General features: G+C 66.2%; 41 protein-coding genes and 1 pseudogene (1 of these 42 running past the window's edge). 30 read left to right on the forward strand and 12 right to left on the reverse strand.

All coding sequences use genetic code 11. The annotated features are described in order from the left end of the window. Nucleotides 1-63: 63 nt before the first annotated feature. From O3669_RS06130 to O3669_RS06145, 4 genes are all read right to left on the reverse strand, one after another. Entirely contained in the window at nucleotides 64-768 is a 705-nt protein-coding gene (locus O3669_RS06130; RefSeq protein WP_314769033.1) for a hypothetical protein, read from the reverse strand. A gap of 283 nt (nucleotides 769-1,051) precedes the next feature. Beyond that, a complete protein-coding gene (locus O3669_RS06135) occupies nucleotides 1,052-1,507 on the reverse strand; it encodes a hypothetical protein (protein ID WP_295966627.1) in 456 nt (151 codons plus the stop codon). A gap of 87 nt (nucleotides 1,508-1,594) precedes the next feature. Further along, the gene (locus O3669_RS06140) at nucleotides 1,595-3,028 is read right to left on the reverse strand and encodes an FHA domain-containing protein (RefSeq protein WP_371524032.1); all 1,434 of its coding nucleotides are present in this window, start codon (nucleotides 3,026-3,028) and stop codon (nucleotides 1,595-1,597) included. Next, nucleotides 3,025-4,446, reverse strand: coding sequence for a hypothetical protein (locus tag O3669_RS06145; protein ID WP_371524033.1), 1,422 nt, complete (start codon nucleotides 4,444-4,446; stop codon nucleotides 3,025-3,027). Before O3669_RS06145 ends, O3669_RS06140 begins: the two co-directional genes overlap by 4 nt. Before the next feature lie 144 nt (nucleotides 4,447-4,590). Here O3669_RS06145 and eccCa point away from each other — a divergent pair, with 144 nt between their 5' ends. The 8 genes from eccCa (at nucleotide 4,591) to ppdK (ending at nucleotide 18,405) form a co-directional block, all read left to right on the forward strand. Continuing rightward, the gene (gene eccCa / locus O3669_RS06150; RefSeq protein ID WP_371524034.1) at nucleotides 4,591-8,643 is read left to right on the forward strand and encodes a type VII secretion protein EccCa; all 4,053 of its coding nucleotides are present in this window, start codon (nucleotides 4,591-4,593) and stop codon (nucleotides 8,641-8,643) included. A gap of 85 nt (nucleotides 8,644-8,728) precedes the next feature. After that, nucleotides 8,729-9,601, forward strand: a complete 873-nt coding sequence (locus O3669_RS06155) for a PP2C family serine/threonine-protein phosphatase (RefSeq protein WP_295920240.1) — start codon at nucleotides 8,729-8,731, stop codon at nucleotides 9,599-9,601. Further along, on the forward strand, nucleotides 9,601-11,010 hold the full coding sequence (locus O3669_RS06160) for an FHA domain-containing protein (protein WP_371524035.1): 1,410 nt from the start codon (nucleotides 9,601-9,603) through the stop codon (nucleotides 11,008-11,010). Before O3669_RS06155 ends, O3669_RS06160 begins: the two co-directional genes overlap by 1 nt. A gap of 143 nt (nucleotides 11,011-11,153) precedes the next feature. Then, nucleotides 11,154-12,155: a hypothetical protein gene (locus O3669_RS06165; RefSeq protein WP_371524036.1), complete on the forward strand. Its 1,002-nt coding sequence runs from the start codon at nucleotides 11,154-11,156 to the stop codon at nucleotides 12,153-12,155. An 11-nt stretch (nucleotides 12,156-12,166) separates the two neighbouring features. Beyond that, nucleotides 12,167-13,168, forward strand: coding sequence for a hypothetical protein (locus O3669_RS06170; RefSeq protein WP_371524037.1), 1,002 nt, complete (start codon nucleotides 12,167-12,169; stop codon nucleotides 13,166-13,168). Nucleotides 13,169-13,239: 71 nt separating this feature from the next. Beyond that, nucleotides 13,240-14,256: a hypothetical protein gene (locus O3669_RS06175; RefSeq protein WP_371524038.1), complete on the forward strand. Its 1,017-nt coding sequence runs from the start codon at nucleotides 13,240-13,242 to the stop codon at nucleotides 14,254-14,256. 54 nt (nucleotides 14,257-14,310) lie between these two features. Beyond that, nucleotides 14,311-15,330: a hypothetical protein gene (locus O3669_RS06180; RefSeq protein WP_371524039.1), complete on the forward strand. Its 1,020-nt coding sequence runs from the start codon at nucleotides 14,311-14,313 to the stop codon at nucleotides 15,328-15,330. 357 nt (nucleotides 15,331-15,687) lie between these two features. Next, nucleotides 15,688-18,405, forward strand: a complete 2,718-nt coding sequence (gene ppdK / locus O3669_RS06185; protein ID WP_371524040.1) for a pyruvate, phosphate dikinase — start codon at nucleotides 15,688-15,690, stop codon at nucleotides 18,403-18,405. A gap of 577 nt (nucleotides 18,406-18,982) precedes the next feature. On the opposite strand, the gene O3669_RS06190 is transcribed toward ppdK, so the two are convergent. Next, on the reverse strand, nucleotides 18,983-19,804 hold the full coding sequence (locus O3669_RS06190; protein WP_371524041.1) for a lysostaphin resistance A-like protein: 822 nt from the start codon (nucleotides 19,802-19,804) through the stop codon (nucleotides 18,983-18,985). A 352-nt stretch (nucleotides 19,805-20,156) separates the two neighbouring features. Between O3669_RS06190 and O3669_RS06195 the strand changes: the two genes are divergently transcribed. The 9 genes from O3669_RS06195 to O3669_RS06235 all read left to right on the forward strand — a co-directional run bounded on the left by O3669_RS06195 (nucleotide 20,157) and on the right by O3669_RS06235 (nucleotide 30,613). Further along, the gene (locus tag O3669_RS06195; protein ID WP_371524042.1) at nucleotides 20,157-21,794 is read left to right on the forward strand and encodes an FTR1 family protein; all 1,638 of its coding nucleotides are present in this window, start codon (nucleotides 20,157-20,159) and stop codon (nucleotides 21,792-21,794) included. A 56-nt stretch (nucleotides 21,795-21,850) separates the two neighbouring features. After that, on the forward strand, nucleotides 21,851-22,480 hold the full coding sequence (locus tag O3669_RS06200) for an iron transporter (RefSeq protein WP_295966476.1): 630 nt from the start codon (nucleotides 21,851-21,853) through the stop codon (nucleotides 22,478-22,480). A gap of 137 nt (nucleotides 22,481-22,617) precedes the next feature. Next, on the forward strand, nucleotides 22,618-23,940 hold the full coding sequence (locus O3669_RS06205) for a Fe-S-containing protein (protein ID WP_371524043.1): 1,323 nt from the start codon (nucleotides 22,618-22,620) through the stop codon (nucleotides 23,938-23,940). 10 nt (nucleotides 23,941-23,950) lie between these two features. After that, on the forward strand, nucleotides 23,951-25,228 hold the full coding sequence (locus O3669_RS06210; RefSeq protein WP_315284235.1) for an ABC transporter permease: 1,278 nt from the start codon (nucleotides 23,951-23,953) through the stop codon (nucleotides 25,226-25,228). A gap of 5 nt (nucleotides 25,229-25,233) precedes the next feature. Continuing rightward, nucleotides 25,234-26,463: an ABC transporter permease gene (locus tag O3669_RS06215; RefSeq protein WP_295919421.1), complete on the forward strand. Its 1,230-nt coding sequence runs from the start codon at nucleotides 25,234-25,236 to the stop codon at nucleotides 26,461-26,463. Between the two features lie 8 nt (nucleotides 26,464-26,471). After that, nucleotides 26,472-27,332, forward strand: coding sequence for an ABC transporter ATP-binding protein (locus O3669_RS06220; RefSeq protein WP_371524044.1), 861 nt, complete (start codon nucleotides 26,472-26,474; stop codon nucleotides 27,330-27,332). Beyond that, entirely contained in the window at nucleotides 27,329-27,895 is a 567-nt protein-coding gene (locus tag O3669_RS06225; protein ID WP_371524045.1) for an FMN-binding protein, read from the forward strand. The genes O3669_RS06220 and O3669_RS06225 overlap by 4 nt, the downstream gene beginning before the upstream one ends. 31 nt (nucleotides 27,896-27,926) lie before the next feature. After that, nucleotides 27,927-29,282 (forward strand): FAD:protein FMN transferase, encoded by a 1,356-nt coding sequence (locus O3669_RS06230; RefSeq protein ID WP_371524046.1) that lies wholly within the window; start codon nucleotides 27,927-27,929, stop codon nucleotides 29,280-29,282. 578 nt (nucleotides 29,283-29,860) lie between these two features. Continuing rightward, nucleotides 29,861-30,613 (forward strand): hypothetical protein, encoded by a 753-nt coding sequence (locus O3669_RS06235; RefSeq protein WP_371524047.1) that lies wholly within the window; start codon nucleotides 29,861-29,863, stop codon nucleotides 30,611-30,613. Nucleotides 30,614-30,814: 201 nt separating this feature from the next. Here O3669_RS06235 and O3669_RS06240 read toward each other — a convergent pair whose 3' ends face one another. Further along, nucleotides 30,815-34,321 carry an FAD-linked oxidase C-terminal domain-containing protein gene (locus tag O3669_RS06240; RefSeq protein ID WP_371524049.1) on the reverse strand — a complete coding sequence of 1,169 codons (3,507 nt, stop codon included), beginning with the start codon at nucleotides 34,319-34,321 and terminating at the stop codon, nucleotides 30,815-30,817. Between the two features lie 570 nt (nucleotides 34,322-34,891). Beyond that, entirely contained in the window at nucleotides 34,892-35,023 is a 132-nt protein-coding gene (locus tag O3669_RS06245; RefSeq protein WP_371524050.1) for a hypothetical protein, read from the reverse strand. A 140-nt stretch (nucleotides 35,024-35,163) separates the two neighbouring features. On the opposite strand from O3669_RS06245, the gene O3669_RS06250 reads away from it, so the two are divergent. Then, complete coding sequence (locus tag O3669_RS06250) at nucleotides 35,164-37,038, forward strand: hypothetical protein (RefSeq protein ID WP_371524051.1); 1,875 nt, start codon at nucleotides 35,164-35,166, stop codon at nucleotides 37,036-37,038. Nucleotides 37,039-37,234: 196 nt separating this feature from the next. Here the strand turns inward: O3669_RS06250 and O3669_RS06255 are convergent, their stop codons facing one another. The 3 genes from O3669_RS06255 to O3669_RS06265 form a co-directional block, all read right to left on the reverse strand. Next, complete coding sequence (locus O3669_RS06255) at nucleotides 37,235-38,380, reverse strand: alpha/beta hydrolase (RefSeq protein WP_371524052.1); 1,146 nt, start codon at nucleotides 38,378-38,380, stop codon at nucleotides 37,235-37,237. A gap of 89 nt (nucleotides 38,381-38,469) precedes the next feature. Continuing rightward, entirely contained in the window at nucleotides 38,470-39,627 is a 1,158-nt protein-coding gene (locus O3669_RS06260; protein ID WP_295919400.1) for a homoserine O-acetyltransferase, read from the reverse strand. 116 nt (nucleotides 39,628-39,743) lie between these two features. Then, nucleotides 39,744-41,069 (reverse strand): O-acetylhomoserine aminocarboxypropyltransferase/cysteine synthase family protein, encoded by a 1,326-nt coding sequence (locus O3669_RS06265; protein WP_371524053.1) that lies wholly within the window; start codon nucleotides 41,067-41,069, stop codon nucleotides 39,744-39,746. A gap of 475 nt (nucleotides 41,070-41,544) precedes the next feature. Between O3669_RS06265 and O3669_RS06270 the strand changes: the two genes are divergently transcribed. The 4 genes and pseudogenes from O3669_RS06270 to O3669_RS06285 form a co-directional block, all read left to right on the forward strand. Further along, nucleotides 41,545-42,993 carry an NlpC/P60 family protein gene (locus tag O3669_RS06270; RefSeq protein WP_371524054.1) on the forward strand — a complete coding sequence of 483 codons (1,449 nt, stop codon included), beginning with the start codon at nucleotides 41,545-41,547 and terminating at the stop codon, nucleotides 42,991-42,993. 678 nt (nucleotides 42,994-43,671) lie between these two features. Further along, nucleotides 43,672-44,298 (forward strand): hypothetical protein, encoded by a 627-nt coding sequence (locus O3669_RS06275; RefSeq protein ID WP_295966506.1) that lies wholly within the window; start codon nucleotides 43,672-43,674, stop codon nucleotides 44,296-44,298. A gap of 84 nt (nucleotides 44,299-44,382) precedes the next feature. After that, complete coding sequence (locus O3669_RS06280) at nucleotides 44,383-45,111, forward strand: hypothetical protein (RefSeq protein ID WP_314769574.1); 729 nt, start codon at nucleotides 44,383-44,385, stop codon at nucleotides 45,109-45,111. Nucleotides 45,112-45,913: 802 nt separating this feature from the next. Beyond that, nucleotides 45,914-46,330: pseudogene (locus O3669_RS06285) on the forward strand (transposase); the annotation flags it as partial. Nucleotides 46,331-47,821: 1,491 nt separating this feature from the next. Here O3669_RS06285 and O3669_RS06290 read toward each other — a convergent pair. Next, nucleotides 47,822-48,316 carry an inorganic diphosphatase gene (locus O3669_RS06290; protein WP_009056664.1) on the reverse strand — a complete coding sequence of 165 codons (495 nt, stop codon included), beginning with the start codon at nucleotides 48,314-48,316 and terminating at the stop codon, nucleotides 47,822-47,824. A gap of 118 nt (nucleotides 48,317-48,434) precedes the next feature. Here O3669_RS06290 and dacB point away from each other — a divergent pair, with 118 nt between their 5' ends. The 3 genes from dacB to tilS are packed head-to-tail and all read left to right on the forward strand — an operon-like array spanning nucleotide 48,435 to nucleotide 51,796. Next, entirely contained in the window at nucleotides 48,435-49,775 is a 1,341-nt protein-coding gene (dacB, locus tag O3669_RS06295; RefSeq protein WP_371524063.1) for a D-alanyl-D-alanine carboxypeptidase/D-alanyl-D-alanine-endopeptidase, read from the forward strand. A gap of 4 nt (nucleotides 49,776-49,779) precedes the next feature. Beyond that, nucleotides 49,780-50,622, forward strand: coding sequence for a hypothetical protein (locus tag O3669_RS06300; protein ID WP_371524055.1), 843 nt, complete (start codon nucleotides 49,780-49,782; stop codon nucleotides 50,620-50,622). Beyond that, entirely contained in the window at nucleotides 50,579-51,796 is a 1,218-nt protein-coding gene (tilS, locus tag O3669_RS06305) for a tRNA lysidine(34) synthetase TilS (protein ID WP_371524056.1), read from the forward strand. The genes O3669_RS06300 and tilS overlap by 44 nt, the downstream gene beginning before the upstream one ends. Nucleotides 51,797-51,876: 80 nt before the next feature. Here the strand turns inward: tilS and O3669_RS06310 are convergent, their stop codons facing one another. Beyond that, a complete protein-coding gene (locus O3669_RS06310; RefSeq protein ID WP_314769581.1) occupies nucleotides 51,877-52,005 on the reverse strand; it encodes a hypothetical protein in 129 nt (42 codons plus the stop codon). A 95-nt stretch (nucleotides 52,006-52,100) separates the two neighbouring features. On the opposite strand from O3669_RS06310, the gene hpt reads away from it, so the two are divergent. The 5 genes in view from hpt to folK are tightly spaced (at most 27 nt apart) and all read left to right on the forward strand, a layout consistent with a single transcriptional unit that may run on beyond the window. Continuing rightward, a complete protein-coding gene (gene hpt / locus O3669_RS06315) occupies nucleotides 52,101-52,655 on the forward strand; it encodes a hypoxanthine phosphoribosyltransferase (protein WP_295968466.1) in 555 nt (184 codons plus the stop codon). Nucleotides 52,656-52,682: 27 nt separating this feature from the next. Beyond that, nucleotides 52,683-54,704, forward strand: a complete 2,022-nt coding sequence (ftsH, locus tag O3669_RS06320; protein ID WP_314769583.1) for an ATP-dependent zinc metalloprotease FtsH — start codon at nucleotides 52,683-52,685, stop codon at nucleotides 54,702-54,704. Then, nucleotides 54,701-55,270, forward strand: a complete 570-nt coding sequence (folE, locus tag O3669_RS06325) for a GTP cyclohydrolase I FolE (protein ID WP_295921420.1) — start codon at nucleotides 54,701-54,703, stop codon at nucleotides 55,268-55,270. The genes ftsH and folE overlap by 4 nt, the downstream gene beginning before the upstream one ends. 1 nt (nucleotide 55,271) lies before the next feature. Further along, complete coding sequence (folP, locus tag O3669_RS06330; RefSeq protein ID WP_371524057.1) at nucleotides 55,272-56,117, forward strand: dihydropteroate synthase; 846 nt, start codon at nucleotides 55,272-55,274, stop codon at nucleotides 56,115-56,117. 13 nt (nucleotides 56,118-56,130) lie between these two features. Then, nucleotides 56,131-57,671, forward strand: the 5' portion of a protein-coding gene (gene folK, locus O3669_RS06335) for a 2-amino-4-hydroxy-6-hydroxymethyldihydropteridine diphosphokinase (RefSeq protein ID WP_371524058.1). The gene runs 697 nt beyond the window's last position; the window shows 1,541 of its 2,238 coding nt (coding positions 1-1,541); the start codon lies at nucleotides 56,131-56,133; the stop codon falls past the right edge of the window.

Raw genomic sequence — 57,671 nt, forward strand, 5'->3', positions numbered from 1 at the left:
GTTGGTTCAGTGATGGCGGGGGGCCGCGCCCTTGATGGGTGCGGCCCCCCGCTTGTTGGTGTGTTAGCTTGTTCGGCGCCGCGCCCAGGTGATTCCCACCGCCGCGGCCAGGAGGAGGAGCGCGGCACCCGCACCCACGGCGATGACGAGGCCGCGCGAAGAAGCAGGCGAAGACTCGGAAGCGGCGTCCGCGCTGGCGCCCGAGGCTGGCTCCTCGGCCTGCGAGGGCGTGGGTGTGATGGTGAAGGGATTGACCGGTGCGGGCATGTCGATGAACGGCCCGACCGTTCCCTTATTCAGGGAGAAAAACGCCTCTTCGACATCGCCTTCGAGGAGGGGCTCATCGCTGGTGGGGATGGTCGCACCTTCTTCGGGAGTCCAGTCACAGTAGGACAAGTGGCTCACGGACAACATGTCATCCAGGTGCTCGTGAGAGGGGTTGGCGTTGCAGTGGGCGTTGTTGATCGACGTGAACCTGACTTCGAGTTCTTTGATGGTGGCGTTTTCGAAGGAGGCGAAGATCTGGTTGAGGTAGACCATGGGCGCGCGTACCTGCAGGTGGCCGGATTCATCGAGGGAATAAAACGCGTGGCGCGCCTCCCCAAGATAGTAGGCTTCGATGTCGCAATTGCCGCCCACGTGACTGACCTTGACAAAGTAGCCTTCTGCTGAGCCTGACCAGAAGGTGTTGGCGATACTTTGACATTCCTCCCGGGTGATCTTCTCGGGCGAATCGAATGTGTGAGTGAAAGCGATGCTGATGCGCATGGCCCACTCTCGAGTATCCTCACTAGTTTCGACAAGTAGCTGTTCGACAACGACTCTGGCAACAATGCCGTGGTTAGGCAGCAGGGGCGTTTCGGGTGCTGTAGTCACTGGAACACTTGGTGTCGGCACAGGCGTGCCGACTGCATGAGTCGGCGCGCACACGCCCGCCACACACGCGCCAACCACAACCACACACGCCACCCACCGGGCCACACGGGCCTTCAATATCGCTGCCATTGCAGTCCTTCCTGAGTGCCGAGGCAGAGCGTTCATCTGAGCCAACTTAGTAGTGGTACTTGTTCAGTTGAACGTAGAAGGCACTGCGTTCCGGGTCATAGTTGTCGAATACTGCGAGACGCTCTGGGGAGATGTACACGGACTGGATTTTCTCCTCCTTAACCGTCTTCATGAGATTCTCCTCAGCCGTTTCGTCACCACTCTCGAGCGCCTTGATCGCAGAGTTGACGGCTGCAGCGAAGTTGCGCGCGTTTGTCGCCATACCCCTGAGCGCGGAGGCCTCCTGAGTCAGGTATCGGGCGTACGCCGTGCTGAAAGCCGCGGGACCGCTCTCAACGCCCCACTTGCCCTCGTTCTGCAACCCGATATTTTGCTCCAGTTTGTCAGCAGCCCGCTCAAAACGGATCGCCAAGCCGTCGTCTTTATCGGTCAGAAGGGTGACCCAGCTCTTCCACTTGTAGTAGTTGACTTCCATGTTCGCAGGAACATTCTCGGCACCCATGACGACTCCTCATTGACAGGCATGATCGTGATGGTTCGAGCCTACCAGATGACAGGAAATGACAGAAGAGGCTTTCACAGCGCCACGCTAGCGCCGCTGGCGCAGGTCCACAACGGAAATGAGGCGTTCACCCAGCAGCAGCTGACTGTTCATGGGAAGCTCGATGGGCTGGCCGGGAACCAGGGTGTGGGTCTGCCCGTTGGGGGAACGGGCGCGCGTCCCGTTCGCCGAGTTAAGGTCTTCGATCGTAATGCCGCCCTCGGAGGGGGCGATGCGCACGTGCGTACGCGAAAGCGAGCGCGTCTGATCCTCCACGGGGATCGGGGAGTCCGTGGCGCGCTGCGGCGAGGGCGCGCGGCCGAGCACGATCGTGCGGTTGACGGGGATTGACTGGCCCGTGTCGAGCAGGAGTGCGGCGTAGGACGCGCTCGCCGGCGCCGAGGCCGTGGTGCTGTTGGTCGCTGTGGCAGCAGGTTTCGGTGCGGTCGTGGGGAGAGCGGGCGCGGGGACAGCGGGCTCCGGCGGGCGAGGGGCTTCGACCTCGGCGGGAGGCGCCCCGGCGCTCGCCTCTCGAGCGAGGGGTTGCGGCATGGGTGCGGAGAAGCGCGCGGTCGGTGCCGGGGGTGCAACGGGAGCCTTCGGGGCCTGCATCTCCTGAACCGGCGTCGGCGTGGGTATCGGTGCCCCGATGGGAGCCTTCGGGGTGTGCGTCTCGCGAGCCCACGCAGGCGTCGGTGCCGGTGCCGTGGCTGGTGCCTCGGGCATCGCCTCCTCCTGGACGGGCGCCGCGGCAGGCACCTCCTGGACGGGGGCGGGAATCTGCGGGCCGGGCACGTACGGCACTGACGAGGCCGGGGCCGGGGCAGGCCACGCGCGTGAGCTCGCCGGGGCGCTGGGCTTGGGCAGTTCAACGCTGGGCTTGGGCAGCTCGGCGCTGGGCTTGGGCAGTTTAACGCTGGGCTGGGCGCTTGCCGGTGACTCGCTGGAGTGGCTGATCGGTGCCGAGGGAATGTCGGTCACGGAGGAGAAACTCGTATGGCCCTCGGCGATGCCTGCACCCGCCTTGCCGTAGGGGCTGGACGACGCCACGGCCTCGTCGATTGTGTCCTCCGGTACGAAGGTCACGCACTGAAGTGAGAACAGTTTCGCCATCCACGACCCGCGTTGGCCTCCCAGAAGAACGAAGATGACGGGCAGGGGCGGGATCAGCGAGGACAGAGCCGTCAGGAGGACATACCCCGCGGACACCATCAGCGAGGGGGACAATTGCGACGAACCAGCGCGCACCAGCGCGCAACGCGCCAGGAAGGCGCCCACCGAACGACCATGCAGTGCGATCAGGATGGCCTGGAGGGCAACGTATTCGACGATGGTCGTCACGATGACGGCAACGTTGCCGTGTGACAGGGCCGAGGCGACGGCACCGAACAGCGCAGCGCCGACGATATCGATGAGGAGCGCAGCAACGCGCTTGCCGGGGGATGCGGGGACGGCAACGAGGTCGGGTGATGTGGCTGTCATAGTACCTTCCGCCAAACGAGATCGAAAAGTCCTGACCCGTAGGTCGCGGCTGGTAGGAGCAACGTGAGTGAAAGCCCCTGGATGATGTCGATGATTCTGCCGACCAGGGCGGAGGGCTCGCGGCCCGAGCGGATGAGCGCCACGACGGGCACGATCACAGCCAGCAGGCACAGGGAGAGAGGCAGGATGACGTGCTGCGCGAACGTCAGCGTCGGTGCCGACGACTCGCCCGTGGAACGCAGGAGGTAGCGGTCCCAACCGGGCGCGAAGAAAAGCGTCACCCAGATCGCGAGCGCCGCGAGACGAGGCCCGTAATGCGTCAGCCGGTCGCGCTTCGAACGCGCGTTGGTGACCAGGGCGAGGATCGCGAGGAGGCACAGCGCGAGCGTGGCGTAGCCGGCGTAGGGTGTCTCCTCGCCGACCGGCATCTGGTAGGCGGTCAACAGGCCGGAGATGAGCGCAACGATGGTCGCGTTCCACAGGATCGTGCGGGAGCGGTCGTACGCTTCCGCCAGCGTCTTGTTGACGCGCAGCGGCGTGATTCGCGATGGTGGCTGCAGGACGGTGAGGCGAATGGAGGGGAGGCGCTTCATGACCAGCGGCAGGTCGAGCACCTGGTGGTCGGGGACCTGGAGGGCCAGGTGAGGAGACAGTGAGACGAAGAAAATCGACGCGGTGAAGATCAACGGAGCGAAGCGGATGCTGCTCAGTGCGCTGAGGGACGCGACCGTGACGGTCACGGCAATCAGTGCGAAACACTGGACGTTGACGCGCGCGCTCGGCGTGGGCCTGGCGAAAAGAACGAGGCTGGCGACGATCAGGCAGGACCAGGTGACGATGACGGGCAGCAGGGTAGGTGAGCCGGGTAGGGGAGTGGCTGCGACGCCGACGCTTACCCCGGCGGCGGTGCAACAGGTGACGAGGGCGAAGCCGCGCGCTGCGTTGCTCGGGGCCAGGAGCGGGCACGACCAGATGAGTGCGCACACGATCCCCAGGCCCAGACGTCCCCACGTGTCAGTCGCGAGCGAGGGGAGCATGTCGTAGCCGTCGCGATACAGGGCGAGCACGGGCAGGAGGACGCCGAGGAGAGACACGACGGAGGCAACGAATACGAAGGCCGTGGCTGTGAGCGCCGGCCGGAAGCGCCGGTTGTTTCTGGAACGTTGGTCGTCGGCGACGGCTTGGGCCGATTCCTGCGTGCCGACGATGGTGATGACCGAACCGGAGGGAATGTCTCGTCCGATGACAGCACCGAGCTCGACGGGACGTCCGCCTCCGAGTGTGAGGCGAGCTGACAGCTTGGTCAGATCAACTTCGATGAGTGCGAGCAGGCCCGCGATCGTCATTCCGACGGGGATGACGTAGTCCTCCCGGTGGGAGCTGCCAACGACGGTAATCGATGCCTGTGTTTGTCCCACGCGAGCCTCCTTTCGTCTCCGACACGGATGACACTCTCAGACAGTATTGTGTCATCAGACGCGGGCTTGGCAAAAGTTCGACTGTGGTCCACGTTAGGATAGCGGGGACTACTGCTACCCGGGTGCGGTGACAAGGGAGGAACGATGGCTGACTCTGAGGATCGCTTGGAGGGCGTACCGGAGATGCCCGAAGGGAAGATTCCCATCCAGGCTCCGCCGAACCAGGCTGAGGCCGCGGGCATCGGTAACGTGCTTGCGATGGTGGTCCCGATGATGGGCTCGATGGGCGTCATGGTGTTCATGGCGATCTCCCAGGCCAGCGGGGGCGCAGGTCAGGGTCGTAACTCGATGATGCTGATGATGGCGGGCGGCATGGTGTTCGCCATGGTCGCCATGGTCGCGTTCAACGTCTATCGGCAGGTCTCCCAGCATCGTCAGAAGGTTCGCACGCTGCGCGGTGAGTACCTGGCGTACCTGTCGGAAACGAGGCAGACGGTCCGTAACGTCGCTGACCGCCAGCGGGCTTTCGTGAACTGGGCTCTTCCCGCGCCCGAGGCCTTGGTTGCGGTGGCGGAACAGGGTGAGCGCGTGTGGGAGCGTGAGCCGGGCGTCGAAATGCTCAATGCGCGAGTTGGCGTGTCTGAGCAGAGCTTGGCGATGGAGCTGCTGGCTCCCGACTTGCCGCCCATGGCGAACCCGGACATTGTGTGCCTGTCTGCGATGACGCGCTTTGTTGAGACTCACCGCAACCTGGACAGCGTCGCCTTCGGTGTTCCCCTGGAGGATTATTCGCATGTCGAGCTGGCGGGCCGCCGCGAGGACACGATCGGCGTCGCGCGGCTGATCATGACGCACCTGGCGACCTTCGTCAGCCCCTCGTACTTGCGTATCGCGGTGCTGTGCTCGCCGGATCGTCTCACGGAGTGGGAGTGGGTCAAGTGGCTCCCTCACGCCGGTTCGACCGTCGAGTCGGACGCCGTGGGCCCCGCCCGCATGGTGGTCACTGAGGACATCGATCTGCTGGACCTCCTCGGCTCCGACGTGACGGATCGGCCGGGCTTTACCCCACGTGGTGATCTGACGCCCTGGCCGCACGTCCTCGTCGTGTGCGACGGCGCTGAGCTGCCCGCCTCAACCCAGATCGGTTCTCGCGACGGCGCTGCCGGCGTGACTGTCGTGAACCTGCACGAGAAGTGGGGGGCGCTGACGAGCCCGTCGACGGTGCGCCTCCTCGTCCACCCCGTGGCGAAAGGACAGACGCGCGGCGTGCTCGAGGTCAACCTTTTCAGTCACCAGGCGATCGTCGGCGAATGGGAGCGGGTGGGGCGCGCTCAGGCCGAGGCCATTGCCCGACGACTGACTCCCTTCGCCATGGGCACCGAGAAGAAAGAGAGCGAGACGCCCGTCGGGCGCTCGGACGTCAAGCGCTCCGTGGACCTCATGGAGCTCCTGCAATTGGGCGACATCCGAGACTATGATCCCGAGCGGGCCTGGGTGCGTCGCGAGGGCAGGAACCGCCTGCGCGTCCCCTTCGGTGTCACCCCCGAAGGCGTCCCCGTCCTGCTCGACATCAAAGAGTCCGCCCAGCAGGGCATGGGCCCCCACGGCCTCCTGATCGGCGCAACCGGTTCGGGTAAGTCGGAGGTCCTTCGTACCCTCGTCTTGGCTCTGGCCCTGACCCACTCGCCCGAGCAGCTCAACTTCGTCCTCGTTGACTTCAAGGGTGGCGCGACCTTCGCGGGCATGTCCGAGATGCCGCACGTGTCCGCCATGATCTCCAACCTCGAGTCCGAGCTGTCCCTGGTGGACCGCATGCAAGACGCGCTCAAGGGCGAGATGGTGCGCCGCCAGGAAGTCCTGCGCGAGGCGGGTAACTACGCCAACGTCACCCAGTATGAGGAGGACCGTATCGCGGGCAAGCATTCCTTCCCCCCGATGCCCGCCCTCTTCCTGATCCTCGACGAGTTCTCCGAGCTGCTCACCGCCAAGCCGGAGTTCGCCGAGCTGTTCGTCGCGATCGGCCGCCTGGGCCGTTCGCTCTCGATCCACCTGCTCCTCGCCTCGCAAAGGCTCGAAACCTCGAGGATGCGCGGCCTTGAGTCTCACCTGTCCTACCGCGTGGGCCTCAAGACCTTCTCAGCCAGCGAGTCCCGCGAGGTTCTGGGCGTGCCGGACGCATACGAGCTCCCCTCGCTGCCCGGCTCCGGCTTCCTCATGCCCGGCACGGACGAACTCATCCGCTTCCGTGCCTCGTACGTCGCGGCCCCGCCGCCGCAGCGAACCGTCGGCTCTACCCAGCTGTCCACGGCTGGAACGCCGGACCGCTCGATCAAGGTCCTGCCCTTCACCCTGGCCCCCGTCCTGACACGCGAAGAGCCCATCGCAGCCCCGGCCTCGTCCGAAGAAGTCATGAGCCTGCCCGGGGACGCCAAGTGGGCAGACATGAGCGAGCTCGACATCGCGGTGGCGAAGATGACCGGTAAGGGCGTACCCGCCCACCAGGTGTGGCTGCCCCCGCTGGACGTGCCCGACACCTTCGACCAGATGATGCCCGACCTCGCACCCGTCGACGGCCTCGGCTTCGTGTCGATGGAGTGGCGCCAGCGCGGCTCCCTCGTCTTCCCGCTGGGCATCAGGGACATCCCGCTTGAGCAGCGCCGCGACCTGCTCACCTTCGACCTGTCGGGCGCGGGCGGTAACTTCGCGGTCGTCGGCGGCCCGCTGACCGGCAAATCGATGGCGCTGCGCTCCCTCGTCATGTCGCTCTCGCTCATCTACACGCCGCAGGAAGTCCAGTTCTACATCATCGACCTGGGCGGTGGAACCTTCGCGTCCTTCGCAGACGCCCCCCACGTCGCCGGTATCGCCACGCGCGACACCGGTGAAGTCCTCACCCGAATCCTCGCCGAGGTCCAAGGCATTATCGAGGATCGCGCGCGCTATTTCCAGCAGCACAAGATCGACTCGATCGAGACCTACCGGCGCGGTCGCGCCCAGGGGCTCTACGACGACGGATACGGCGACGTCTTCCTCGTTGTCGACAACTGGGCCTCCCTCAAGGCCGACTTCGACGACCTCGACATGCGGATCGGTCGCATGCTCAACACCGCCCTGACATTCGGTGTGCACCTCGTGGCCGCAACGCCTCGCTGGAGTGACTTCCGCATGCAGATCGTTGACATGCTCGGTTCGAAGCTCGAACTCAAGATCGGCGACTTCCGCGACTCCGCGCTGGACCGCAACGTGCAGAAGCAGATCCCGGACGCTCGGCCGGGCCGAGGAGTGTGCGCGTCCAAGCACCACGTCCTCATCGCCTTGCCCCGCGCGGACGGCGAGGCGGACCCGGCGACCGTCAGCGAAGGCGTGGTCACCACGATTGAGCAGATCCGCGCGGCGCTGCCCGCCGGCCCCGGCCCCAAGCTTCGCCTCCTGCCGACCAAGGTCACTGCCGAGGAGATCGCGCAGCTGCCTGGCGCGCTCGCCCCGGTGCAGGGCCGAGCCCCCGCGCTCATTCTCGGTGTCGAAGAATCGCGACTCGGGGCGTTCCGCTTCGACCCGAACTCCGAGCACCACCTCTACCTCTTCGGCGACTCCAAGTCCGGCAAGACAACGTTCCTGCGCTCCCTTGCACGCGAAATCGTGGCCAGGAATACGCCCCAGAAAGCGCAAATCATCGTCGTCGACCGGCGCCGCTCCTCCCTCGGCGCCATTCCGAAGGAGTACCTGGCCGCCTACCTGACGACGAACGAGTCTGTCGCAAGAGATATGGCTGAGTTCGTGGCGTTCCTGAAGGAACGTCTACCCGGCGACGACGTGACCCCCGAACAGCTCGCGAATAGAAGCTGGTGGAAGGGACCGGAGTTCTGGGTCCTCGTCGACGACTACGACCTCGTCGTGACCTCCGAGGGTAATCCGCTCGCGGCGCTACAGCCGCTGCTGGCCCAGGCGGGTGATGTTGGTCTCCACCTGGTTATCGCGAGGCGGATGGGTGGCGCCTCTCAGGCCGTGTACGAGCGCGTCCTGCGTTCCCTCATTGACCTCGGGTCGACAGGCATCATGTTGTCCGGTAACCCGGACGAAGGTCAGGTTATCGGGCGTGTGAGGCCGGTCCGCGCACTGCCCGGTCGAGCGATCGTCGTCTCGCGCGAGGCGGGCACCTTCCGCGCTCAGCTCGCCTGGTCTGATCCCGTTCGATAGCGCGTAACCATTTATGGCTCGCGTGTAGAATAACGGTGTTACGCGTTATCCCACGCGCCCAACGCAGCGAGAAAGACGAAGGTAGATGGCTCAGGGTGAACATGCTGAGCGCGCCCCACTATCGTGGGGCGCGTCGACTGACATCGGTCCCGTCCGCTCCGAAAATGAAGACTCCTGGCTGGCGGTTTCGCCCGTCTTCGCGGTCGCCGATGGAATGGGTGGCCACCTCGGCGGCGCCCAGGCCTCGTCGAAGGCAGTCATCACTCTGCGGCAGTTCCTGAGCCCCGAGCGCCTCGGAAACCGCCCCGTCGACCTGGTTGACCTCTCCGTCGCCATCGACGCGGCGGCCACCGCCGTCGCCGGCCTGGCGCCCGTCGATAACCCGATGGGCGCGCCCGGCACCACCCTGTCCGGCCTCATGGTCCTGTGGACCCCCGAGGGCCCCTACTGGCTCTCCTTCAACGTCGGCGACTCGCGCGCCTACGTCGTGGGCCCCGGCGGGATCCGTCAGCTCACCCACGACCACTCCGCCTTGCAGGAAGCCCGCGACCTGGCCGCCACCTCCGGCGCGCCGCAGGTGATTCCCCCGGCCAACGTCGTCACCAAGGCCCTGGGAGCCGGACAATCCGGCAGCGTCAAGGCGGATTACACGATCATGCCCCTCGAAGAGGGCGATCGCGCCGTCATCTGTACAGATGGCGTGCACGGGGTCCTGCAAGACTCCCAGATCCACGCGATTGTCGCCGCTGGCAACGGTCCGCAGGGAACCGCCGATGTCCTCGTGAAAGCCAGCCTCGAAGCCGGCACTCGTGACAACTCAACTGCGGTTGTAGTCTACGCAGGAACCCAATCACGAGTAACATTGACAACGAATGTCATGAATCGAATGATTCAACCAGTACGTCCGGCGTCGATTCAGACAGCGCGCCGGGTTCCTCGTAGAGAAGGCAGTGACTGATGCTTCAGATTGGACGCTTCTTGTGTCGCGGACAGGGCGCGATGCTCGTCACCGGACCCCTCGGTGCCGCGTTGGTGCCGCTCGAATTTGCGGACTCCGCGGCTGATGTCGTGTGGGGACGAGCCGACACGCAGGCGTGGCTCTCCCACGTGCAGGCCGAGCAGGGCGACGTCCTGCTCCTGGACTGCGCCGGCGAACAGCCCTACTTGACAGTCCTCGGTAACATCCAGCTGCGCATGCGCGCCGCAGGACAGATCACCGAGCAGGTGTGGACCGACCCGATCTGGGCCTGGCCCTTCAACCCCGGTGAGTGGCAGACCTTCGAGGCGAGCATCAACGAGGGCGACGAGATCACGTGGATGGTCCCCGCCGCCGACCGCGTCGAGGCCGCCGAGATTCGCATCGGCCGCGCCCTGGACGAGGTCGAGGCCCTGGCTTCCCTGCCCGTCGACACGATGGGCTTCCTCATCAACCCCGACATTCCCGACCACGAGCGCCGCGCCCGCCGCGACGCGCGCGAGGAGCTGCCCGAGCCGACCACCACGCACACGTCGTCGGTCGACCTGGCCGCCGTCGAGGCTCAGTTCCTTGCAGCCACCTCCAACGGTCCCGTCTCGCTGACGCCCACCGCGCGCACCGCCGCGCCTGAGCAGGTCGAGGCCACGGATGCGGTTGAGGACGTCGCTGAGAATGAGGTCGAGCAGACCTCGAGCGAGCTCTACGTCGTCGAGCCGCCGGTCAACACCGCCGCGTCGACCGAGCGCCTGGCCGCCTACTCGGAGTCCACCTCGTTCGAGCCCGAACCCGAGCCTGCTCCCGAGCCCGAGGTTGAGCCCGCTCCCGCTCCTGCGCTGGAGCCCGAGCCTGAGGTTGAGCCCGCTCCCGCTCCTGCGCCGGAGCCCGAGGTTGAGTCCGCTCCCGAGCCGGAGCCCGCTCCCGAGATGGCACCCGAGCCGCCCGCCACGCCCGAGGCCATGAGCGCCGCCGGACTGGCCGACCTGGGTGCCGAGACCGACACTGAGGCCACGATCCTGCGCCTCGCGCCCGTCAACGCCGGCCCGGCCGCCCCCGTCGCCTTCCTGATCCACGGCGGCACCGTGCCCGTCGAGGTCTCGCGCGACGTCGTCATCGGCCGCGACCCCGACGCCCGCGCCCTGACCGGCCGCCCCGTGGCGACCGTGCTGCGCGTGCCCAGCCCGGCCACCGAGATCTCGCGTTCGCACTGCGCCGTCATGATGACGACGCCCGGCTCGTGGGCCCTCATGGACCTGGGCAGCGCCAACGGCACCGTCCTGCGCCACGCTGACGGATCCTTCCAGGACGTCACCCCCATGGTGACGATCGCACTGAACGACGGCGACCTCATCGACGTCGGCGAGGGAACCACCATCGAGTTCCGCGTGCGCTGACGCCATATGCGCCTTGTCTGTGGGGTGGACCTGTTGGTCCACCCCACAGGTGTATGTACTAGGCTGTCTTATGTTGACCGTTTGGAGGTTGGGGGCACCGATGCCCTCGGCGGCTGATTGGGCATGCGAGAGGGAGTGAGTTCATGAAGAATCGCGTGCGGATGATCGTTGTCCTCGTGTGTGTGTTCGTTGTGCTGCCGGTGGTGGGTGGCCTCGTGTATCTGTCGCGCACGAGTGCGCAGGACGCCGCGCGCTACTACGCCGAGGCGATCGCCCAGGGGCGCTTCGAGGACGCGATGGCTATGGAAACGGACAAGGCTTCTGGCATCGTGGAGCCCGAGAACGTCGATTTGCGGCGAGGCCAGATCGCCGTTCCCTCCAGTGTGACGAGCGTGTCGCTCGTGGGCGTTGCGCAACAGGATGGAAGCCAGGCCGTCAGAATCGGCTTGAACGTCAACGGATACGTCACGACCCGCACAATTTCCCTGCGTCCCGATGCCTCTCACCGTGGCTTGCTGGGCGCGTGGAAAGTGACTGAGGGGCTGGCTACCAAGTATCCGCTCAGCATGGAGGGGTACGCCTCTGAGGTGAGCGTCGGAGGTATGACGCTCGGCGCAGTGAGTGAGAAAGGTAGCGACGGCACGGTTATCCCGCTGACGGTGCCAACTGAGGGACTGTGGCACAGGGGCAGCAGCAGCGTCGTCTTCGTTGCGTATCCGGGAGTGTACCCGGTGGAGGTGACCACGGTCGGCGAGGGGACCGAAGTGCTCGTCGATTCCTCGGTGGGGGCGCAGACTATCGCCTTCACACGGGGGCTTCTGAACCACAGGCTCGAGGTCCCTCTCGATGAGGAGACGGAAGCGTGGCAGGAGGAACAATTCGAGTCCCTCTCCGTCGCTTGTGTGAAGGGTGAGAAGCCGGAAGGCGTCGTGTGCCCGGGCATAGAGGTATCGGGTGTTGAGTCGGTCTACTTTGGTGGGGCGTCCAGGGAATTTGGGCGCCTTAGGAGCTGGGGCGTCAATGTAGAAACAGCCGACGAACGCGTGCTTCTGAATGTCATCAACGAGGTGTGCTTTGACGATGCGGGTGAGGCCCACACGGTGTTGTTCCTCGACGAGAGTAACCGCTATCGGAGGAAGAAGTGACGAGGGGGTACGTGACAATGCTGCGTAAGAGTTGGTCCCCGAAGAATCGCGCGCGGACCATTGTTGTCCTCGTGTATGTCTTCGTTTTCCTGCCACTGATTGGCTCGGTAAGTTCCCTGGCGAGGACCAGTGCCGAGGCAGCCGTGCGCTACTACGCGGAGGCGATCGCGCAGGGACGTTTCGAAGATGCGCTGAGCGTTGAGACGGACAGAGGTCGCAACGATAGCAGTGTTACGCACGGTTCCGTGGTTGATCTGCGGCGGGCCCAGGTGGCCGCGCCCTCATCCGTATCCGCTGTGCGGATGTATTCGGGCAGGGATGTGAGGGGGCGTCAGAGAGCCGCTATCGACTTTTCCGTCAACGGTTCCACAGTCACCCGTGAAATCTACGTGGAGAATACGGCTTCTCTCAGGCTGCACGTGGGTCCCTGGCGCATCGCAGAGGGAGCCGCTCGTGAGGAGACAGTGCGCACGGAAGGCTATGCCACCGAGGTAACCGTCGGCGGGGTCTCGCTGGGCTCTGTCGGAGGCACCACGGCTAGCATTTCTATTTCCGCGAGCGACGACCTGTGGCATCCCGATCACCATGACCACGAGGTATACGCGTACCCGGGCATGTATGTCATCGGCGTGACACAGCTCAGCGAGCACACCGAGTATTCTGTCGACTCCGTCGCGGGAGCCTCGGCGATAGAAATGGGAACTCGTGCACGTCATCAGGTCGACATCACCGTGGATGAGGAGACGCACGCATGGCATCAGGAACGCTTCGCTGCTTTGGCGACCGCGTGTCTTCGGGGGGAGAAACCGGAAGAAGCCGTGTGCCACACGCAACAGTACCATCGAGCCGACTCGATCAACGTCGGTGAGATCAGCGGTGATCAACGCGAAGGACTGCGTGCCCCCTCCATTCAGGTCACGACCGGTAATTATGAAACCACGGTGGGGCTGAAGAGCGAGGTCTGCTTCGATCAGTCGGGTGAGCGCCGTATCGTCTTTAGAAGCTATCGCTAGAACATTCCGGGGCGTGGCTCGCAGAAAGCGAAGGCCCGTTGCAATTGTTTCCGTCGTTTTTGGAGGGTTTCATGAAGAATCGCGTGCGGATGATTGTCGTCCTCGTGTGTGTGTTCGTTGTGCTGCCGGTGGTGGGTGGCCTCGTATATCTGTCGAGGATCAGCGCGGAGGCGGCTGTGCGCCACTACGCCGAGGCGATCGCGCAGGGGCGCTTCGAAGATGCCCTGGCGGTTGAGAGCGCCGACGCCGACAAAGGCAGCGGCATAGAACTCGGTGGTGTCGTAGACCTGCGCCAAGGTCACTTAGTGGCGCCGAATAGTGTGGGTTCCGTACGGGTGTACCCCGAGCTCGATGTGTGGGGGCGTCAAGGAGCGAGCATTGATTTGTCCGTCAACGGGCGCACGATCACGCGCGAGATTTACCTGGAGCGTGTGGGTGTGCCAAGGCCGCACGTGGGCATGTGGCGCGTCGTCTCTGGCGCTGCGCAGGTGGAGACGGTGCGGGCGTATGGCTATGCCTCCGATGTGCGCATCGGCGGGGTGTCGCTTGGTCGCGTGGGGGCGACGGGCAGTGACGGTGTCGCTATTCCTGCGGGTGTGTCGGCCGATGGCGTGGTGCCCCAACCCATTCATGCGACGACTGTCTATGCGTACCCGGGTGTCTATGAGGTTGCGGTCGATAAGGTGAGTGAGCATACGGATGTGCTCATTAATTCCGAGGTTGGTGCCTCGTCGATTGAGTTGGCCGGGTACGGGTCGGATACGACGATCAGCATCATGCCTGACGATGAGACGCGCGCGTGGTTTGTGGGCGCCTTCGAGTCGCTCGGGCGGTCGTGTTTTGGATCGGAAGCAGCGCAGGGCGCGCTGTGTCCCACTTTCGACTTTTCGGGCACTGTGAGCGATGAAGTGGAGGAGAAGGTTTGGTGGCAGTCCGATGGTTTAGACGGTTCGGAAACGTTTTGGATTAAGACTGACGCCGATGTTGTTTCCGTCGATCTGGCGGGTGCGCTGTGCTTCGACGAGGCGGGCGATGCTCGTGTCGTGTTCAGGGTCGGCGAGGAGTCTCACCACCCTTGGAACTGGTGAGTGGGCGCATTGTGGCGCCCGTAGTGTTGTCGTAATGAGAGAAGAGGCTATGCCATGAAGAGTCGCGTGCGGATGATCGTCGTCCTCGTGTGTGTGTTCGTTGTGCTGCCGGTGGTGGGTGGCCTCGTGTATTCGTTCAGCGTGAGCGCGGAGGCGGCTGCGCGCTACTACGCGGAGGCGATCGCCCAGGGGCGTTTCGAAGATGCCCTGGCGGTTGAGAGCGCCGATGCCGATGTCGATTCCAATGTCGGGCGTGGCGATGCCGTCGATCTGCGGCGACTCCAGCGATCGTCGAGCACTCCAGCGATGAGCGTGGGCGCTGTGTGGGTGCACTCCGAGCTCGACAGGGATGGTCGGCAGGGTGTCAATATCGAGTTCTCAGTGAACGGCCGCTCCGCGACCCGCGTCATCTACATGGAGCGCTCGGGTGTGCCCAAGCCGCACATCGGCTCGTGGAGGGTCGTTTCCAGTGCGGCGCGTAGCGTCGCTGTGTTCGCGGACGGGTACGCCTCAGACCTGTCGATTGCTGGAGTGTCGCTCGGGGACGTCGGAGCGACCAAGGGCAATCAGCGGATGATTCCTCCCGTAACAGACGACCTGTGGCACTTCGCTGGCGGCGGCGGTGTAGTGTACGCGTATCCCGGCGTTTACGACATCAGCGTGACCCGGTTCAGTGAAGACACCGAGTACAGTGTCGACTCCGTTCCGTCGGGTGCGACGATCGACTTGTTCGATGCTGACGAACCTCACCAAATCGACATCGTCTTGAACGAGGAAACAAAGGCCTGGCAACAGGAGCAATTCGTGCCTCTTCTGGAATCGTGCATTCGCGGGGAAAGCCCAGAGCAGGCCCTGTGTCCCGATCTTAACGTTGCGGATGTTGAGTCAATTGACGTAGGGGAGGTCAGCGACAGCTTGCCGGGGAGCTTGGCTGCCTACAACATCACGGTCACCACACGGGAGCACCGTATCTGGCTGGACGTGCGTGGCGCGGTCTGCTTCGACGAGGCCGGTGAGCGATACATCGTCTTCACGCTCCTTCGAAAGTGGGTCGACGGCCGACAGGTCAGATAGCTGGACCGGCGAGCCTCGCCGGCGACCTGGCTCCTGTGACGAGTGTGGGGTGGGCCTTGGGGCCCGCCCCACGTCCGTCTGCCCGCCCCCGGTCGTCTGCCCGCCCCCGGTCGGCCGAACGCCGCGCCCGCCGGCGCCTGCGTGACAGCCTCGCCGATACCCCTGACCAGCCCGCTTGACGCCTACTTCCGCGCGAGGAAACGATACCCGACAAGCAACCAAGGCCTCGTCCATGTAAGGACAATCATTATTGTGCGTGTCTTGAAGTGACCTTAGTCCCTTGATACGTGTATCCTTGCCTGTGGTAGTGGCCCGGTGTCGGGCCAATCATCGCAAACACGGAAGTTGAGGACCACGATGGTCAAGTATGTGTACGACTTCTCCGAGGGTGACAAGTCCATGAAGGACCTGCTCGGAGGTAAGGGAGCGAACCTCGCCGAGATGACGAAGCTCGGCCTGCCTGTTCCCCCCGGCTTCACGATCACCACCGAGGCATGCCGCGCATACCTCAAGGAGTCGGCCGTTCCCGAGTCGCTTGCCACCGAGGTCACCCGCGCGCTGCGCGGCGTCGAAGACCAGATGGGCCGCCACCTCGGCGACCCCGCCGACCCGCTCCTGGTCTCCGTGCGAAGCGGCGCCAAGTTCTCCATGCCCGGCATGATGGAAACCGTCCTGAACATCGGCCTCAACGATGAGTCGGTTCTCGGCCTCGCAGCCGTTAGCGGTAACGAGCGCTTCGCGTGGGACTCCTACCGCCGCCTCATCCAGATGTTCGGCAAGACCGTCCTCGACATCGACGGCGACCTCTTCTCCGACGCCCTCGACGAGCTCAAGGCCGAGCGTGGCGTGAAGGGCGACACCGACCTGACCGCCGAGGACCTCAAGGGCCTCGTCGACACCTTCAAGGGCATCGTCAAGGAACAGACCGGCGAGGACTTCCCCCAGGACCCGCGCACCCAGATGGACATGGGCATCGAGGCCGTGTTCCGCTCCTGGAACACCGAGCGCGCCCGCATCTACCGCCGCCGTGAGCGCATCCCCCACGACCTGGGCACCGCCGTCAACATCTGCACCATGGTGTTCGGCAACATGGGCGAAAACTCCGGCACCGGCGTGTGCTTCACCCGCGACCCCTCCTCCGGCCACTCCGGCGTCTACGGCGACTACCTCGAGAATGCGCAGGGCGAGGACGTCGTTGCGGGTATCCGCAACACCCTGCCCCTGTCCGCCCTCAAGGAAATCAACAAGCCCGTCTACGACGAACTGCGCGGCATCATGCGCAAGCTCGAGACGCACTACCGTGACATGTGTGACATCGAGTTCACCGTCGAGCGCGGCAAGCTGTGGATGCTCCAGACCCGCGTCGGCAAGCGCACCGCCGCCGCCGCGTTCCGCATCGCCACCCAGCTCCTGGGCGAAAAGCTCATCACCCGCGACGAGGCCCTGGGCCGCGTCACCGGCGACCAGCTCACCCAGCTGATGTTCCCGCAGTTCGACGCCACGGCTGAGAAGGAACTCATCGCTCGCGGCATGGCCGCCTCCCCGGGCGCTGCCGTCGGCAAGATCGCCTTCGACAACGCGCAGGCCGTCGAAGCCGCCGAAAAGGGCATCAAGACCGTCCTCGTGCGCCGCGAGACCAACCCTGACGACCTGCCCGGCATGGTCGCCGCCGAGGGTGTCCTCACCGCGCGCGGCGGTAAGACCTCGCACGCCGCCGTCGTCGCCCGCGGTATGGGCAAGACCTGCGTGTGTGGTGCCGAATCCCTCGTGATCGACGCTGCCGCCGGCACCGTTACCATCGGTGACCTCGTCCTGACCGCTGACGACACCATCGCCATCGACGGCCAGACCGGCGAAATCTTCCGCGGCGAGGTCCCCGTGACCGACTCGCCCGTCACCACCTACCTCGCCGAAGGCCTCGAGGCCGGCCTCGCCGCCGCCGGCGAGGATGCGGGCACCCGCGAGCTCGTCGAGGCCGTCGACAAGCTCCTGTCCCACGCCGACAAGGTTCGCCGCCTGCGCGTGCGCGCCAACGCCGACACCCCCCTCGACTCCACGCGCGCCATCGCCTTCGGCGCCGAGGGCATCGGCCTGTGCCGCACCGAGCACATGTTCCTGGGTGATCGCCGCCCGCTCGTCGAGCGCGCGATCCTCTCGGCCCCCGGCTCCGACGAGCGCCAGGCCGCCTTCAACGAGCTCGAGAAGCGCCAGAAGCAGGACTTCCTCGAGATGCTCGAGGTCATGGACGGCAAGTCCATGACCGTGCGCCTCATCGACCCGCCGCTCCACGAGTTCATGCCCGCCCTCATCGAGCTGGAGACCAAGGTCGCCGTCGGCAAGGCCACCGGCACCCTCGACCCCGCCGACGAGGCCATGCTCGTTGAGGTGCGCCGCATGCACGAAGAGAACCCCATGCTGGGTCTGCGCGGCGTGCGCCTGGGCATCTACCTGCCCGGCCTGTTCGCCCTGCAGATGCGCGCCCTGTGCGAGGCCGCTGCTGAGCTCGTGGCCCGCGGCCTCGACCCGCGTCCCGAGATCATGGTCCCGCTCGTCGGCTCCGTGCGCGAGCTCCAGCTCGTGCGCGAAGAGGCCGAAGGCATCATCGCCTCCGTCGCCGCCGCCCGCGACGTGGACCTGTCCGGCGTCTCCATCGGCGCCATGATCGAGCTGCCGCGCGCCGCCATGACGGCCGAGGACCTGGCCGAGGAAGCCGACTTCTTCTCCTTCGGCACCAACGACCTGACGCAGACCGTGTGGGGCTTCTCGCGCGACGACGTCGAGGGCGTGTTCTTCCCGCAGTACATCGAGGCCGGCATCTTCGGCGTCTCCCCCTTCGAGTCCATCGACGTCCACGGCGTGGGCACCCTGGTCTCCGAGGGCGTGCGCCGCGCCCGCTCCACCAAGCCGAACATCAAGCTCGGCGTGTGTGGCGAGCACGGTGGCGACCCGCTGTCGATCCACTTCTTCCACAACGTGGGTGTCGACTACGTGTCCTGCTCCCCGTTCCGCGTCCCCGTCGCCCGCCTCGAGGCTGGCCGCGCCGCGGTCGAGGACCACGTGGATATGACCGCCTGATCCGCCAGGCGGGTGGCGCTGTGCTGAGTGCCGCCGAGCGCGACGAGGCCGTGGCCGGGAAACCGGTCGCGGCCTCGTCGTGTCTGGGGTGGGGTGTGCGGGCTCGGCCCGTGGGTTGTGGGGTGCTTCCGTTTGAAATACCGGAGTGGTTCCCCAACAATGTTGCACGTAATTCCCCTGCCCATATTTCAAGTTTTGAAATCGGATCGTTGAAATTCCGCGGTTTTTTGGATACCTATGAAAAGTTAGGGTACCCAAATTACGTGCGAGATTTGTCTGGGGGTTTTCTCGGTGACGCGTGTCGGCGGCGCAGCACCTGATGCCGAGTGGCGTGGCCCCGCCTGATGCCGGGCGACCTCCATACCTGTGGGGTTCTTCCGTTTGAAATACCGGAGTGGTTTCCCAACAATGTCGCACGTAATTCCCCTGCCCATATTTCAAGTTTTGAAATCGGATCGTTGAAATTCCGCGGTTTTTTGGATGCCTAAGAAAAGTTAGGGTGCCCAAATTACGTGCGACTTTTGGTTAGTTTCGGGGTTGTGCGGTTGTGCGGTTGTGTGGTGGGGCGCGCCAACAATCAGGCGTTCTGCAGTGCTCCCTGCATGGCGAACATCAGGCCCACCATGATCGTGTTATTGAGCGCGTGGAACAGCCACGAGTAGGCCACGCTCTTGCCCGAAAAAACGTACACGAGCGTCAGGACGATGCTGATGGGCAGGTATGAGAAGAAATCCTGCCACTGATGGCTGTGCATGTACGCAAACAGTGCCGCTGAGATCGACGCGACGAGCCACGTGGGGGCGTAGACGCTGAGCTTGCCGATGAGGATGTGGCGGTAGAAAACCTCTTCGACCATGGGCACCCCGATGGCGACGAAGAAGCAGAAGACAAGTCCCGTGCCGCCGTCAAAAATTGCGTTGATGACGGCCTGCTGGTTCTCGGGGATCGGCGGGTTGAGTCCGTAGAGGGCGATGCGGGTCGCGGCCTGGACGATGACGACCGGGATCCACAGGCCGAAAAGCAGCAGGATCTTCACGAAGGGGTGCGTGCGCAGATAGGAGAACGCGGGGAAAAACTCGCCTGCAAAGAATGCCAGGACGATGATCAGGAAGACCGTGTCGGCGGCGAGGTTGATGGCCGTCAGGCTCCACGACTCGGGGAAGAGCCATGTCGGCACTCCCACCAGGAAGAACGCAGCGTAGGGGATGCCGAAGATCGCGATCCGCACCCAGTCGGCGCGCGTCGGACGCGCGGGGGACGAGGCCGGGGCCGACTCGCTCGAACCAGGCTCGCCGGGCAGGGGGAGGGGAGCGGCGGACACGGGGCCCTGCGGGCCTGCGTTTGTCACGGGAGAATCTGCCGTCGCGCTCAGGGGCTGTGTATTCGGGTCGGTGGTCATGAGTGGGACTGCTTCCTGCGGTTAATTGTGCTGCCGGAATATTATGACAGAATTTGAAATAAATTGGCATATGTATGTGTGCGTGGGTTGCGTCCGTCTGTGGATGTGGGAGGTCTGGGTGTTTCGCCTGCTGGCGCGCCATTTTTGTGGCATTGTGTCAGCAAGCGATCAGCCTGGGCCTTTAGTCCTTCAAAGGGGCTATATGTCCGCGCTAAACACGGTCACGGCATGATCACAATTTAGGATGACCTAAACGGACTACTTTCCACCTGGGCCAGATGTGGTTACGCTGATTGACAGGAATTCGATCGACCCGGCGAACCCATCGCGCCGGTTTCACAGGAGGCAAGCCGTGGCAGTGCTTCGCGCCCACGCAGATCATGTCGTCCAGCGGGCTACCCGTCTCTTCGTCGTCGCGCTTATGGCGGCGATCTCCCTGGCGGTCTTCGCCGCGCCCTCGCGCGCGGCAGATCAGACGTGGAGCGATGTCTCGACCACGATCAACGGGCTCATTGATGAGGGCGTGTCCACCTACAAGGCGGGCGACGCCAAGGGCGGCAAGGACAAAGTCAACGACGCCTACTACAAGCACTACGAGATCACCGGCATGGAGAAGCAGGTCATGGCCCGCATCTCCGGCTCGCGCGTCTCCCAGGTGGAGATGGAGTTCTCCCTCCTGAAGAAGGCCATGAGTGACGCCGACAGTGCGGGCGTCGATAGTCACGCTACGACCCTCAAGCAGTACATGGTCGAAGACGGCGCGTCCCTGGATGGCGTGGCCCCCGGGTCGGCGGCCCAGGCCTCGTCGGATGATTACAGCCCCGGCGCGTGGGGTGAGGTCGCCAAGACGATCAACGGCATCCTCGAAGACGGCGCCAACGCCTACAAGGGCGGCGACGCCAAGGCCGGTAAGGACAAGGTCAACGAGGCCTACTACAAGCACTACGAGATCACCGGCATGGAGAAGCAGGTCATGAGCCGCATCTCCGGCTCGCGCGTCTCGCAGGTGGAGATGGAGTTCTCCCTCCTGAAGAAGGCCATGACCGACGACGACTCGGCGGCGGTCGACCAGCACCTCTCGACGCTGACGAACTACATCCGCGAGGACGCCAATAGCCTCGACGGCTACACCGGCAAGGCCGCCGACAAGGCCACCGAGGGGTCGACCACCTCCCCGTGGGTTGCCCAGTTCCTGCCTTCCCTCCTCGTCATCCTGCGCGAGGGCATGGAGGCGATCCTCGTCGTCGCCGCAGTCCTGGCCTACCTGGCCAAGGCCGGTCACAAGAAGAAGGCCCCGATCGTCTGGGGCGGCGTGGTGCTCGCCTTCGGCCTGTCCATCGGTCTGGCCTTCCTCTTCAGCTACGTCACCTCCCTGGCGGGAGCGAACCAGGAACTCCTCGAAGGCTTCGCGGCGCTCTTCGCGGTTGCCATGCTCATCTGGGTCTCCAACTGGATGATCAACAAGTCCTCGAACAAGGCGTGGGACGAGTACATCAAGAAGCAGACGGACGCCTCGCTGAGCAGCGGCTCCCTGCTGGGCCTGGCCTTCATTTCCTTCCTCGCGGTCCTGCGCGAGGGCGCCGAGACGATCCTCTTCTACGTCCCGATCGTCGCCGCCGCGGGCGACAAGGTCCACTACGTGTGGATCGGCCTGGCGGTCGGCCTCGTGGCCCTGGTCATCATCTACCTGCTCATCCAGTTCGCGGCGGTCCGCATCCCGCTGCGCCCCTTCTTCACCATTACCTCGCTGCTGATGGCCTTCATGGCCTTCACGTTTACGGGTTCTGGTATCGGGGAACTTCAGGAGGCTGACGTCGTGTCCCTGACGCCCATCTCCGGCTTCCCCACCATTGACCTCTTGGGGATCTACCCCCGAGTGGAGAACCTGGCCGCGCAAGCCATCGTTCTCGCCATCATCGTCGGTCTCTACTTCTTCGGAAAAGCTCGCCTCGCCCGCGAGGCCGCCGCCCAGTCGCGGGCCGAGGAATGACAGCAGTCGAGCGACACCGACTTTTCATCCAACCAACACGCACAGGAGATCATCACATGAAGCGTTCTCTGTTCCGCGTCGGCGCGGCCCTGGCCACGCTGGCCCTCGCAGGCACCCTGGCTGCCTGCTCCAACAACTCCTCGTCCTCCAGCGAGACGCCCGCGGGGCCGGCCTCGGCTTCGGCTAACCCTGCCGCCCCCGCCCCCGGCGAGGACGCTGGCTTCGAGGAGCAGCCCCTCGGCGACGAGGTCCACGTCGGTCCCCTCGTCGTGGGCGGCGTCTACTTCCAGCCCGTCGACATGGAGCCCGAGATGGGCACCCCGGCTGCCGAGTCCTCGATGCACATTGAGGCCGACGTCTCCGCCGCCGAAAACAACGACCTCGGCTACGGCGCGGGCGACTTCGTCCCCGGCCTGACCGTCGAGTACGCGATCAAGGACAAGTCCGGCACGGCCGTCCAGGAGGGTACGCTCATGCCGATGAACGCCTCCGATGGCCCGCACTACGGCCTGAACCTGCCCAAGCTGGACGCCGGCACCTACGACGTGACCTTCACGATCAAGCCCCCCAGCGGCTGGCTGCTGCACACCGACAAGACCACGGGCGTCAAGGGCCGCTTCTGGACCGAGCCGCTCGTCGCCGAGTTCCCGGATTGGCAGTGGGATCCCACCGCCGTTTCGTGGTGATCGACTCTTAAGTAACGCGGGGTCGAGGCCGTGGTTCCTTCCGGGATCGCTGGCCTCGATCCGCGCCCCCAGGGGGGACTAAACTCAACATCGGAGTCGCGTGGCTTCGGTGTGCCTGTATTGAGAGAGGAAAGCCAATGCTTGTGCAGATGAGTGAGGCGACGCTAACGTTGCTACTCACGATGCTCGCCGTCGGAGCTGTCATCCGCTTCATGCCCGCCGCCGGACATGGACGCCGTGGAAAGCTGGCGCGCTCGCGGGCCGCGTGGGGCGGCATCATCGCGGGCTTTGTCTCCTCCCTGTACCTGACGTTGCTCATCCTTCATGACCCCAAGTCCGTCAACCGCCAGACCGTCGGCCTGTACACGCTGCCGTTCGCGGTGGTCCTGGCCCTGGTCTTCCTTGCGTTGGTGGCCGTGCGCGCCCGCCGCATGCGCGCGCACCTGCCGGGAGGAGACGCGGATGACGAGGCCAAGGCGGCCTCGTCGATGGAGACCGCCCTGCCCGGGGACTTCCTCGTGCGCCTTGTTGGCGCGGCGTTCATCGCGCTGGTCCTGTTCCGCGCGGTGCCCACCGCCATGAACCAGGCGATCATGATGACGTCGGGCGGCGTCGCGATCTACTCGACCCCGATGGTGCTGGCCATCGTCGGCTACGTGCTGGCGTGGCTGCTCGTGTTCTTCCTGGCGTGGCTGTCGTACCGCCTGTGTTCGTGGAATAACCGCGTGTGGCCGGCCGCGTTGATCCTGGCGGCCCTGCTGGCCAACTACGCGCTGCTCTTCGTGCGTATCCTCAAGGCCAAGCGCTGGATCAAGACTTCCAAGGAAGCGTGGGCGGTCATCTCCTGGTTCATTAACAACGAGGCCGTCTTCACGATCGTGGCCGCCGTGGCCCTGGGCGTCGTCGTCATTCTGACGTGGCGCGCGTCGCGCGCGATCCCCACCGTCGGGTCCAACCCCGCCGAGAGCCGCCTGGGCCGCGCCCGCTCGCGCCTGTACAAGTCCATGGCTGGCACCGCCGCGATCGGCTACCTGTGCGGCGCCCTGCTCATCACCGTGGGCGTGGCCTACGGCAGCCAGGAGATCGAGCTCTCGCCGCCGGAGTCCTTCAGCGTCGTCGAGGACCAGGTGAGCGTCAACCTGGCCGATATTTCCGACGGCCACCTGCACCGCTTCGAGTACACGACCTCGGGCGGCGTGAAGGTGCGCTTCATCGTCATCCAGAAATCTGGCTCCTCCTTCGGCGTGGGCCTGGATGCCTGCGAGATCTGCGGGCCCTCGGGCTACTACGAGAAGGACGGCAAGGTCATCTGCAAGCTGTGTGAAGTGGCGATGAACATCGCGACGATCGGCTTTAAGGGTGGCTGTAACCCCATCCCCATTGACTACAAGGTCTCGAACGGGACACTGACCGTGCCGATTTCGGCGCTTGAGGCCTCGGCCTCCATCTTCGCGAAGTAAAGGGACTCACGTGTTTTTCCGAATGCTGCGAGGGGCCCTCACGAGGCGCGGTAACCGCCACCTCATGATCGCCCTGACCGTCGCCCTGGGCGCGGGTGTGGCCACGTCCATGCTCTCCGTCATGTTCAACGTGGGTGACAAGGTCAACCAGGAACTCAAGTCATACGGCGCCAATATTGTTGTGCGTCCTCAGGGTGCGGCCGTCCTCGACGACCTGTACAACACGGGCGAGGCCTCAGAGGCGCGCTCGTACCTGCGCGAGGACGAGCTGGGCAACATCAAGACGATCTTTTGGACCTACAACATCCTCGACTTCGCGCCGCTGCTGAGCGTGTCGGCGACCGACGCCAGCGGGGAACGCGTGCCCACGACGGGCACCTGGTTCAGCCACCACCTCGAGTTGGCCACCGGTGAGAGCGTCGAGACCGGTCTGGACAAGCTGCGCGGCTGGTGGGGCCTGGAGGGCGCCTGGCCCGGCGACGACGACCCGACCGGAGCGGTTATCGGCTCGTCCTACGCGGCCGCCCGAGGCCTCGGCGTCGGCGACTCCTTCACGCTCACCCGCGAGGGCGTCACCCAGGACTTCACGGTCACTGGCATCGTCACCACCGGCGACGACGCGGACCGCGGCGTGTTCATCCAGCTGCCTGCCGCCCAGACGCTCCTGGGCCGCGAGGGCGCCGTCGGAAGCGTCGAGGTTTCCGCCCTGACCACCCCGGACAATGACCTGGCCCGCAAGGCCGCGAAGAACCCGAACTCGCTGAGCGTGTCCGAGAAGGAAACCTGGTACTGCACCGCCTACGTGTCCTCGATCGCCTTCCAGATCGAGGAAGTCATGACGGACTCCGTGGCCCGCCCGGTGCGTCAGGTCGCCCAGTCCGAAGGCGTCATCCTGGAGAAGACCCAGCTGCTCATGGTCCTCGTGACCGTCCTGGCGCTCATCGCCTCGGCCCTGGCCATCGCGAACCTGGTGACAGCGGGCGTCATGGAGCGCTCCAGCGAGATCGGCCTCATGAAGGCCGTGGGTGCCAAAGACAAGCAGATCATCGCCCTGTTCCTGACCGAGACGATCATCGTCGGCCTGGCCGGAGGGCTCCTCGGATACGCGGGCGGACTCGGCCTCGCGCAGGCGATCGGCTACATGGTCTTCGGCTCGTCCATCGCTTTTGTGCCCGTCGTCGTCGGCCTCGTCGCCGTCCTCGTCATCCTTGTCGTCCTGGGAGCCTCCATTCCCGCGATCCGCTACCTGCTGCGCCTCAACGCGGCCGAAGTCCTGCACGGAAGGTGATTCCCATGTCCAGACGAGCAATGTTCTGGAAGATGGTCACCTCTTCCATCCTGCGCCGCCGCTCCCGCGTCCTCATCGCGGTCCTGGCCGTCGCCATCGGCGCGACCACGCTGTCCGGCCTCGTGACGATCGCCGTGGACGTGCCCGCCCAGCTGGCCCGCGAGATCCGCTCCTACGGCGCCAACCTGGTCGTCACACCCGCCGGCGAGGGGGCCCTCACGGACGAGGCCGTGGCCGCGTCCACCGCCCTGGTTCCCTCCGGCGCTCTCGTTGGATCCGCAGCCTTCGACTACGAGACCGTCACCATCAACGATCAGCCCTACGTCGCCGGCGGCGCAGACCTGGCGGCCGTGCAAGCCATGAACCCCTCCTGGTTCGTGGACGGGGCGTGGCCCCAAGACCTCGGACAGGTCCTCGTAGGCGAGCAGATCGCCTCGACGATCGACGTCAAGGCTGGCGACACCATCACGGTCAGCCAGCTGGACAGCAATGCCGCCTCGAAGGGCGCCCAGGGCCAGTCCGGCGCCACCCAAGACCCGCAGTCCGGCGCGGACGGGCAGGACGCAGCCCCGGCCTCGGCCCTGAAGGTCGACCCCAGGAGCGTCACCCTGACCGTCTCCGGCATCCTCAAAACCGGCGGCAACGAAGACGGGTACGTGTACATGTCCACCCAGGACATGTCCCAGCTGACCGGGACCAGCGACACGGTGACGCTGGCCGAGTACTCGATCGCCCTGGAGGGCGACCAGCTCAGCGCCGTCGCCGACGCCATGAACGCCGCGAACCCCGAGGTTCACGCCCAGACTGTGCGTCGCCTCGCCCAGTCCGACACGGGCGTCCTCGCGATGCTGCGCTCCCTCCTGGTCGTCATCACCGTCATCGTCTTGGCGCTGACCATGATCGGCGTGTCCACCACGATGATCGCCGTCGTTACCGAGCGCCGCAACGAAATCGGCCTGCGCAAGGCCCTGGGCGCCACCGGGCGCTCCATCACCCGCGAGTTCATGGGCGAAGGCGTCATGCTCGGGCTCATCGGAGGCGTCCTGGGTGCCGGGGCGGGCTACGGCCTCGCCGTCCTCATTTCCACCTCCGTGTTCCACCGGACCATCTCGCTGCACCCCGTGATCCTCCTCGGCACCGTCGCGTGCTCGATCCTCATCGCCGTCCTCGCCTGCCTCCCGCCCGTGCGCCGCGCACTGGCCGTCGACCCCGCGCTCGTCCTGCGCGGAGAATGAGAGCCACCATGACCACCCCCGACACCACCGCCGCCGCGACCGACGCGACCACCGCCGCCGCGACCGACGCGACCACCGCCGCCGCGACCGACGCGCCCGAGGCCACCGCGGCCTCGTCCTCTTCGGACGCGCTGCTGAGCCTCGACGGCGTCTCCAAGATCTACGGCGACCTGCACGCCCTGGACAACGTCTCGCTCGAAATCCCGCGCGGCCAGTGGGTCTCCATCGTCGGCCCCTCCGGCTCCGGCAAGACCACCCTCATGAACATCGTCGGTGCCATGGACACCGCTACCGAGGGCACCGTCATGCTCGACGGGCACGACATCTCCGACCTGACCGCCGACGAACTCACCGAGGTGCGCTGCCGTACCATCGGCCTCGTCTTCCAGCAGTTCCACCTCATCGGCCACCTGACGGCCCTCGAAAACGTCATGGTCGCCCAGTACTACCACTCGATGCCCGACGAGAAGGAAGCCCTCGAGGCCCTCGACCGCGTCGGCCTCGCCGACCGCGCCTCCCACCTGCCCCGCCAGCTTTCCGGCGGCGAGCAGCAGCGCGTGTGCGTGGCCCGCGCCCTCATCAACTACCCCAAGCTGCTGCTGGCCGACGAACCCACCGGCAACCTGGACGAAACCAACGAGGAGATCGTCCTCGACCTGTTCAACCAGCTCCACCAGGACGGCACGACCCTCATGGTCGTCACCCACGACGCGCTTGTCGCCGAACAGGGCCAGCGTGAGATCCGACTCGACCACGGTAAGGTCGTCAAAGAAACCTGGCACGACCACGACTTCTCGGCGCGAGCCTCCGGCCTCATCCTCCCCGGCCGCGACGGCGAAGGCCGCAGCGGAAAGGACAAAGTGCGATGACCACCACCCGACCCACCCACGCCAGCCGATCCCGCTGGGCAGCCCCGGCCTCGTTCGCGGTCCTCGGCGCGCTCGGCGCAACCATCCTGGGCGCGTGCACGCCTAACACCGGCCTGGACATGTCCAAGCCCCTGAGCGACGGCACGTGGACCGCCCAATCCAACCCCGACGACCAAGGCTCCATCGGCACGATCACCATCACCGTCGAGGGCGGGCACATCACCGCCACCTCCTACGAGACGACGCTGGCCGACGGCACCGACAAGGGCGCCGACTACGGCAAGAGCTCATCCGGTGAGGTCTTCAACCAGGACTACTACAAGAAGGCGCAGGCCGCCGTCGCCTCCTACCAGGAGTACTCCGACAACCTCACCAAGGTCGGCGACCCCGCCAAGGTCGACGTCATCACCGGCGCGACCGTCGCCCACCAGCAGTTCATCCAGGCCGCCATCCGCGCCATCGCCGCCGCCCAGGGCGTGTCCCCCGACGGCGCCGACGACATCGACATCCCCGGCCTGAACGACGCCACGAAGGACGCCGAGACCGGGGACTCCGACGGCTGAGGCCAGGGGGCGCTCGGGCAGCAACGAGGCCGTGGCCGATCCGTCGGGTTCAGCGCGCTCGGCGAAGCCCGTCAGTGTCGGCGAGGGCTCGTGCGCGAACGCCGCTGGGCTTGCGGGCGGGACCGATGCGGTGGCCGGTGTTGCTGTCGGCGCTGCTGCCGGTGCTGCTGCCGATCCTGCTGGTGAATCGGGCGTGGCTGGTGCTTCCTCAGGAGCGACAGCCGAAGCCGCGGTTTCGCCGATGTGGCGCTCCTCCTTTCCAGCCATGGGTACGCGCGTTGACCTGATCGGCTGGGGCGGGAACGGCATGGCTATCGTCAACGCCATTGTCGAGGTCGTGGCGCGCCACGAGGACCTGTGGAGTGTCTTCCGGGTTTCTTCCGAGGTATCGCGGCTCAATGCCGCTGTCGCTTCGGCTGGGGGCGGTGAGGGTGTTTCCCGTCACTTGGCTGAATCCGCGGAAGGCAGCCACGGCCTCGTCGTCAGTGAGGACACCGACCGGCTGCTGCGCGACGCGCTGGCGCTCGCGGAGGCGACCGGCGGGGCATTCAACCCGCTGATCGGGCCGCTCGTCGCGGCGTGGGACGTGCGGGCGATGCGCGCCGCGTTTGTCGCGGGAGCCCCGCTGCCTCCTGCGCCGTCCTCGCGCGTTGTGGAGGCGGCGTTGCGCGCGTCGTCGTGGGGCTTGCTGTCGCGGGTCGGCGAGCGGCGCTGGGCGGTGGGCGTTCCTGCCGAGTCCGTCGGTGGTGTAGATGCGCCCAGCCCGCGCCTCGACCTGGGCGGCATTGCGAAGGGGTACACCGCTGATGCATGCCGCGACCTGGCGGTGTCCATGGGAGCGCGCGGCGTCTTGGTGTCAGTGGGGACGTCGTCGGTGTCTGTGAGTGGTACTCGCGCCGACGGTTCGCCGTGGCGCGCAGGCCTGCGTGATCCTCACGGCGCGCCCACGGCGATTGCCGGCGTCGTGGAACTGCCTGCGGACGGCATGGCGTCCCTGTCGACGTCTGGGGACAACCTGGGGCCGCTGGGGGATGCTCGTGCGCTTTGTGCGGGGCCTGTGTCGGAGTGTGTGGCGGAGCGTGTGTCGGAGTGTGTGGCGGAGCGTGCGGCCGATCTGCGCGCGCGTGAAACATCGCGTGAAACACCCGGTGGCGGCGGTCGGATTTTCGACCATCACATCATCGACCCGCGTACGGGTTACCCCGCGCGTTCGGGCGTTCGGCAGGTCAGTGTCGTGGCCTCGTCGGGTGTGTTGGCGGAGGCGCTGTCCACCGCGCTGCTCGTCGATCCGTCCATCGATGTTTCGGACGTCGCGGCCCGCTGGGCCCGCGCGATGGGCGCCCCGGCCTCGGCGAAGGTAGTGGGCCTGGTGCGTGCGGCGCGGTGAACGAGCATTGCGCTAGAAGAGTAAGCAATGCACTAGATAGCACGGCATTGCACTGGATAGTAGCTAGTGCAATGCTTCCCTATGTGGTGCATCGCTGCCTAAGGCTGAACTGACATGGGGCGCGGCTTGGGGTAGCCCCGATGAGAGTATCGAACAGGGATTATCCACAGGCTTCGTTATGGTGCGAGTTATCCACAGGTGTCGGTTGTGTGGGTGACGAGTGCGGCTCGCATGAGGATCATCAATGTATGAGTATTCGATCGATGACGGTCCTGACATCGCCCTCACAGTCTGAGGGTACCCTTCAGCAACCACGTGCCGATGCGTGTGTGTGGATTCGGAAAGGTTGCTACGTCCGTGTTGATAGTCCTGATGCGTTCACGACTATCTGGGATTCATGGGCGACAGTAGCCCAAGCCAGGCTCCTTGCGGTATGTGTCGGAGCGAAGCGGCAGGCTGTTTTCGTCGGTAATAGTGCCCTCGTTGCGCGTTCAATTCCATTGTGGGAGGCCAATCCGGATGTTGTGGCGTGGTTCGGTGTACGACATGGAAAGCGGAGATTGCCTCCTGTTAGAACGATGGTAGCTACCGTTCCGCCGGTCTATGTCTACGCGACCACCAGTCGACCATCAGAAGACGCATTGGAAATCATCGATGGGCTCCGATGCGAATCTGTTATCGACGCGGTTGTGCGTATGGCGTGTCATTCAGAAGCTTTGAGTGCTTTTGTCGCAGCCTGCATGGTGTTGCGTCACGAGTCAGGCTTCTCGAAGTTTGCTCAAGATGAAGCCAGATGCCTGGCAGAAATGACCAAAGATGCGATGAAGGTACGTCTGATAGAACGGCGACGGGCGGCTACCTGCATTCCTTACAAGCGAGCGGAGAGAATCATAGACGCCGCTGACCCGGGCTGCGACAACCCTGCCGAGGCTGCACTGCTGTGGGTTCTCAAGTCGGTGAGTGCCTTCGAGGTCGTGACCCAGTTCGAGATCGTCGTCAACGGGCACCGCTACTTTGCGGATATCGCGATTCCGGGACTCATGATCATCTTCGAGTTCGATGGCATTGGAAAACTGGGCAAGGATGATGCTGAGTTCGCGCGGGCGAAGCGTGACTGGATCCAGCGAGAAAATGATCTGCGTAGTGCCGGGTGGACGATATACCGGGTCTCTTGGAGGGACTATGAAGATTTCGCCGCGTTACGTGCGTGGGCGATCAAGCTCCTCCGGCCGCATCAAGTTGCTATCCCTGAGCATGCCGAGGCACTGTGGGCGTTGCCGACTGAAGCGTGTGATGGCCCGAGTCGGCGTTTTCATACGCGCAGTCGGTAGTTATTGCGCTGGTTGCTGTAGCAGTGCACTAGATAGCAGAGCATTGCACTGGATAGTAGGTAGTGCAATGCCTCCCTATCTAGTGCAATGCTCCTCAAAACAGTGCATTGCTACTTGGGGACAGGGCGCATGTGAAGCAATTGCTAGTAGTAGCGAGCAGAAGTCGTGGCTATGGCGCACTCACTTCCCGATAATCCGCCCCTACTTCCCCGCAAGCAGCGTCGCCAGGTGGACGCCCCCGCGGCCCGCCAGCTGCGCGGCCTGGGTGCGGCACGAGAAGCCATCCGCCAGGTACACGGCATCCGGCTTCGCCGACAGGGAGGGCAGCAGAGAATGCGACGCGACGGCCACAGACAGGTCGTAGTGGCCAGCCTCCATGCCGAAGTTTCCGGCCAGGCCGCAGCAGCCCTCGAGCCGGGTCACGCGCGCCCCCAGCGACTCGAGCAGCGCCTGGTCCGCGTCCCACCCCATGACGGAGTAGTGGTGGCAGTGCGGCTGGGCGACGATCTCGACGCCCTCCAGGCTCGGCAGGCGCCGCGCGGAGGCGGGCAGGGCCGACAGCACCTCGGCGAGGGTGCGCGTCGCACCCGACACGAGCATCGAGCGCGGGTCGTCGGGCAGCAGGTCCAGCAGGTCGTCGCGCAGCACCGCCGTGCACGACGGTTCGACGCCGACGATCGGGATCCCCGACGCCGCAAAAGGCGCAAGAACGCCCAGCAACGACGCCAAGTGCTTCTTCGCCCCGCTCAGCTGACCCGTCGTAATCCACGTGAGGCCGCAGCACGCGTCCGGCGCGACGATCGGCGCGAAACCGTTCGCCTCGAGCACGTCGACGACCGCGCGCGCCCCCGTGTCGTCCAGGGTCTGGCTAAACGAGTCCGCCCACACGAGCGCGTACGGCCGCCCGCTGGGGTCGCGCGGCCCGCTCAGGATCGGTGAGTCCGCCATCGACGAGGCGGTGGCCCCCTCGCGCTCGCGTGCAGAGTTGGACGAGGCAGTGGCACCGCCGCGCTCGCGGGCGGAGTTGGACGAGGCCTGGGCGCCGCCGCGCTCGCGGGCGGAGTTGGACGAGGACTGGGCGCCGCCGCGCTCGCGTGCGGTGTTAGGCGAGGCCTGGGCGCCGCCGCGCTTGCGGGCAGAGTTGGACGAGGCCTGGGCACCGCCGTGCTTGCGGGCACCGGTCGCGGCATCGGAAGGTGCAGTATCGGAAGTCGGAGCGTCGGAAGATACGGCATCGTCAGGCGTGACAGTCGGGACAGAACTCGCCAGCAGCGACCGCTTGCGAGCCCATGCGGTGAAGGTGCCCGACTGGAGGGCGGGCATGCCTCGGCGAGGATCAAGGCCGATGATGCGGAAGGCGAGCGAGCGCAGGGGGCCCACCGACATGACGGCGTTTGCGACGGCGGCCAGGCCGGGCACGCGCGCGGTGACGCGGGTCAGGCGCGGCAGCCAGCCGAGCGTGTAGTGGCTGAGCGGGCGCATGCGGCCGCGGTAGGTGCGGAAGAGTGCTTCGGAGCGGTAGCGGGCCATGTCGACGCCGGCGGGGCAGTCGGCGGAGCAGGCCTTGCAGGCGAGGCATAGGTCGAGGGCCTCGAGGACCTCGGGGGAGTCGATCGCCTTGATGAGCTGCGAGTTCGCGGCCTCCTGGAGGATGCGGGCGCGCCCTCGGGTCACGTCCTTCTCCTCGCGCGTGGCCAGGTAGGAGGGGCACATGAAGGTGCCGGACACTCCGGCGCGGCATTTGCCGACGCCCGTGCAGCGGTGGACGGCGGCTGTGAAGTCGCCGCCGTCGTGGCCGAAGGCGAAGCCGCCGTCGGCGGGCATGGGACGCGCAGCAACGCGGCGCAGATTGAGATCCAACGGATCGACGCCCGGTTGGAGTTCGAGCTGGCCGCCAGCAACGGCGAGCGGGCCGCCAGCAACGGTGAGCGGGCCGGACACGTCGGATGGGCGCGAGGAGCCGGCGGCGGCCGCACCGCCAGATGCGCGAGCGGAACCCGCAGAACCATCAGCGCGCAGGGACGTTGGCATATCGGCAGCGCCTCTGCCCGGGGCCGGGCCCGCAGCGTCGGCCCCGAGAACGGAACCAGCGCCGAAGCTGCCACTGGAACCGGCTCCGCCACCATCTTGCGCGGCAAGAGCCCGCGCCGCACGAGTCCGCGCCCGGGCGCGGGAGGAGGCCTCGGCCTCGTCCATGGGGGCGGCGAGCACCCCGGGGTTGAGGAGGTTAGCCGGGTCGAAAACGTGCTTGACGCGCGCGAACAGGTCGAGCATGTCGGGGGAGTACATGAAGCGCAGGAGCTCGCCGCGGGCGCGCCCGTCGCCGTGCTCGCCGGAGACGGAGCCGCCGTGGGCGGCGCAGATGCGGGCCGCGGACTGGAGGAACGCGCGCGAGTGGGCGACGCCCTCGGGGGTGTCGAGCGGCATGGCGAGGCGCACGTGCACGCAGCCGTCGCCAAAGTGCCCGTACAGGAGCCCGTCGATGTCGAACTCTGACATGAGGGCGGTGAAGTCGCGCAGGTACGCGCCGAGGTTCTCGGGCGGGACGGCCGCATCCTCGAAGCCGGGCCAGGCCTGCTGGTCGCCGCCGCCCGCGCCGTCCGGAGGGGTGCGCCCGCCTAGGCCCGCACCGTCGGCGCGGATCCTCCACAGGGCCGAGGCCTGGGCCCCCGGCGGGTAGACGACCGTGTCGATGGCGGCAGAGTCGGCGCACAGGGCGCGTGCGCGCTCCAGGGAGGCGGTGACGTCTTCGCCGGGGGCGCCGACTTCGACGAGGAGCCAGCCTTCGCCCTCGGGGAGGGCGGGGACTGCGCCCGGGCCCTTGTGGGCGCGCACGACGTCGACGAGGCGACGGTCCATGCCTTCGACCGCGAGGGGGGAGTGGGCGAGCAGATTGGGAACGTCGTCGGCCGCCTCGATCATGGAGCGGTAGCCGAGGGCGGCGAGCACGGGAGCGTCGGGCAGGGGCACGAGGCGCACGGTGATCGACAGGATGAGGACGAGGGTGCCCTCGCTGCCCGCGAGCATGGCGGCGAGGTTGCGCCCGCCCTCTGGGGTGAGGTGTTCGAGGGAATAGCCGGAGACCTGGCGCTTGAAGCGGCCGAGCTGCGTGCGGATGGGCGCCAGGTTGGAGTCGATGAGGGACGCGAGCCCCGGAACGTCGTTCAGCTCCGAATCGTGCGAGGTCGTGGCCGTGAAGCGGCGCCCCTGTCCGTCCACGCAGTCCAGGGAGACGATGTTGTCGGAGGTGCGCCCCCAGGCGGTTGCGTGTGGGCCGCACGCGTTGTTGGCGACCATGCCGGCGATCGTCGCGCGGTTCTGGGAGGAAGGGTCGGGGCCAAAACGCAGGCCGTGCTTGGCGGCGGCGGCCTGGAGGGTGGAGCCGACGCAGCCGGGTTCGACGGTGGCGGTGCGGGCCTCGGGATCGATGGAGAGGACCCGGTTCATGTGGCGCGAGAAATCGAGGACGAGGCCGGGGCCGATCGCGTTGGACGCGCACGAGGTGCCGCCTCCTCGGGCGGTGAGGGGGACGCCGTGTGCGCGGGCGAGGTCGAAGGCCGCGAGGGCCTGCTCGGGCGTGCGCGGGAATGCGACGGCCAGGGGCGGGATGCGCGTGAGGCCGGCGTCGGAGGAATATCGCGCGCGCGTGCCGCTCGAAGAGTCGACGTCGATGAGTGCGCGCAGGTCAGACAGGAAGCTGTCGCTCATATTCCCAGTGTGTCACGCCCTGGCCACGCGGGACGGGTCTTCCCGCTGTGCGGATAGTCGCGACCGGGGACGAGGCCGTGGCCGGCAGGTGCGCCCGGGGACGAGGCCGTGGCCGGCAGGTGCGACCGGCTCACAATGGGGTTTGTCAAGTACCGATAAAGCCTCGGCTGCCCACGATGTGGCCTCAGGCAGGCTCGGGATCGTCGGTGAAAAACTTGGGGAAAGGGGTCACCGGAACGGGCATTCGTTCAACTGGCGGCATATGTGGGCTGACCGGGCGCGAAATATTGGGGTAGCGGCGAGGCATTGTCTTATTGTTCACGCAGTAGGGGGACAGTTCGTCGCGCGTCTCATCGGACGCTGGAACCCTGGGTTCTGGCGCCGAGTATTCAATGAGGCGCAGGGATCTTCTGCTCATTGTTACCCGCCTTGCCTGTCGTGTACTGCATGTTGCGCCCTGGTTTAACCGGATGGAATATGCTTCCTCGTCCGATTTGCGCGCATGGAATCACATCCTACACGATTGGGGTACTGCTATGGGGCGAATCTCAAGTAGTTATTCGACACGTGTCAGTGCGGGCCTCGTCGTCGGGAGCGGGCTGCCTTGAGTGTGGCCCACTCCGTGTCGGTCGTTTGCTTGCCACCGGCGATGATGGTGGCGACATCTTGAGAGGTGGGGGTGTCGTTGTTGACGTGGGCCATGGGGTCCGCGTCTGGTGAGTGTTGACAATGCGCCATATGATTACGTGGTATCTATCGCAATGTCCAAGTGTCATCCGATTTTCTTTTGAAACGTATGAAACAATGGCCACGAGCGCCCCATACACGTGAAGGATAGATCGATGGCCCTGTTTGAGTTCGAGGATGGACACCTCGTACCCGCTCAATTCGGGTACCCCGTGTCGCATGATCTGGGTCCTGACCTGGTTGACGCGATCTGCCAACAGGTCCTGCAGATTGTGTCGCGCCCGCTGTTCCCGGTGACATGGCGTGACATGACGGGACAGGTTGGTGAGGAGACGCCGCGCTTGACGGCGCTGGACGTGACGGGGCAAATCGTCTCGGTCGAGATCCTGAAGCTCCTAGACTCCGAGACCCTCATTACGTCACTGTCGCGTCTGGCAGTCGTGGCGTCGCTGTCCTGGTCGGATCTGGCGGCTGAGTACCCGTCGGGCCCCGAGGGTTTCCGCGCAGGCTGGGCGCAGTTCCGCGACTCGATGCCGCCTGCCGTTGGCCCGGGCCCCCGCCTGATCATGGTCGCTGGCGAAATCGATCCGTCGGTGCGTCCCGCCCTGTCGATTCTGGCGACCTCCGGCGTCGAGGTGCACCTGATGAACCTGCGCCAGATGTCGAACGGCCGCCTCTTCCTCGACGTGAACGCGGTCGGACCGCGCCTGTATGGCCACGCCCCGCAGCTCCTCGGTTCCTCCGCCGCCGCCCCCGCGATCACCGCGGGTTCCGTCCCGGTCGAGGCCTCGGCTGAGTCCGCCGAGTGTGAGGCCACCCCCGATGCGACCGAGCAGGACGAGGCACCGGCCATTCCTGCTCCGCCCGACCCGCCCTCGGCGGATACCGACGAGGAGAATGCGACCGAGTCGGAGACGCCGACGACGCGCCCCACCCCGAAGGTCGCCCCGCACCTGCGCGACGTGTTCCACTACTCGGTGGACGAGGAGCCCCCCGCTCCCTGGAAGTCCGAGGACGACGGCCAGGATCAGGCTCAGGACGCCGCCGAGGAGCAGGCCGACGAGGCCGGTGCCGATCTGGAGGATCAGGCCGAGGAATCCGCCGACGCTGAGCTGGAAGACGAGCGCGGCGCAGACGCCGACGAGGCGCCCAGCGACGAGCTCGTGGAGGAGGAAACCGACGACGCTGAGGATGCCGACGCTGACTTCGACGACGCCGAGCGCGCCGACGAGGGTGAGGCTGGTGCCGAGTGCGACAGCGACGCCGAGCGCGACGAGGCTGAGGACCACGAGGGTGAGGCTGAGCGCCGCGAGGACGAGTCCGCCGACGAGGCTGAGGATCGCGAGGACGCCGACGCCTCTGAGCGCTCCAACGAGCAGGGCCAGGACGGCGATGAGCACGTCGCCGAGGAGAACGCGGACTCTGAGGGCGAGCACAGCGGTGATGACATCGGCGACTGTGAACACGACCATCCCGAGGAGCGCGCGGTATACATGAACGAGGAGCTGGACATCGAGGAGGCCGACGTGGATGGTGAGCAGCGCTGGGAGCGCCCCGCTCACCTCGGCAGCCGCGCGTCGCGCCGCAGCCACTCCGAGGCCGTCGAGCTCAACGACGGCGGAGCGACAGAGGCGGCCACGGCCTCGTTTGTGGATCGCGAAGAGGAATCCCCGGAGGTTGTTGCGGCCCGCGAAGAGGGCGTGCCCGTCCTCGGGCGCGACGAGGATGGCCTGCGCACGCTGGCCCAGATCCTCGGCGAGGATACGCCCCTTGTGGCTCGCGGCGAGCTGGGCCTGCCCAGCGACCTGGTGCTGGCCGCCAGCGGCGCGATCTCGGGCGCCGGCCTGACCTACCCGTCCCTGGACACGATGCTGACCGCGCGCGGCATGAGCCACATCGACGTGTGGTCGCTCGTGCGCATCGGCGACCGCCTGGGCCCGACGCTGGCCGAGGCCCTTGACGAGGTCAACCGCGAGATCGTCCGCGAATACGCGAAAGCGCCTCGCGAACGCCGCATCGCGCGCCACTGACACGCCACAGAGTACGCGGCGGCCCGGGATCAACCGATCCCGGGCCGCCCTGTCTCACGCAACGATGCGGCCCGCGTCCGTCGCTCGCTGCCTGACCGCGCCGCGATCCGCGACGAGGGCGCCGCGCGTCCGCCGCCGGGGCGCGAGGTGCCGCGCGACGAGAGCGTGCCCGGCCACGGCCTCGTCGCCCGGGGTGCTACCCGATGAACGCGCCCAGCCAGCCGCGCATGGTCGCGTACACTGCCTCGCGCACGGGCGCGTCCGACAGGACCAGGTCGTGCTTGCCGGGGAAGCGAGCGATCGTCACCAGGTCGGACAAGCCCAGGCTGCGCTGCGCGATCACGACCGGGTCCAACACGGTGTCGGACGTGAAGACGCGCTCGCACCACTCCTCCTCGACATAGGCCGACGTGGACACCATCGACAGGACCGGGCACTCCAGGTGCACGTCCTTCTCGATCGTCTCGTGCCCAGCCATGATCGCCTCGAGCCACGAGGCCGGGACCGGGTAGGACTCGGGGCGCTTCCACTCCTGGATGATCGGCCAGCCGGCGACCGACGGGTCCTGCGCCGACAGCCCCTCGGGAATATCCAGCTCCGAGGAGGCGCGCCCCGCGAGCGAGCGACCGTAGTGGCCGGTCCCGCCCGAGGGCACCTCCCACATGGGGCTGCGCGCCGCGATGCGCCCGATGACGGGAGCCATCGCCCCGCGCCAGGTGGCCATCGACTGCATCTCCAGCCAGCCCGAGTTCAGGATGAGGCCGCCCAGGACGCCCGGGTGGCGGTGCGCCCACAGGGTCGCGATCAGGCCGCCCGTCGAGTGCCCCATGAGAACGATCGGCTCGTCGTCGCGCTCCTCGCGGATAATCTCGATGGCCTCGCCGATCTCCTCGTCGTACACGGACAGGTCGTCCGTGTAGCCGATCGTCTGGTGGGGGCGCAGGGAGCGCCCGTACTTGCGCATGTCCAGCGCGTAGAACGCGGCCCCGGCCTCTCGCAGGTGGTCGGCCATCTCCGTCTGGAAGAAGTAGTCGTTGCGCCCGTGCAGGTACAGGATCGTCATGCGGGCGTTTGTGGGCGGGGTCGCGCGCACAAGGGTCGCCACGCAGGGGCCCTCCGCGTCCTCGATCAGCTCGATCGTGCGCGACTCGTACCCGTCGCCCAGGATGTCGGTGCGCCAGTCGGGGCCGGGCGGGCCGACCTCGCCCCAGGGGGCCATGACGTCGCGCTCGGGCGTCGGCTCGTTCGACGAGGCCGGGGCCTCCACCCCGGAAAAATCTGGTAGGCCGGTCGCGTCGGGGGAACCCGGGCCTCCCTGTGAAGGATTGCTGGTAACGCTCATGTGATCAGCATAACGCGAGAGCCAGCCCCGGCCTCGTCGATCGAGCGAGAGGTCGGGGCGGGCGCAGAGACGGGGGTGCGGCGGCGGGCCTACGCGAAGGAGGACGCGCGCGAGGGGATGCGCTCGTTGAGGAACTCGTTGAGCAGGGCCGTGAGCTGATCGTGCTCGATGAGGAAGCCGTCGTGCCCGTGGTCGGAGTGGATCTCGCGATAGAACGCGCCAGGAATGCCGGAGGCCATCTGCCAGACCTGCTCGGGGAAGAACAAGCGGTCCGAGTCCACGGCGACGACGAGCGTACGCGCGGTGACGGCCTTGAGGGCCTGCGCGACGCCACCGCGGTCGCGGCCCACGTCGTGAGAGAGCATCGTGCGGCACAGCGTCACGTAGGAACCCGCGTCGAAGCGGCGCACGATCTTTTCGCCGTGGTAGTCCAGGTAGGACTCCACCGCCAGGCGCCCGCCGTGCAGGGGATCCTCGTCGTTCTGGGGGATGCGGCCGAAGCGCTCGTCCAGCTCCGAGGGGGAGCGGTAGGTCGTGTGCGCGATCTGGCGAGCCAGGGCCAAGCCGGCGGTGGGGCCGGGGCCCGCGTAGTAGTCGCCGCCGCGCCACGCGGGATCCAGCTCGATCGCGCGGATCTGCGTGTGCGTCCACGCCGCCTGGTCGGCCGTCGTCTGCGCGCCGGAGGCCACGACAACGAGACGGCGCACGCGCTCGGGGTAGGTGACCGCCCACTCGATCGCGCGGTGACCGCCCAGGGATGTGCCGATGACGATGTCCCACGTGTGGACGCCGAGGAGGTCGGACAGGAGGGCCTCGGCGCGAACCTGGTCGCGCGTGGAGATCACGGGGAAACGCGAGCCCCAGGGCGCCCCGTCCGGCGCCAGCGAGGCCGGGCCGGTCGAGCCCTGACAGCCGCCCAGCACGTTCGCGGCCACCACGTAGTAGCGCTCGGTGTCGATGATGCGCCCCGGGCCCACGATCTGGTCCCACCAGCCGGGGGTCGGCTGCCCGGGCGCGGCGTCGCCGTACACGTGGGCGTCGCCGGTCAGGGCGTGCAGGATGAGGACCGCGTTCGAGCCGGCCTCGTCCAGCTCGCCCCACGTCTCGTAAGCGAGCGTCACGGAGGGCAGGATCTCGCCGTTTTCGAGGCGCTGGGCGCCCAGGTTCGCGAACTTTCGGAACGCGACCGGGTCGCCTTCGCGCCACGCGCCGGAGACGGGAGCGGGGGGCAGGTTGTGGCGGCTCATGGGGGCCTTCTTTCGCTGGAGCGGGACGTCGGTGTCGGGCTGGGGAGTGGAGGAATGCGGTGGCCTCGGCGGATGAGGAGAGTGTGTATTGCGCCGAGGCCACCGACAGTAGGGGCTCAGGCCGTGGCCGCGCGGGCCGCGTCGAAGCCGAGCTGCAGGTCGGCCAGGATGTCCTTGATGTTCTCCAGGCCGATCGACAGGCGCACCGTGCCCGGCGCGACGCCGGCCTTGGCCAGCTCCTCCTCGGTCAGCTGCGAGTGCGTCGTCGAGGCCGGGTGGATGACGAGGGACTTCGCGTCGCCGATGTTGGCAACCACCGGCAGGAGCTGCACGCCGTCCGCGAAAGCCCGGCCGGCCTCGTACCCGCCCTTGATGACGAAGGAGAGCAGGCCGCCCGTGCCCAGCGGCGCGTACTTCTTGCCCAGCTCGTAGTAGGGGGAGGACTCCAGGCCCGCGTAGTTGACGGACTCGACGTCCGGGTGTGCCTCCAGGAAGCGGGCGACCGCCAGCGCGTTGGAGACGTGGCGCTCGACGCGCAGTGACAGGGTCTCGATGCCCTGCGAAATAAGGAACGCGTTGAAGGGGGAGGTGACGGCGCCCAGGTCGCGGTTGATGAGCGTCTGGATGCGCAGCAGGAACGCCAGGTTCGCGCCCAGCGCGCTGCCCACGCCCATGTCACGGGCGTAGACGAGGCCGTGGTAGGACTCGTCCGGCGTGTTGTAGAGGGGGAAGCGCTCGGGCTGGGAGGCGAAGTCGAAGTTGCCCGAGTCGACGATCGCGCCCGCGATCGAGGTGCCGTGGCCGCCCAGGTACTTGGTAGCGGAGTGGACGACGATGTCGGCGCCCCACTCGATCGGGCGGACCAGGTAGGGGGTGGCGACCGTGTTGTCGACGATGAGGGGCACGCCGACCTCGTGGGCGAGGGCCGCGATGGGCTCGATGTCGAGGATGTCGCCCTGCGGGTTGGGGATGGTCTCGCCGAAGAAAGCGACGGTCTTGTCGTCGGCGAGTGCGCGCCAGGCCTCGGGGTCGAGCGGGTCGGACACGAAGCGGGTCTCGATGCCCAGGCGGCCCAGCGTGTTCTTCAGGAGGGTGACGCTGCCGCCGTACAGGGAGGGGGAGGCGACGATGTTGTTGCCGGCGACCGCCAGGGCCAGGATGGAGAGGGCGGTCGCGGACTGGCCGGAGGAGACGAGGAGGCCGCCGACGCCGCCCTCGAGGGCCGCGATGCGCGCGGCGACGCCATCGGTCGTCGGGTTTGTCAGGCGCGTGTAGATGGGGCCCGGGTCCTGGAGGGCGAAGCGGCTCGCGGCCTGCGCGGTGTTCTCGAAGGCGTAGGAGGAGGTCTGATAGATGGGTAGCGCGGTCGCGCCCGTGGCGGGGTCGAGGTTGTATCCGGCGTGAATCTGCTTGGTTTCGAAGGACCAGTCGTTGGCGGTCATCGTGCGGCTCCTGTTGTGAAGGGGGGTGGTGTCTCTGGTTCCCCTGTGGCGGGCCGCTTAGGCGGTGTTATGAACATGCGTCAAGGCGCGTCCCGCTCTCGGGGGACTGCGCGGCAGTCGCTTGTGCTGACGCGCAGTCAGCGGCACATTCGACGGTTCATGAGGTCCATTCTTTGTCATGGGCGAGGCCGTGGCTCGGCGGTCCCGGATGGTGGACTTTTGTGACGGGATGGGGGCGTGTTGAGACCGGGGCGCAAAATGTGATAGGGAGTACATCTTTGCGTCATCTAGGCCCAGGTTTTCTGGTAATTGTGCGGTAAGTGTGGGGCTGGTGGTGCAAATGGTGCGATTGTTGCGACTGTGAATCGTGTGGATGTTGGTGTGTTTGTTGCCAAGGGTGACGAAAGTGGATAGGCTTCTTCCTAGTACGCGCCCCCGGGCGTCCACCCACTCATGCACACGAGATGAGACGACGATGAGACAACGCGGAACAATCCGCACGGCCCTGACGGTGTTTGCCGCCAGTACCCTGCTGGTCCTGCCGCAGCTGGCGCAGGCGACTCCCTCTGAGGAAGAAATCGCAGCGGCGAAGGCGGCCGAAGAAGCCGCCTCGATGAGCGTCGCCGAAATTGAGGTCAAGCTCGCCGAGGTCAACGCGGCCGCGGCAACCGCCACCCAGAACGCCCAGATCGCCGGCGAAGACCTCAACGAAGCCCAGATCGAACTGGACGCGGCGACCGCGACTGCCACCCAGGCCTCGGCCGACGCTGACGCCGCCGAAAAGGCGTTCAATGACGGCAAGATGCAGGTCGCATCCGTCGCTCAGGCCACCTACCGCAACGGCGGCGGCTCCCTCGATGTCATCGCGCCCTACCTCAACTCCGACGGCCTGCGCGCCGTCGAAACCAAGCAGACCGGCATCAGCTCCTTCTCCACCTCCGCCGAGGTGAAGATGCAGAACGTTGCCGCCCTTGAACAGGTCGCCAAGGTGACGCGCGACGCGGCCAACACCGCCCGCGACAACCAGCAGAAGGCCACCGACGAAGTCCAGGCTCGCACCGACGCCGCCAACAAGGCCGCAACCGACGCGCAGAGCCAAGCGAACATCGTCGCCGCGCAGCGCGACGCCTACGTCAAGGAGCTGGCGGACAAGCAGGGCACGACCGTCGACCTGATCAACCAGCGCGAGGCTGCCCTCGCCGCCGAACGCAACGCCGCCGAGCGCGCCGCCGCCGAGCAGGCCTCCGCCGCGACCGCCGCCGCCGACGCCCAGAGCCGTGGCGACTCCGCCACCCCGGCACCCGCGGCCGATGCTGCTCCCGAGGCCCCGGCCTCGTCCCCCGCGAACGAAGCGCCCGCCGCGCCGGCCGCGTCGGCCGCGCCGACCGAGGAAGCGCCTGCGCCCGCCGCGCCGGCCGAGGAAGCGCCCGCGCCCGCGCCCGCGCCTGCCGAGGAAGCGCCCGCGCCCGCGCCTGCACCTGCGCCCACGTACGAGGAGCCTGCGTACGAAGAGCCCGTCTACGAGGAGCCTGCGTACGAGGAGCCCAGCTACTCCTATGGCGGCGCGTCCACCGCGATCGCGACGGCTATGACCTACCTGGGCGTGCCCTACGTGTGGGGCGGTGAATCCTACGGCGGCGTCGACTGCTCCGGCCTGACCATGCTCGCATGGGAGAGCGCGGGCGTGGACCTGCCGCACCTCTCGCGCGCGCAGTACGGCTACGGCACGCACGTGTCGCTGGGCGACATGGAGGCGGGTGACCTGATCTTCTGGTCCTCCGACGGCACCCAGTCCGGCATCTACCACGTCGCCATGTACCTGGGCGACGGCCAGATGATCGAAGCTCCCACCTTCGGCGTTCCCGTGCGCGTTACCGGCGTGTACAGCTGGGGATCGATCATGCCCTACGCAGTGAGGCTCTGAGTCGATTAGTTGTGAAACCGGGGGCCGCGCAGACTGTGTCTGCGCGGCCCCCGGCGTTTGGGTGTGGTCTGCGTGGCTGTGGATTGGGGCTTCTGTTCGGTCGTTCCTGTGATGATTGAGATGGTTTCCTAACAATGTCGCACGTAATTCCCTTGTGGCTATTTCAGGTTTTGAAATGTGATCGTTGGTATTCTGCGGTTTTCTCGGTACCTATTAAAGGTTAGGGTGACCAAATTACGTGCGACTTTTGGGAGGAGGGGCGTGGCCTGTGTGGGTGTGATCCGTTTCAGTGCGGTATCGTCCGCGTTCTTGTGTCTGTTGTGTGGGTGCTGTGGATTGGGGCTTCTGTTCGGTCGCTCCCGTGATGATTGAGATGGTTTCCTAACAATGTCGCACGTAATTCCCTCGTGGCTATTTCAGGTTTTGAAATGTGATCGTTGGTATTCTGCGGTTTTCTCGGTACCTATTAAAGGTTAGGGTGACCAAATTACGTGCGACTTTTGGGAGGAGGGGCGTATCTCGCCGTCGTTGTCGCCGTCGCCGCCGTCGCCGTCTCCTCTGACCCCGGCCTCGGCTAGCATGACACGCATGGAGAACTCAGCTGATCGCGACCGGCAGTCATCGCCTCGGAGTGGCAAGTCGATACCCACCGTGTTTACGAACGCTGAGAAGCGTGGGTTGCGCCTTTTTCTGGGGTTGATGGCGCTCGGCGTGTACTGGCTCATATGGCATTACCACCAGCGCGGGGAGTGGGGTCTGTTGTCGATGCGCACCCAGCTCGGTGGCCTGGTCTTCCCCGTGTTCGCCACGCTCCTGTGGCTGCCCATCGTGTGGGCGACGTTGCGCTGGTGGCTGCGCGACATGCTGCGCGCAGCGAAGGGGCCCTCGCGTGGGAAACATGCGAAAGAGCCTGCCCCGGGCCTGGCCCTGTTCTCCCTCGCGATAGTCGTCGGTATCCTCGCGGCGGTCGTCTACCCGTCGTGGCAGCAGCGTGTGGCGCTTGCTCAGGATTGGTGGCAGGGTCCTGTTCGTCATGACAACGTCAGGTGTGTGGTCAAGGGTGACTTGAGCTCCCTGTCCACGCTGAAGAGTCAGTCCTGGAAGTTCGCCGAGTTCGATCTGGTTGGGGAGGACGGGTATTCGCAGCACTTCATGTTGAAGTTCGCTGACCTTGACAGGGAGACCGACCGTATTGACAGCCCCTTCAACACGGTTGCGGACGTATGCGAGTTGCCGTGGACGACGATGACTGTGCGTGTCTACCCGCGCACGGGCATCATCGACGAGGCGTCGGTGAGCAAGTAGAGCAGGCGGAGCTTCGTGGGTGGTGCTCCTCGACGAGGCCGGGGTGCGGTATGAGGCTAAAGGCGTGGGGGGTACGATGGGGGTATGGCATCGATCGAGACAAGCCCCGACTCGGCCCGCTCAGACCTGTCTATGAAATATCTCTTCACTTCGAAGAACTTGACGCATCGTCAAAAGCTCTACAGGTGGGTCGTTATCGGCTGCTGGGTTGTGATGGGATATGCGTGCGTCGCCGTCATCGTCTTCAACGACGACTGGGGACAGTGGAGGTTCTACGGCGGGTTTGCCGCGATGGGGCTCCCGCTCCTGGTGCTCTTCTTCTCGTTGCGCTTCGTGTGGGCGTTGCTGCGGCGTCTGGTGCTAGTCGCTGTCGGGCGCGTCGGCTCCTCGCCTGCGGGAGGGCGGGCGCCGGGGAGTGTGGCTGGGCCGCTCCTGGGACTCGGGTTCATTGGGTGTGTCCTGTGGTTGGTCGGCTACATCTCGTTCATGTACCAGTGGTCCTATGTGGAGGATGCACGCCAGGGGAGTGTGCGTCATGAGAATGTCATCTGCCAGAACTTTCGCGTTGGGCGAAGTACTGGAAAGAACTCGCATGCGCAATATGTTTTTGACCTGGTGAGCGAGGATGGCTTCTCGTGGACCTACCGTATGCGCCGGTCCTCAATGGATGACAAGGTCGAGAAGGGCGAGGAGCCCTACGCCTCTGTCATGTCCACCTGTCGGGGCGAGACGAGCGGACTTGGGATTGTCGTCTATGAGCATTCGGGCATTATTACCGAGGCCTGGACGAATCAAGCGGGTGGGGGACACTGAGCGCTCGCGGGTCTTGTTGGCTGAGGGGGACAAGGGCTCAGCTGTTCTCACCATGAGCGTCGTGTGAAGAATGTATGGGGCAAAGGGCATGTTGTGTTGCCGGGGCGCGTTCCAGGCGTGGCATGTGGGTGTGAACAGATCAGGGGAGGCGTCATGTGGCCCGCCTCAACCTCAACGTCAGACGGTGGAGGGGTATGACTGGGATCGGGGGTGGCATCACCGGCCGTATAGGTGGGTACCTGGGCCCCGTGGTCTGCACTTTGAGTGCAAGGATGAGAGGTGCGGAGTTTTCGGTGGGGCTCGCGGTGGTCAGTATCAACACGGCACAACATGAGTCGCTACGTGCGACCTGTGCGACGCTCGCGGTGGGGCAGCGTCAATGGGGCCCAATTAATCCGCCCAACGCGCCCGGGGTTGTGGCGGGGAGTGGATGGGTCCTGTCAGTTCCGCGTTTGTTCTTGTGTGTTGGGGCGCTGCATCCGAACTGTAGGCAATGCACCTCTTCTGTTCGGGTGCGCCGCCGCGTAACGGGTGCAGTGCCCCTTATCGGGTGCAGTGCCCCCGTGCTTGTGGGGGTTGTGGGGGTTGTGGGGGTCTTCTGAGCTTGGGCTGTCTTCTGCTTGGGGCACTTCGTGGGGTCTTTGTGGCGTCTCATGTTGTGGTTCCTCAGAAATGTCGCACGTAATTCCCCGACAGGTATTTCAAACGTTGAAATCACATCGTTGGAATTCTGCGGTTTTCTCGATACCTATGAACAGTTAGGGTACCCAAATTACGTGCGAGTTTTGGTTGATGAGGCGCCGCCCGAGGGGCGCTGGAAGAGTTTGCGGCCAGCGACCTGGGAGCGCGCTACCCCCAAACGGCCCTGACCTGGCAGCGTGCATGGCAGTGTTTCGCGCCGTTCTTGGCGTTCCCGCCCATGTTGCGCCGCGTCGTGTACACCACCAATGCTATCGAATCGTTGAACTACCAGCTCCGTAAAATCACCAGGAACCGCGGGCATTTCCCCAGCGAAGAAGCCGCCGTCAAACTCTTGTGGCTGGGAATTTGCAACATCGAAGACAAACGCGCCGCCCAGCGCCTCACAGACGCTGGCAAACCCGCCAACAAACGAACAGGACACACCCGCCTCATCCAAGGGCACACCACCACCAACTGGAAACAAGCCCTCGCCCAACTCACCACCGCCTACCCCGACCGAATCACCCCCTACCTCTAACCCCTATACGCAGAAAAATTGACAGGCTCGGACCCGTTGAGGAACGTTGCACCCGTTGAGGAACGTTGCACCCGTTGAGGAGCGTTACACCCGATCAGAACGGGTGCAATGCTCACTGAAGGGGTGCACGTCCCCATCAACAACAAGCTTTATCGCGGATGCGCTTCCTAGGCAAAATGGACACCACGACTAGCCCATTCCATACACCGACGCTCCAGCCAACGCCGCATATCTGAGTCCCAAGCACCGGCCACGAGGCACATCCACGACGACGCAGCATCCATTCCGCCAAAGTGCAGACCCATTAAGCAAAAACAGCCAAATTTCGTGGAATTTTGGTGAATGGGTCTACGGTTTGGCGAAAGCCACCGCCTGGAACCACTACGCACACACCCATAAGCCCACACAGCCCGCTTCTAGCAACAGCTGACCACACTTTCACTTGTTCTAAGAGGCAGCGCACCCGATCCGTAGGCATTACACCCCTTCCGTTCGGGTGCAGCGCCACATAAGAGGTGCACCGCCACGTAACGGGTGCAGCGCCACATAACGGGTGCAGTGCCAGCTGCTTGCCCCCTGCACGCCAGTCCACACGCAACGGTGACGAGGGTCAGCTGCGCCTTCGCGAGGTCGATCATGTCCACCAATCCACACGCAACGGCGACGAGGCAGTCCTCCCCACTGTGCGACGCAGTCACCTCTGCACGCACCGACCACACTTTCACTTGTTCTAAGAGGCGGTGCACCCGATCCGTAGGCATTACACCCCTTCCGTTCGGGTGCAGCGCCACATAAGAGGTGCACCGCCACGTAACGGGTGCAGCGCCCCCGTGCTTGTCGGGGTTGTGGGGGTCTTCTGGGCTTGAGTTGTCTTCTGCTTGGGGCACTTCGTGGGGTCTTTGTGGCGTCTCATGTTGTGGTTCCTCAGAAATGTCGCACGTAATTCCCCGACATGTATTTCAAACGTTGAAATCACATCGTTGGAATTCTGCGGTTTTCTCGATACCTATGAAAAGTTAGGGTACCCAAATTACGTGCGACTTTTGGTTGATGAGGCGCCCCAGGCGAACTCCTGTGTTCGGTCGTCGTCCCACGACACTGCCCACGATCCCCGGGACAGCTCACCGAGCCGGATTAGCCGCACGGCACTTCAGGACGAACCCGCCCTCCTGACAACGCATCCCCACAGCCACCAAGCCCAGCTCCACCAACCCGCAATAGGCCGTCATATCCAGAGCAGGAAAGGTAGCTCACCCATGTCGGGGCCTCCCAGCGTTTGAAGTGTCGCAACCTCAATCATCGGGCAGGCCCCGACCCCATGCCAACACCACCCCCCACACCCCAAAATGCGAAGAGCCGCATTACCCCGCAGGCAACAAAAAGGTGGCCCCCGCTCGCGTGAGCGGGGGCCACAGTGCCCATGATGCAGAGACGGCGGGGCCGCGCGAACGTCCTGGTTCGCGCGGCCCCGCCGTGAGGTGTGGTGGCGGCTCAGTGCTCGCCTTCGTGCTCCTTGAGGCGCTCGTAGGAGCGGCGAATCTCGGCCTCCGCTTCTTCGCGGCCGACCCAGTGCGCGCCCTCGACGCTCTTGCCGGGCTCGAGGTCCTTGTAGACCTCGAAGAAGTGCTGGATTTCGAGGCGGTGGAACTCGGAGACGTCGTCGATCTCGGTGCGCCACGACGCGCGCTGATCGGATGCGGGAACGCATAGGACCTTGTCGTCGCCGCCCTTTTCATCGCGCATGCGGAACATGCCGAGCGCGCGGCAGCGGATCACGCAGCCGGGGAAGGTGGGTTCTTCGAGGAGCACCAGCGCGTCCAGGGGGTCGCCGTCTTCGCCCAGGGTGTCGTCAATGAACCCATAGTCGTCCGGGTAGCGGGTTGAGGTGAAGAGCATTCGATCCAGGCGGATGCGTCCCGTCTCGTGATCGATCTCGTACTTGTTTCGATTTCCCTTGGGAATCTCGATGGTGACATCAAACTCCATGTTCAAGCCTTCCGTGAATCAGCCCCAAAGTTCGGGGTCCGGTTGGTTGTGTGGGTGCTTGGACGGGTACTGTAGCTACCTAGGTAACCACGAAGGGATATCCATGCATCGCACGTCTATGGGGCCAATTGTAAGCGCTACCGCTGCACTTGTGGCGGCTGTCGCCTTTTTGAGCGCTGGTTGCGCTCCGGCGGGTCCCTCTCCTTCTGCAGCTCCGACCGCCGCTCCGGTGGAGGCTGCGACTGCTTCTGTGCCCGCCCAGGCGGCTGGCAATCCGGTGACTGAGGCGCAGGTGGAGCAGCTGTGGCGCCCTGTTGCGGGTGGGGCGGCCACTGGTGAGTACACCGCGTGGGGTGTTGTCGTGGATGCTCAGACGGGCGAGATTCTGCTCGATGAGGACGCGGCGATTGGCCATACGCCTGCATCTACCACGAAGACGCTGGCTGCTTTTTCGGCGCTGACGCATTTGGATCCCACGGACACGCTCGAGACGAGCGCGCAGCTGAGCGGCGACGAGCGCACCCTGTACCTCGACTCGGAGGGTGATCTGCTTCTCGGCGCGGGCGCGTCCGACGAGACTGATGTGTCGGGTCGGGCTGGTCTGGGGACCCTCGCGGCGAACACGGCGAGCGCCCTTGCCGACCGTGGTATTACATCTGTCACGTTGAACTGGCGTGGGACTCTCTTCGAGGGGGCCACGCACCTGCCGTCGTGGGACGCGCAGGAGGTCGGCGGCTACGAGGGGCACGTTGGCCCGATGGCGATTGATGCCGGGCGTACCTCTCCGGGCGCGTTCGACTTCCACGCGGATGCCCCCGGTTATGTCGCCCAGGTTTTCGCTCAGGCCCTGACCTCCGCGGGCGTCGCCGTGACGATGGGCCAGGCTGGTGAACCTCCGGCGGGTGCGCAGACAGTGGCGTCGGTGTCTTCGGCGACGATGGGCGATCAGCTGCGTTGGATGCTGGCACACTCCGATAACACGCTCGCGGATCAGTATTGTCGTCTCGCGGCGGGTGCTGCGGGGCAGCCCACGACCTACGCGGGTGCGATCGCCACGATCAAGGCTGACCTGCTCCAGGCGGGTATCCCCACGAGCGGCATGATCCTCGAGGACTGCTCGGGTCTGTCCACCAACGACAAGCTCAGTGCCAACACGCTGGTTGGCGTCCTGAAGGCGTCGTATGCGGCGCGGGGTAACCAGGCGGAACTGATTCGTCTCCTGCCGTGGGCGGGACTGGTGGGCACGCTTTCGCAGCGTATGCTCGATGAGCCGGCGGTCGGCAATGTTCAGGCCAAAACGGGTGCGCTTCAGGGTGTGACGGCGCTGTCGGGCTCGGTGAAGACGAAGAGCGGCCGGGTACTCCTGGTGGTCGTGGGGCATGACCTGGTTGAGGGCGGTGCGCTGCCCACACGCTGGCGCCTGGACAGCTTCGAGGAAGGGCTCGCCGAGCTAGACTAAGTGCATGGATATGCCGTTTGGTCCGCGCGACGTCGCGGGAGTTCTCGCTTCGATGTCCTACGCTGGCCCCTCGGCCTCGCGTGTGGGAGCCTCCGCTGTGGTGGCGCGCCTGCGCCGTTCGGCGGTGTGGTCGGAGCGCTGGCTTGCTGAGCTGTCCACCCTGCCCGAGGCCTCGGCGACCGTGGCAGCCTCGCGCACGCTTGTCGTTGATCGTCGTGGGTTGATTCGCCGGGTTGGGGCGATCCTGGATCGTTTTGAGGACACGCGCACGCCGCTGGTGCTCGCGGCCGAGGCCGTGGTGCTGCGGGCGCTGGCCAAGAGTGCGACCGGCATCTGGGATGTCGCCTCCGGGTGCAGCGTGCTGGTGGCGCCCAACGTGCTGGCGGATGCGCAGCGCTACGCGCTGGATCAGACGGATTGGTGTCGCTGGGTGTCCCTGTGCACGAGCCTGCGAGGCGTGCATTTGACGCACGCGCCTCATCTGGTGCCCTATATCGCTGATCTGGTGCGAGCTCTGCCTGAGCGTAGCGACGAGCTGGTGCGCATCGTGTTGCTGCTGGATGCGCTGCCCACCGCCGAGATGGAGGTTTTGACTCCGCGTGACCTGCCCTCGATTCACTGGCTACGCACGCACCGTGCGCAGGCGGGTGGCGTTGGTCTGGTGCGCGCCTGTGCGGCGGCGGGTATGCCGCTGTCCGGGGTTGAGTTGATGCAGGCTCAGACGGAGGGTTTTGCGCGCACAGTTGTGCGCGAGGGTGCGATCGCGACCCTGCTGTCCGGCGTCGAGGCTTTGCCTACGGCTCGTGAGTACGCCGAGCCGGCGGCGTGGCTGGCGCGTGTGCGCTGACGCCTCCCGCCTCGTGGGCGTGAATCCGCGGGGTAGTGTGCGGGCGTGTTCGCTCGCGGTGCGCGCCTGTCTGCGTTCGTTCATCGACGAGGCCGGGGTGCCTTCCGCGTTCGTCGTGGGCTTGTCGGGTGGTGCGGATTCGCTGGCGCTGGCCCTGACCGCGATTGATGTGGCGTCGCGCGCGGGTGTCGATGTGGTGACGGTGACGGTCGATCATGGCCTGCGGGCCGGTAGTGCGCAGGAGGCTCGCCGCGTCGCGGATCTGGCCGGCCGCCTGGGTGCGCGCGCGCTGACCGTCGCGGTGAGCGTCGATGGACCGGGAGGTCCCGAGGCCTCGGCCCGCGAGGCGCGTATTGCCGCCCTGCGTGAGGTGGCCCTGCGCGAGGGTGGGCCCGTGTTGCTGGGGCACACGATGGAGGACCAAGCTGAGACGGTGCTGCTGCGCTTGGCGCGCGGCTCGGGCCCCTCGTCGTTGCGCGCGATTGCGCCGATTCGACGCGACGAGGATGGGGTGACGTGGCTGCGCCCCCTGCTGGGCCTGCGCCGTGCCGATACGGCGGGCGCGTGCGAGCAGGTGGGGCTGACCCCCGTCGAGGACCCTACGAACGCGATCGACGGGCCGTGGCGCGCCGCGGACGGTAGTGCCCTGCGGCGCAGCGCTGTTCGTTACGGTGCGATCCCCGCGCTGGCCGATGCCCTCGGGATGGATCCTGTGCCCGCCTTGGCCCGTACGGCCGCCCTGTGCGCCGCCGACGATGATGCCCTGAATGGCTGGGCGCGCGCCCTCGTCGCAGGTGCACGCGAACGGGCCGTGAGCGGGGCCGACGCTGCTGCGCGCGCGGCGGACGGGTCCGACGGGATGGCTCGCGGGACGTTGCGCGACCGTGCTCAGGATGTCGCGGGCGAGGCGGGAGCTGAGGCGGGGGAGTGGGCCTCGTCCCTGGCGGTGGCCGACGTGGTCGGCGCTCCCCGAGCCGTGCGCACCCGAGCGCTGCGCGAGGCGGCACGCCGCGGGGGAATCCGGGCGCTGGCGGGAGCACACGTGGACGCCCTCGATGACCTGGTTGTTGCCTGGCGCGGCCAAGGGCCGATTCCCCTGCCCGGGGGTGCCGCGAAGCGTGTCGGTCGCGGTGCCCGAGCCCTCATCGTCTTCGCGCCGCACGAACCCGCCTGACCCCGCTTACTTGCCGCCGTACCCCGTCAGCCCGGCCCGCAGCCCCCGCCCCGCACCCGCGACGCTCGTCCCGCTGCCAGCTACGGCCTCGTGACGACGCGCATCCCGCGAGAATGCTTGTCGGCTGAGGCCAGGGGCTCGCGCGGCGGGATTGTGGCCCCTTCGGCGGCGCGAGAGGGCGTCGCGCCGGACAGCGTCGTTGCGCTCACAGTGAGAATAGATGCCTTCTACGCACAAACACGCCGTTTTATGGCACGCTTATAGTGCAACCGCTCGCGGAGCACCGATACGAAAAGAGGACACGGTGGACGCCACCGACATGGGTAATGATCTGAAGGAAATCCTCGTGACCGCCGAGGACATGGACCGTAGGCTCGGCGAGATGGCCGAGGCGATCGACCGCGATTACGCCGGCCAGGAACTGCTCATCGTCGGCGTCCTGCGCGGTGCCGTCATGGTCATGGCAGACCTGTCCCGCAAGCTGCACACGCCCCTCGAAATGGACTGGATGGCCGTCTCCTCCTACGGGTCGGGCACCAAGAGCTCGGGCGTCGTGCGTATCCTCAAGGACCTCGATCAGGACGTCGCCGGACGCCACGTTCTGATCGTCGAGGACATCATCGACTCCGGCCTGACCCTGTCCTGGCTTCAGGCGAACCTGATCGGGCGAGGCGCGGCCTCCGTCAACATCGCGACCGCGCTGCGCAAGCCCGCAGCGGCGAAGGTGGGCATCGACGTGGCCTACGTCGGTTTCGACATTCCCGACGAGTTCGTCGTCGGCTACGGCCTGGATTACGCGGAAAAGTATCGTAACCTGCCCTTCGTGGGAACGTTGCAGCCGCACGTTTACTCCAACTGAGACTATTTGAACCTGTAAGGGACTCACGTGAACGACAAGACGAAGACTAAGCGCCCGAGCTGGGGCTGGGTGACGATCCCCCTCGTCATCCTGCTCGTTGGCGGATGGTTCCTCTGGCAAGCGTTCCAGCCTCGTTCGATTACGACGTCCGAGGGTATGGCGCTCATCTCGGGGACCACGGTCGAGAAGGTTGTCCTCAACGAGGGCACCCAGCAGGTGAACCTGACGCTGACCGAGGATTACACGCACCAGAGCACCGGAGCGGGCGACCCCACGGCGAACCTGGGTAAGGACGTCTACTTCACGTACTCCTACGTTCAGACGAAGGATATTCTGGACACGGTCGCCGAGCAGGCTCCCGCCAAGGGCTGGAACGCGGTGCGTCCCCAGTCCAGCGCGCTGGGCGCGATGTTCCAGCTGATCGTTCCGCTGCTGGTCCTCATGGGCGCGTTCTACTTCATCATGCGGTCCATGTCGGGCTCGCGCATGATGGGCGGCTTCACGGCCTCGCGCGCCAAGGAGTTCAACCAGGAGCGCCCGGACGTGACCTTCGCGGACGTCGCCGGTGAGGACGAGGCCGTGGAGGAGCTCGAGGAGATCCGCGAGTTCCTGGCGTCCCCCGATAAGTTCCACAAGGTGGGCGCGCGTATCCCGCGTGGTGTCCTGCTCTACGGTCCTCCCGGAACGGGTAAGACCCTGCTGGCCAAGGCCGTCGCCGGCGAGGCCAAGGCCCCCTTCTTCTCGATCTCCGGCTCGGAGTTCATGGAGCTGTACGTCGGCGTGGGTGCCTCCCGCGTGCGTGAGCTCTTCGAGCGCGCGAAGAAGAACGCGCCGGCCATCATCTTCGTCGACGAGATCGACGCCGTGGGTCGCCACCGCGGCAGCGGCATTGGCGGCGGCAACGACGAGCGCGAGCAGACCCTGAACCAGCTCCTCGTCGAGATGGACGGCTTCGACGAGCGCGCCAACATCATCCTGATCGCGGCGACCAACCGCCCCGACATCCTCGACCCGGCGCTGCTGCGCCCGGGCCGCTTCGACCGCCAGATCGCCGTCGAGGCCCCGGACCTGAAGGGCCGCGAGGCCATCCTGAAGGTGCACGCGCAGGGCAAGCCCCTCACGCAGCAGGTGGACCTGCGTCAGATCGCCAAGCGCACACCCGGCTTCACGGGCGCGGACCTGGCGAACGTCCTCAACGAGGCCGCGCTGCTCACCGCGCGCTCCAACATGCAGTTCATCGACGAGCGCGCCATCGACGAGGCCATCGACCGCGTCATCGCGGGCCCCCAGAAGCGCACCCGCGTCATGAACGACCACGACAAGGCCGTGACCGCCTACCACGAGGCCGGCCACGCCCTGGCCGCCGCCGCACTGAACTACACGGACCCGGTCACGAAGGTGACGATCCTGCCGCGCGGCCGCGCCCTGGGCTACACGATGGTCATGCCCACCGAGGACCGCTTCAACAAGACCCGCAACCAGCTCCTCGACGACCTGGTGTACGGCATGGGCGGGCGCGTCGCCGAAGAGATCGTGTTCCGCGATCCCTCCACCGGCCCCGCCAACGACATCCAGCAGGCCACGAAGACGGCCCGCGCGATGGTCACCGACTACGGCATGAGCGACCGCATCGGCATGGTCAAGCTCGGCGACGCCGACACCGAGGCTTTCGGCCATGGAAGCGGCGAGGGCCCGCGCGCCTTCTCCGACGAGACGGCCGCGATCATCGACGAGGAGGTCCGCCGCCTCCTGGACAACGCGATGCGCGAGGCCTGGACGATCCTCACGAACAACCGCGGCGTCCTCGACACGCTGGCCTCCCGACTCCTGGAGGAGGAAACCCTCGACGAGGCGCAGCTGGCGGAGATCTTCAAGGACGTCGTCAAGGCGCCCGAGCGCCCCGTGTGGAACTACCAGTCCGACGCGGCCGTCCCCGGCGCCCTCATGGGCAACCCGGTCGGCGTGAACTCCGCCGAGTCCTCGGCGACCGACGCCGTTGCGGCCCGCGACCTGGACACACCGGCTAACGAGAACGAGGAGCAGGCGTGACCTACGATGCCGCAGGCGTGGAGAAGGCCTCACGCGACCTTTTGGTCGCGATCGGTGAGGACCCGCAGCGCGAGGGCCTGATCGGCACCCCCGACCGCATGGCGCGCGCGTGGCGCGAGATGTGCTCCGGCCTGTTCGAGGACCCCCGCGAGCACCTACGCACGCAGTTCCACGCGGGCACCGACGAGCTGGTCCTGGTCCGCGACATCACCTTCCACTCGGTGTGCGAACACCACCTGCTGCCCTTCTACGGCCGCGCGCACGTGGGCTACATCCCGCGCGGCGGTGTCGTCACGGGCCTGTCGAAGCTCGCGCGCCTCGTCGAGGGCTACGCGCGGCGCCCCCAGGTGCAGGAGCGCCTGACCGCGCAGATCGCCGACGCCATCGACGAGGTCCTGGAGCCCCAGGGGGTCATCGTCGTTATCGAGGCCGAGCACATGTGCATGTCGATGCGCGGCATCTCCAAGCCGGGCTCGTCGACCGTGACCAGCGCGCTGCGAGGCATCATGAGCGACGGTGCGACCCGCGCCGAGATGATGGCCCTCGTCCTGTCGGGGAGCCGCTGACATGTCCGCCCTTCCCCTGCCCCCCGCCCCGGCCTCGTCCCCGGTTCCGTCTCCTCCGGCGCTGCCGGGCGGTCTGAGCCTGCCGACCGGGCGCGCGGCGATCATGGGCATCCTCAACGTCACGCCCGACTCGTTTTCCGACGGGGGCCGCTACGTGGATCCCGCCGCTGCCCTCGAACATGCCCGTGCGATGGTGGAGGCCGGCGCTGACATTGTGGACGTGGGCGGGGAGTCGACGCGACCGAACTCGACGCGCATCAGTGCCGAGGAGGAGTGGGCGCGCATCGGCGCGATCGTGTCCGCGCTGGCGGGCGACGGCATCATCGTGTCCGTGGACACGCTGCACGCGTCGACGGCCCGCGCGGCGGCCGAAGCGGGAGCGGCGATTATCAACGACGTAAGCGGCGGGCGCTGGGATCCGCAGATGAACGCGGCGGTGGCTGCCTCGGGATGCGCCTACGTCGTCCAGCACTACCGCGCGCTGCCCGGCATGCCGGGGGAGCACTTCGACTACGGCGAGGATCTTGTGGGCACGCTCATCGAGCGCGTGACCCACCAGGTCCGGGATGCTCTTGATACGGGTGTGACACCTGATAAAATTGTAATCGACCCGGGCCTCGGCTTTTCGCTCACGAACGACCAGTGCTGGCAGATCCTCGCCGAACTGCCGCGCCTGACCACCTGTGGGTACCCTGTACTCATCGGAGCGTCGCGTAAGCGTTTCGTCAAGGCCCTCGGAGGCGACGTCGACACCGACAGCGCAGCCATCGCCGCCCACGCCGTCACCAGCGGCGCGTGGGCTGTGCGGGTCCACGACGTAGCGGCCACCGCGGCCGCCATCGCCTGAAAGGAGAACGACGGTGAGTAGCCGACGCGTCATCATCGCCCTCAAAGGTCTGGGGGCGCTGGCAAACCACGGCGTCTACGACTTCGAGCGCACCCAGGAACAGCGTTTCAGTGCCGACGTCGTCATGTGGATCGAGACTGCGGGTACCACCGACGACATTGCCGCGACCGTCTCCTACGCCGACATCGCCGACGAGACCATGGCGGTCCTGACCGGCAACCCCGTCGACCTCATCGAGACCCTGGCCGAAACCATCGCCTCGCGCGTCATGAGCCACGAGGGCGTGGTCGGCACCGAGGTCACCGTCCACAAGCCGGACGCGCCCATCAACCATCCCTTCGCCGACGTGTCCGTCACCGTGCGCCGCGGCGAGACTGACGCCATGCCTCTGTCCCTGTCCCTCAAGGGTATCTACGAGGCCGAGGACGGCTCCGTGCTCACGGGCGAAATCGAGGCATACGGCCGCGCCCAGGCACCCAGCCCCGCGCAGCAGAAGAAGGCTGCGCCCACGCGCAAGCGCCGCGGCGAACACGCAGCGCCCGCCCGCCCCGAAGACATCTCCCGCCCCGCACACCTGCGCGCCCGCCGCGTCGTCCTGGCCATCGGCGGCAACCTGGGCGACGTGCCCGTCACCCTCATGCACACCGTCGAGGCGCTGTCCTACATGGAGGGCTTCCAGATCGAGGACGTCTCCCCGATCATGCGCACCAAGCCGGTGCTCGCCCCCGGCCAGGCACCCCAGCCCGACTACTGGAACGCCGTCGTCGTCGGCTCCGCCATCGCAACCCCCGACGAGCTCTTCGCCCAGACCAGCCGCATCGAGCGCGAGCTGGGCCGCGAACGCCACGAACGCTGGGGCGCGCGTAGCATCGACATCGACATCATTCAGGTGGAAGGCCTGGCCTCCTCCGACCCGGTCCTCACCCTCCCGCACCCGCGCGCCAAGGAACGCGCCTTCGTGCTGGCACCCTGGCTGCTGTGCGACCCCAACGCGGTCCTCGAGGGCGTGGGACGCGTCTGCGACCTGCTCGCCACCACCCCCGACCGCGAGGGCATCATCGACGCCGTCGACGACTGGCTCGAAGACCCCTCCGCCGTCATCGCCGACTCCGACCAGCTCATCGCCCAGCGCAACGCCCAGGCCAACGCCGACATGCGCGAGCTCCTCGAGACGCTGACCGGCGAAATCAGCCACCTCGGCGACCTCAGCGCGCCCATCGGCGAGCCGCCGGCGGCCCCGAGCACCGTCGTCGAAGGCTCCGTCGTTGACGGTTCCATCGTCGAGCCCACACACGCGACGGACGAGGCACCCGCGCCCGCGTCGGAGGGCGCCGACGACGCCGAATCAGACGAGGCCCCGGTTGACGCCGACATCGCGACCCCCGTGCGCGGCGAACACGCGCTCACGGACACGTGGTCGGGCACGTGGGGTCGCCTGGACTCCGCCGACACCGCCGCATCCGGCGCGCCGGTCGAGGACAGCATTGACTCCGAGGCATCCCTGGGCGAGGACTCTCTGGGCGAGGACTCCCTGGGCGAGGACTCTCTGGGCGA

Origin of the sequence: Pauljensenia sp. 20925_1_34 (assembly GCF_041432775.1) — a bacterium.
In the GTDB taxonomy this organism is placed as follows: Bacteria; Actinomycetota; Actinomycetes; order Actinomycetales; family Actinomycetaceae; genus Pauljensenia.

Coding starts and splice junctions, on each gene's coding strand:
- O3669_RS06225 (WP_371524045.1), top strand. CDS start 27,329: ATGACCACCACCCGACCCACCCACGCCAGCCGATCCCGCTGGGCAGCC.
- O3669_RS06160 (WP_371524035.1), top strand. CDS start 9,601: ATGCTTCAGATTGGACGCTTCTTGTGTCGCGGACAGGGCGCGATGCTC.
- O3669_RS06220 (WP_371524044.1), top strand. CDS start 26,472: ATGACCACCCCCGACACCACCGCCGCCGCGACCGACGCGACCACCGCC.
- O3669_RS06290 (WP_009056664.1), bottom strand. CDS start 48,316: ATGGAGTTTGATGTCACCATCGAGATTCCCAAGGGAAATCGAAACAAG.
- folP (WP_371524057.1), top strand. CDS start 55,272: ATGTCCGCCCTTCCCCTGCCCCCCGCCCCGGCCTCGTCCCCGGTTCCG.
- O3669_RS06250 (WP_371524051.1), top strand. CDS start 35,164: ATGGCCCTGTTTGAGTTCGAGGATGGACACCTCGTACCCGCTCAATTC.
- O3669_RS06245 (WP_371524050.1), bottom strand. CDS start 35,023: ATGGCCCACGTCAACAACGACACCCCCACCTCTCAAGATGTCGCCACC.
- O3669_RS06130 (WP_314769033.1), bottom strand. CDS start 768: ATGCGCATCAGCATCGCTTTCACTCACACATTCGATTCGCCCGAGAAG.
- O3669_RS06200 (WP_295966476.1), top strand. CDS start 21,851: ATGAAGCGTTCTCTGTTCCGCGTCGGCGCGGCCCTGGCCACGCTGGCC.
- O3669_RS06190 (WP_371524041.1), bottom strand. CDS start 19,804: ATGACCACCGACCCGAATACACAGCCCCTGAGCGCGACGGCAGATTCT.
- O3669_RS06280 (WP_314769574.1), top strand. CDS start 44,383: ATGGCATCGATCGAGACAAGCCCCGACTCGGCCCGCTCAGACCTGTCT.
- O3669_RS06260 (WP_295919400.1), bottom strand. CDS start 39,627: ATGAGCCGCCACAACCTGCCCCCCGCTCCCGTCTCCGGCGCGTGGCGC.
- O3669_RS06135 (WP_295966627.1), bottom strand. CDS start 1,507: ATGGGTGCCGAGAATGTTCCTGCGAACATGGAAGTCAACTACTACAAG.
- O3669_RS06255 (WP_371524052.1), bottom strand. CDS start 38,380: ATGAGCGTTACCAGCAATCCTTCACAGGGAGGCCCGGGTTCCCCCGAC.
- ppdK (WP_371524040.1), top strand. CDS start 15,688: ATGGTCAAGTATGTGTACGACTTCTCCGAGGGTGACAAGTCCATGAAG.
- O3669_RS06205 (WP_371524043.1), top strand. CDS start 22,618: ATGCTTGTGCAGATGAGTGAGGCGACGCTAACGTTGCTACTCACGATG.
- O3669_RS06265 (WP_371524053.1), bottom strand. CDS start 41,069: ATGACCGCCAACGACTGGTCCTTCGAAACCAAGCAGATTCACGCCGGA.
- O3669_RS06235 (WP_371524047.1), top strand. CDS start 29,861: ATGGTAGCTACCGTTCCGCCGGTCTATGTCTACGCGACCACCAGTCGA.
- dacB (WP_371524063.1), top strand. CDS start 48,435: ATGGGGCCAATTGTAAGCGCTACCGCTGCACTTGTGGCGGCTGTCGCC.
- O3669_RS06175 (WP_371524038.1), top strand. CDS start 13,240: ATGAAGAATCGCGTGCGGATGATTGTCGTCCTCGTGTGTGTGTTCGTT.
- O3669_RS06240 (WP_371524049.1), bottom strand. CDS start 34,321: ATGAGCGACAGCTTCCTGTCTGACCTGCGCGCACTCATCGACGTCGAC.
- O3669_RS06270 (WP_371524054.1), top strand. CDS start 41,545: ATGAGACAACGCGGAACAATCCGCACGGCCCTGACGGTGTTTGCCGCC.
- eccCa (WP_371524034.1), top strand. CDS start 4,591: ATGGCTGACTCTGAGGATCGCTTGGAGGGCGTACCGGAGATGCCCGAA.
- O3669_RS06215 (WP_295919421.1), top strand. CDS start 25,234: ATGTCCAGACGAGCAATGTTCTGGAAGATGGTCACCTCTTCCATCCTG.
- O3669_RS06300 (WP_371524055.1), top strand. CDS start 49,780: ATGGATATGCCGTTTGGTCCGCGCGACGTCGCGGGAGTTCTCGCTTCG.
- O3669_RS06165 (WP_371524036.1), top strand. CDS start 11,154: ATGAAGAATCGCGTGCGGATGATCGTTGTCCTCGTGTGTGTGTTCGTT.
- O3669_RS06155 (WP_295920240.1), top strand. CDS start 8,729: ATGGCTCAGGGTGAACATGCTGAGCGCGCCCCACTATCGTGGGGCGCG.
- O3669_RS06140 (WP_371524032.1), bottom strand. CDS start 3,028: ATGACAGCCACATCACCCGACCTCGTTGCCGTCCCCGCATCCCCCGGC.
- O3669_RS06180 (WP_371524039.1), top strand. CDS start 14,311: ATGAAGAGTCGCGTGCGGATGATCGTCGTCCTCGTGTGTGTGTTCGTT.